The following is a 57,245-nucleotide window of genomic DNA, read 5'->3' on the forward strand; positions in this document are numbered from 1 at the left end:
ACAGCAAAAAACATATGTCGAGAAACACAGGATTGCAGAAAATGTATACGTTTATAGAACGGCAATTGCGAATATCGTTTTTTTAACTGGGCTGGGCCCTAAAGGGAGAGATTGGATTCTTGTCGATGCAGGCGTGCCTTTATCCGGCGGTTTCATCATCAGGTTTGCAGAGAAGATGTTCGGGAGGGAATCCAGGCCTCTTGCCGTCCTGATGACACACGCTCATTTTGATCATATAGGCGGGTTGAGGGCAATACTTTCTAAATGGGATGTTCCCGTCTATGCACACAGAGCTGAGCTTCCGTATCTGACAGGAAAAGAAACCTATCCGCCGGCAGACCCTGCTGTCGGGAGAGGATTAATGGCCCTGATATCGCCTTTATATCCCAGAAGGCCGATCGATATCGGGGAGAGCGCTAAGGAACTCCCTGAGGATGCTTCCCTGCCCGGTCTCCCGGGATGGAGGTGGATACATACCCCGGGCCATACTCCCGGGCATGTATCTTTTTTCCGGGATGACGACGGTGTTCTGCTTGCAGGCGATGCCTTTATTACTGTTAAGCAGGAGTCACTGATGGCTGTAATGAGCCAGGCTAAGGAGATACATGGGCCGCCGGCATATTTTACACCTGATTGGGACACCGCAGGACAATCGATCCGCAAGCTGGCTGCTCTTAATCCAAAAGCGGCATTAACGGGGCACGGTCAGCCATTTTATGGAAAAGAACTCACGGAAGGGCTGGAAAAGCTTACAAAAGGTCATGAAACGTTTGTGGTTCCCAAGCAGGGGAAATATGTTCATTAACACAGAACTGTTAAAAGGATGGATAGCGTGAAATATAGCGAAAAGCATTATAGAAGTGACCTTGCCCGCTATTTCCGCGATATAGAAGGACAGCTGGGGACGGTCGAGACTACGATGAAAGAGCTGGACTGCTGTATACTGACAGAGTTCGAAAAGCTGCAAAAGCTCGTAGCAGATGCCCAGAACCTGGCTTCAACCTATTATCTCCAGACCTTCCTCTCTCCGTTCAGCAAAGAGTATGCCGGCATTTCGCTTGCTGCCCAAAGGCTGTCAGAGAAAAGGCATGGAGCCCTTATTGTCGTGCAGCGGGAAGAATCGCTTGCAGCATTCCTCCATAATGGCGTCCCGGTTACGGCCAATGTCAGCCCGATTTTGATTGAAACGATCTTCTATCCGGGCAACCCGCTTCATGACGGCGGCATGCTGATTGAAAAGGATAAGATCATTTCAGCAGGCAATATCCTTCCTGTGGCGGATACGGAGCTTCAAGGCAAGAAGGTCGGAACGAGGCACCGTGCTGCCATGGGGCTGTCTGCACAGACAGACGCTTTGGTCATTGTTGTTTCTGAGGAAACCGGCCGGATTTCCTTCTCGGTGAAAGGAAAATTATACAGTATAAAAAACTGATTCCAATAGGGGTCAGTTTTTTTCAGCCCAATTTGATGGGTAATTACCATTGTACGTGCAATATTGGCTGATTATTCCATAAATATATAAGGGCTGATATCACGGAATGTACAATTCCAGATATATAGAGGGAATTTGAGGAGGGTATTTATGTTTTATCATATTAAAGAGCTTCAGTATCAGGCAAAGCCGGATCGGCCGGATCCCCTATTTGCTAAAAAGCTTCAGGAAGTATTGGGGGGGCAATTCGGTGAAATTTCTGTAGCACTTCAATATCTCTTTCAAGGCTGGAGTGTGAGAGGAAATGGAAAATATAAAGACTTGCTAATGGATACGGGCACAGAAGAACTAGCCCATATTGAAATGCTCGCAACGATGATTGCCCGTTTGCTTGATGGTGCTCCTGTTGGTGATCTGGAAGATGCAGCCAAGGATCCAATCATGGCGGCCATCCTTGGCGGAATGAATCCTCAGCATGCCATCGTCTCAGGCTTGGGGGCAATGCCGGCAGACAGTGTAGGCAACAGGTGGACAGCAGATTATATCATAGCGAGCGGAAATCTTCTCGCCGATTTCAGGGCCAACCTGAATGCGGAGTCGCAGGGACGTCTTCAGGCTGTAAGGCTGTATGAGACTACAAACGACAGAGGCGTAAAGGATATGCTGTCATTCCTGATTGCCAGGGATACGATGCACCAGAACCAATGGATAGCAGCTATTAAGGAATTAGAAGCTGCTGAAGGCGGAATCGTAGTTCCTGTTTCTTTCCCGAAAGAATTGGAAAAGCGCCAGGTCAGCTATACGCTGTTTAATTTCTCCCAAGGAAATCAGAGCGCTGAAGGCCGCTGGGCGCAGGGTGTCAGCATGGATTGCCAGGGAACCTTTAATTATGTGGAAAACCCGCAGCCGTTTGGCAAGGCGCCGAAGCTGAAGCCGGCACCTCCATATATACACGACACACCGCCGGCTGCGCTTAAAGCGAATCCAGCAAATATTCCACCAAGCATGTGCTGAAGGACACCGGAGAACCTTCGAATGCGATTAAAATAAGGCCCAATGCCTCAATATAAATAATTGTCCTTCTTAGTAAAGCAAGCTGCTTTACAAAGAAGGGCTTACATAACACTGGTATGATAGAAAGACTCTTTGCCGATCCGATTGCTGCTGCCAAATCTCCAAGAGGCCTGGAAGGGCTATTTTTGAATATTTGGCAGCTTTATAAACAAAATATTAGGACTAACTGCCTTATATCTGGTTAAATAGATATTAGGTACACATTAAAAATGTGCATATAAACCAGACAACCTGTCTATACGGACAAAGCATACGAGCATATGATACAGTAACCACTAACCACTAGTACCCATTAACACCTTCCTTTTCAGCGGGGGATCTTCCTCCGCTGCTTTTGCTTGCCCTTGAGCAGTTTCCTGGGCAGAAGGAAATCCAGACAGAAAGCGGGATGATCTTTTTGTGCGGCAGGTTTACTTTAACAGAAGGAATACATGAGCTTCAGTCACAATTCAATTTTTCCTTCGAAGGGGAAATATCACCAAGATACAATATTGCTCCAAGCCAAAATATCCTGGCAGTAGCTGCTGGAAAAGGCGGAAGGAAAGCTGCTGAATTGCGATGGGGGCTTATACCATTCTGGGCGAAAGATCCGAAAATCGGCTATAAAATGATCAATGCCCGTTCAGAAGGGATTGAAAGCAAACCAAGCTTCAGGGATGCATTCAAACAAAGGCGCTGCCTGATTCTGGCTGATGGATTTTACGAATGGAAGAAAACGGCGGATGGGAAGCAGCCTTACCGTTTCATTTTGAAGGAGGGCAAGCCTTTTGCCTTTGCCGGGCTGTGGGAAAGATGGGAAGGGCCGGATGCACCTGTTTTCTCCTGCACGATCATTACAACCGAACCAAACAGCGTAACAGAAGAAGTTCATGACCGGATGCCTGTCATCCTGAAAAGCAGTGATTATGATACATGGCTGAATCCCAGAGAAAAAGACCTTGGGAAACTCAAAGAGCTTCTTGTACCTTATCCTGCGGAGGAAATGGAATCTTATCCGGTATCAACGCTTGTGAATTCACCCAAGAATGAGCTGGCTGAGCTGATATCGCCGCTCAACAGCCAATAAAAGTGCAACTTTAAATAAATTGAGGATTGGTGAAGAGTAACAATGACGAAAGAATACATAAGAATGCTTGAAGAAAAGGTAAAGGAATATGAAGAAGTAATATCGCTGATGTCTGCACCGATCATTCCATCCATTATTCCCAGTACAATCCTTGTTCCGATAACAGGTTTGCTGGTTGCTGAAAGGTTTGAGAAAATCCGGGGGAAGATCATGCAGTATATCCAGAAAAATGAAGTGGAAACGGCTATTATCGATTTTACGGATATTACAATCGACCGGATCGAGCAGATGAGCCTGTCAGAGCTGGGCATTGAAATCGATCAGCTGACAAAGTCGGTGCGCCTCATGGGGGTTGAACCTTACTTTGTCGGACTTTCCCCGGTTCTTATCCGTGAGGTTGTTCTGACTGGCATCAATCTTCAGGCAGAAACTTTTTCTGATTTCCAGGCAGCTCTGAAATATCTGATGAAAAAAAAGGGACTTTCCTTCTCAGCATCTGATAACTGATAGAAAATGGGGGAGTAAGGATGGCTATAGTGGAGCAATTAGCAAAAAGGCAGCTTGAAGCCTATAATCGCCAGAATCTTGAAGAATTCCTTGAAGTGTATAGTGAAGATGTTGAAATCCGCAGCTTTCCTTCACAGGAACTGCTTTATGCAGGAAAAGAGGAAATGCGCAAAGTGTATAAGAGATTGTTTGAAAGCAATCCCCGCCAGAAGGCAGTCCTTTTATCCAGAATAATAAAAGGCAGCATCTGCATCGACCATGAGAGTGTGAAGGGAAGGGCAAGCGGAGAAGAAACAGAAGCAGTTGCCATGTACGAGGCGGAAGCTGGCAGGATCAAAAAGGTATGGTTTGTTTTATGATCACCTTGAAAAGCGGCGTGGAACCACGCCGCTTTTCCTGTGAAAGGCACAATAAAAGCTCCAAGCTGCAAAAATCCTTCTTGCTGGCAGAATATTCTTTTTATATAATAGATTCAATGTATTTCGATTATAGAAATAAAAAATGGGGGAATCAGCTTGGGACAGCATATGGAAGAGATTGAAGGAATATACAGTGAAGTGCATGATGCACAGACGCAGTACGGGCGTCTCCTTTGGACACAATATACTGCCGGATACGATTTCGGCCTAAAAGACCAGTACCAGAAAATAACCAGCCTTCTGAAGAATGAGAAAAGCTATGAATTGGTGAGGGAAGCACTGGAAACAGAGCAGGACCCACTGAACAAAAGAAAACTGCAGCTGGTTGACAATCTATTCAAACCTTACCATTTGTCACAGTCGCTGAATGAACTGGATGAGGAAATCCAGGGGAAAGTCAGTGACCTGTCCAAGTTGTTGAACCAGTTTCGATACACCTTTCAGGGCAAGGAGGTTTCCTCTGTTGAACTTGGCCAGGTAATGAGCCGGGATGAGGATAAGAACAGGAGAAGGGAGGCTTTCTTTGCCAAAAATCAGATCAACCAGCCCATGATTGATGCAGGATTCCTCGATCTTATCAGCCTGAGGAAAACGTATGCCAAAGAATATGGATCAGCCAATTACATAGCGCATCAGCTTGAGATGAATGAATTGGACGAAGACATCTTCAGCAATTGGCTCCCTGAGCTCCATCAGTCCCTGCCTGCCATGGAGAAGGCGAGGGCCGGATTTGCAGAGCAGTTCCTCCATGAAGACAGGATCCTGCCCTGGGATGAGCAGTATATCGATGCAAAGATTGCCCCTCTGCTGAATCAGGAAGTGGATATGTCCGATTATTTCGGGAATATCAATAAATTATTTTCTCTATTCGGGTTTGATATTAGCAGCTATAATATTACGTATGACATTTTTCCGAGAAAAAACAAATCGGAATGGGGCTATAACTTCCCGATTGAAACGGCAAAGGATTCACGGATACTGGCTAATGTGAAAAATAAATTTCATGAGTATGGTGTGCTTCTCCATGAAACAGGCCATGCCGTCCATTCCTTTCTGCTGGATCCGGAGGAATTGATATTGAATACAGGCGTGAGCGGGATCATCAGTGAAGGGATTGCCAACCTATTTCAGGGATTTCTTTACAGCCCGCAGTTTTCCGGGAGCTTTTTCAGCGGGTCTGATGGCGCGGCAGAGCAATTTTCCAGGCTGAAGGAATACCGGAAGACAAACTCGCTGCGAGCCATCAGCCGGATCTTTTTTGATCACAGCTTTTATCTCAATGAAGCCTCTTCACTGGATGACGTGTATCAGCTTTACTGGAAGAACCACAGGGAAGTGCTGCAGGAGGAGCCGTTTGGTGATGAGCCGCCATGGGCTTTCACGATTCATTACACTACCCATCCGATTTATCTTCACAATTATTTCATGGGCGATGTGACTTGTGAAATGCTTAAGGGGGTTTTTGAAAAGAAGCATGGAAATGGCCTGCTCGCAGACCCTGAAGCTTTCGGCAGCTTCCTTCTGAATGAAGTCATCAGGCCCTCAGGCAGTCTGAAGTTCGGGGAACTGTTCAAAAGGATAAGCGGGGAAGAATTTTCTTTGAAATTCATGAGATCATAATAGATTGCGCAATGCTGCGGCGCTGGCAGATCCTGCTCCGCAGCATGCTGTATTTGAAGATGCACCACGAAAAGGAGAAAAAGAAAGATGCTAAAACGCTTTTTTTCATATTATATACCTCATAAAAAACTATTTACGCTCGATTTCAGTTCGGCCGTCATAGTCGCCCTTCTGGAGCTTGCCTTCCCCCTTGCTGTACAATGGTTTATCGATAAGCTCCTGCCAAGCGGCAACTGGTCGATGATAGTTTCAGTCAGTGCAGGTCTGCTGGCTTTATATATAGCGAGCACTTTCCTGCAGTATATCGTCAATTACTGGGGCCATAAGCTGGGCATCAACATTGAAACAGATATGCGCCATCAGCTGTTCACACATGTCCAAAGGCAGTCTTTCCGATTTTTTGACAACACCAAAACAGGGCATATTATGAGCCGGATAACGAATGACCTTTTCGATATCGGCGAGCTTGCCCATCATGGGCCGGAGGATCTGTTCATTGCCATCATGACCTTTGTCGGGGCCTTCTGGATCATGCTGACCATCAATGTGAAGCTTGCTCTCGTAACGATCCTGATCGTGCCATTCCTCGTATGGCTGATCACTTTCTGCAATATCAGGATGAACAAAGCCTGGAAGCAGATGTACAGCGACATAGCTGATGTCAATGCCAGGGTAGAGGACAGTGTCTCCGGAGTCCGCGTTGTCCAGTCATTCACCAACGAAGACTTTGAAATCTCCCGCTTCTCTGTCAATAACCGGAAATTCCGTAAAGCAAAGCTTGCCGCATATAAAATCATGTCCTACAGCTCATCAGGCATTTATATGATGACAAGGATGATGGTGCTTATCGTCCTTGTTCTCGGGGCATGGCTTAGCTACCAAAACCAGCTGTCCTATGGCGAGCTCGTCGGATTCGTTCTGTATGTGAATGTCCTTTTCAAGCCGATTGATAAAATCAGTGCCCTGATGGAGCTTTATCCGAAAGGGATGGCAGGATTCAAGCGGTTCATGGAACTCCTGGATACAGAACCGGAAATAAAGGATGCTCCCGACGCTATTGAAGTGGCTTCCCTTAAGGGGAATATCGCTTTGGACAATGTTTCGTTCAGCTATGATGACAGCAAACAGGTGCTGAAAGACATCGACCTTACCATTAGGGCAGGGGAAACGGTGGCTTTTGTCGGGCCTTCAGGGGCGGGGAAAACAACCATTTGCTCGCTGATCCCGAGATTTTATGATGTGAATGGAGGAAGCATCACCATTGACGGCATGGATATCCGGGATATGACCCAATCATCCTTGCGGAAGCAGATCGGGATCGTCCAGCAGGATGTATTTCTCTTCACCGGAACTTTAAAGGAGAATATCGCTTATGGCATGCTGGATGCATCTGAGGAGCAGATCCGGTCAGCCGCCAAGCGTGCCCATCTGGAAGGATTTATCCATTCCCTGCCTGACGGGTATGAAACTCAGATCGGCGAACGGGGACTCAAATTATCCGGCGGGCAAAAGCAAAGGATTGCGATAGCAAGGATGTTCCTGAAGAATCCGCCAATCCTGATTTTGGACGAAGCCACATCGGCCCTTGATACTGAAACGGAAATGATCATTCAGAAGGCCCTTTCAGAGCTTGCACAAAATCGGACGACGCTCGTAATCGCACACCGTTTGGCAACCATCCGCAATGCAGACCGGATCGTTGTTGTGACAGAAGACGGGATTGCGGAGCAGGGAGGGCACGATGAACTGCTCGCGAAAGGCGGCATTTTCGCCGGCCTTCATCAGGTTCAGTACCAGCAGTAATCAGATCTTCATAAAAAAGAAGCAGCCAAGCGCATAGCCGGCTGCTTCTTTTTCGTTTTCTATATTATCCGCGCTTTCTTTCCTCCAAACTCTCTTTCGATTTCTGCGGCAGGCTTCGGCGGGCTGAAATAATAGCCCTGGATTTCATGGCAATCCATCCTGGACAGCATATCGGCCTGCTCTTTCGTTTCTACACCCTCAGCAATAAGATGCAGCTTTAAAAAGGAAGACATGGAAATGATGGCAGACACCATCGAATGCCCGTTTCCATTATCGCCAAGCCTGTCTATGAAAGACTTATCGATTTTAATGGTATCGATGGGAAGTTTATCAATATAGCTTAAAGAGCTGTAGCCGGTCCCAAAATCATCGAGGCTGATTTTCATTCCGTATTTTTTCAGGAACTGAAGCTTTTCTATTGTTTCCTTCTCGTTGAACATGGCAAGACTCTCAGTGATCTCGATTTCGAGAAGGGAAGGGTCGATGCCTGCCTGTTCAGTGCAGCGGGTAATGCTTTTAACCAATCCGGGATTCGAAAAAGATTTTTGTGATAGATTAATTGAAACCGGGAGCCCCATGAGTTCTGTGCTGTGCCATCGCTTCAGCTGAAAGCATGCTTCTCTCAGCACCCAAAGCTCAAGCGCGGCAATCAGTCCTGACTGTTCGGCAACCGGTATGAAAACACCCGGAGGGAGAATGCCCTTTTGTGGATGCTTCCACCTTACAAGCGCTTCAAACCCGGTTAGGCATTCTTTTAAAATATTATATTTCGGCTGGTAGTAAAGCATCAGCTCGTCACTTTCAATGGCTTTTTTCAGTTCATTCTCAATAACGATCTTTTCCAGGCTGTGCTGGTTCTGTTTTCTTTCATAGAGCGCAAAAAAAGCATGATCATTTTTGCTTACCGTCCTCTTGGCGTTTTCGGCATTCCGCAGCAATTCGGACGCTTCTTTGCCATGATCCGGAAAAATGGCAGCGCCAATCGAACACTCAAGGAAGATTTCATGATCATCCACCGTGAAGGGTTCGGCAAAGGCTCTTTCAATTAGCCCTGCTGCTTTCTCGAGGTCCAGATTTTCCCTGATCAGGAGAGCGAACTCATCGCCATTCAGCCTGCCGAACAGGGCGCTCTCGCCAAAGGCATTCTTCAGCCTTGAAGATGCCTCTCTTAGGAGCCCGTCGCCCTCCTTTATCCCAAAAACCTCCCTGATACTCCTGATGCGGCCGATTTCAATGCTGAGGATTGAGACAGGACTCCCTTCTGCAATGACCTTGTCTGCTTCATAAATGAACTTTCTGGAATTATAGTGGTCCGTCAATTCATCATGATTGACTAGATGCCGGATCCTTTCCTGGCTTTGAATGATTTCCGTTATATCCTTAGCAATTCCATATACGCCAATGACTTCTTTTTGCAGAACGATAGGAACAGCAATAATCCTTACAATAGCGGAGATTCCATCTTTCCGCTGCATAGTGACCTCAAACTCAGAAGGGATTCCCTCCTTCGCTTGCAAAAAGTAATCCAGCGTCCTGGAGATATCCTTTTCAAAGATCAATGGAATGAAAGTCATTTGAAGCAGCTCCGCTTCTGTATAGCCGGTCAGTTTTTCCGCCATTTTATTAACCGAAATAAAGCGGCCCTCCAGATTGATGGAGAATACTGAATCGGGATTGGAATCAAACAGCGAGCTGAAATGCTGCTCGCTTTTCTCAAGCCTCGTTTCGTTGACGGTGTTCCTGTATTCGCCGAACAGGTCCGGTACGATGGCGAGCGTAGTCATTGCCAGGATCTCCACTGCATATGGGAATAAGAACAGCTCATTAAAATAACCGCTCTGGATGCCAACAGCCGAAATGGCAGTCAGATACGGGATGCCGGACAGTGCCAGGCCAGCTGCCAGGCTTCCGATCAGCTCCCACCGCCTGCTACTGCTGTTTTCAGGCTCCTTGCTCAGCTGCAGGAGGAAGCGGAGGGATGAAAAGGATATCCCTAGAGTGATTAGGCCGGTCATTAAAACGAGCGGCAGATTCAAATGTAAATCATGGTGAAACAGAATAAAAACGGCAGAATAATCAGCGAGCAGTATGATACTGGTAATCATAAAGCCGGCAAGCAGATACAAACCCGTTCCCAGCTGTTTCTTGATGCCCATCTTAATGGCCAGGAAACTGCCTCCGATACAGCTGAAAAGGAAATATAGAAAATAAAAAAAGAAATCGACTGCATCGACTTTGGCATTCAAAGCAAGAACAACAAACAAGTTTGTCAGGAAAAAGGTAATGCCAATGATTGAGGCATCTCTCAGAAGATGATCTGATGTATTGCCCTTCGAATTCGAGGATTTCCTGACTGAGCGGAGTAAAAGAGAACAATTAATGATGGAAAAAATAATTCCGAGCAGAGCATAAAAATATTGCAGGTTATTAAGCGAGACCAAGATGCCCCTCCTCCAGATATAGTTACTACATTTAGGTATATTTTATTATATCAGGTAAAAGAGCGCCGGGACGATTGGCACAGGACTTTTATTGAAAATAATAGAGATGTATTCTGCAGAGCCTTCAACAGGTGGAGAAGAAGGATAGTTACAGAGAAGTAACCAACTTACTTCAAAGTGAGTACTTGTTAAAAATCAAAAAATATTCCATAATCAAAAAGATAGTGCAGCGTGCACTAGCCCATCAATTTTTAGGGGGTTTTTTTTATGAAATTAAGAGTTTCTGCAGTTCAATACCACCTGCATACTATTCGTTCATTCCAGGACTTTGCTGACCAGTGTGAACATTATATAAAAACAGCACAGGAATATGGATCAGAGTTCGTCCTGTTTCCAGAGTTTTTCACAACGCAGCTTCTGTCAATCGGGAGTGAGCAGGGAACAAGGCTGACCATCAATGAACTCCCAGGGTTTACGGATCAATACAGGGAGCTGTTTTCCCGTTTCGCAATTGAAACAGGGATGCATATCATCGGAGGCACCCATGTTGTCAGCCGAAATGGAAAATTATACAATGTGGCCCACCTGTTCTATCCGGACGGCAGGATAGGGGAGCAGGCAAAGCTCCATATTACACCGACAGAGGTACATGAATGGAATATGTCCCAGGGAGATGGCCTCAGTGTCTTTGATACAGATAAAGGGCGCATTGCGGTCCTCACTTGCTATGATATTGAGTTTCCTGAAATCGTCAGGATGGCGAAAGCGAAAGGGGCGGATGTGATTTTCTGTCCTTCCTGCACAGATGACCGCCATGGCTTCCACCGTGTCCGCTATACCAGCCATGCAAGGGCGATTGAAAACCAGGTATATGTAGTTGTGACTGGCACTGTCGGATCTCTTCCTACAGTTGACTTCATGCGCGCCAACTTCGGGCAGGCCGCAGTGCTGACGCCTAATGATATTCCGTTTCCGCCTAAGGGTATCATGGCTGAAGGCGAGCTTAATAATGACATGATCGTAACTGCTGACCTTGATTTGAGCCTGCTTTACGAAGTGAGGGAAAGAGGTTCAGTGACAACCTGGCGCGACAGGCGCAGTGACCTGTATACAGACTGGGAAAATACCGGGATAGAAGGCTGAGAGTATGGGATACGAAAGCCGTTTCTATGTTCGATATGGTGAAAAGATGCTGCAGGCGGCAGTCAGGAACTATCAAAGAAAAGATTTTCCTGAGCTGATCAGCATCCAGGCGGAATGCTTTCCGCCTCCTTTTCCAGAAGAACTGTGGTGGAACAGGGAACAGCTGGAAAACCATGTTTCTCTCTTTCCGGAAGGTGCGCTCTGCATAGAGGTTGATGGCGAGCTTGCCGGCTCAATGACAGGGCTTCTCGTGCAGTTCGACCCTTCTTCACCTTCCCACACATGGGAAGAAGTGACAGACGGAGGGTATATCCGCAATCATAACCCGAATGGAAATACTTTATATATCGTGGATATCAGCATCCGGCCAAAATACCGTAAGCTCGGCCTGGGCAAGATTCTGATGCAGGCTATGTATCATACGGTCATTGGCCTTGGGCTGGAGCGGCTGCTTGGGGGAGGGCGCATGCCGGGCTATCATAAGCATGCAGCGCTCATGAGCCCTGAAGAATATGTCCGGAAGGTTACAGCAGGAGAACTGAAGGACCCGGTCCTTTCATTTCTCCTGGGATGCGGGCGGGTCCCGATTGCTCTGGTGTCCGGTTACCTGGAGGACGGGGAGTCCTTGAATTATGCCTGCCTGATGGAATGGAGAAATCCTTTTTTACAGGAGAATAAATAACTATTTTTGGAGTGTGTCAGATGGAGTATATCCGCATTACAAGTATTGAAGATCCATTATTTGTCAAGATGCATAATTTAATGAAGGACGTTTTCCCTCCGGAAGAGGTGCTGGAATATGAATTGTGGAAAGAACCGCTCGAGGATCCCGGCATCAGGGTGTTTATTGCCCTTGAAGACGGCGAAGCCGTAGGCGCAACAGAATACCGCTATTATCCTGACTGGAATATCGCCATGACCGATTTTACCATCATCGGCAAGCCGGGCCTGAGCATCGGGCGCTTTCTTGCAGTTAACAGGCAGAAAGACCTTGAAGGGCTTGCAAGGGAAAATGGCAAAGAGCTTTTTGGGATGTTTGCAGAAATTTATGACCCTTATCAGGCCGGCAGCCATGAGTTTGGCGGAGTGAAGGCGATGAATCCGTTTGTCCGCCGGGAAGTGCTCTCACATCTGGGCTACAGACGTCTGAGTTTTGAATATGTACACCCATCATGGAAGAATGACGGTGAAGCGGTGAAAGGTCTTGATCTATGCTTCATGCCGGCAAATGAAGAAACGCAGGAAATACCCGCAGCCCTTGCTGCAGATTTTCTTGAAACTTATTACAGCGTCCTTTCCAACAAGCCTGCCGAATGGCTCGCAATGGTTGAAGGATTGAAGAATAAAGAAACAATCGAACTGCTGCCATTGTAAAAGCAGCACTAAAAAATAGAGAAAGCCCGCGGCAGCGGGCTTTTTTTTCAATTGCGGGTGACAGGCACCTATACCACTCCTATACCACTTCCAAGAAGATTTCTGCACTTACCTTAACATCCATTTTCAATCAGATATTAGGTTTCGTCAGCTGTTCTGAGCCATTCGGAGCAATTCATGGGCACGTTCACCTGCAAGTTCGGCGAGCACTTCCCAGATCTCATCACGGAGCAGATCCAGTTCTATGATTTTCTTCGCAAGTTCGGCTGCTTCTCTTTCCATCCATTTCCCCTCCGGTTCAACTTTTGTCCAGACCCTTTTCTCTTTGCAGTTTCTTATATTCTCCCTCAAGTTCTGTCAGCGTCAATGATTTTACATAAGAATCGAGCAAACCGCCTTTAACGAGCAACTGAATGAAATACTTCTTCTTTTTCTCAACTGCCTCGCGAAGAAATGGCACCGGCCCTCATCCTTTCTTTCGTTTTTTATAGTGTAGAAAAAAACATGAGAAATTTCATTTGCTTTGTAAGAAAATCTTCCTGTTTTTTCATAAAAGGGTTAATTAATGTCAGATTTTCTTACATAACTCTGTGAAAATCTGTTTCTGCATATATATAATGGAACAAAGATAAAGCCATCGGGGTGAGTGTATGAAAGAAGAACCTTCGTACAAGAACAGAAAAGTCATTTCCATTGGGGTGGTAAGCGAGCTGACAGGATTGAGTGAAAGGCAGATTAGATATTATGAAGAAAGAAGCCTCATTTTTCCCGAAAGAACTGAAAAGGGGAGCAGGAAATATTCCTTCTCAGATGTTGAACAGCTCATTGATATTGCCAACAAAAGAGAAGAAGGGGTCAGAACAGACGAAATCAGGAGCGATTATCTGAAAAAAAATAATACCAAAGATGAGAAACTCCGCGAGCAGATGCTAAAAGGGCAGATTAATGCCCGCTTTGGGATCCGGAGGAAATAATAGTTATTCACTGAATTTTATAAATTTTTCCGCCTTTGAAAGATATACTGGCCTAAGAGAATACAACATGATTTCATCCAAATGGCGTCCCATCCACACATCCTGCCTATGCTTCAAAGTGTTACCGTGAGAAAGACCATTGGGCTTGTGAAAAATAATGAAAAGAGTTCTCCTCTATGGAGGGCTTTTTTGATCCTGTATAAATTAAAGGGCCAAATATGCCATGCAAAAAGGACCCCCGCTCAAAACTGGAGCGGGGGTCCCGGGCATTTAGTAGTCTGATAAAATGATATGCTAGTCTCCAACAACCTCGAATTGAGTTACCTTTGGAATGACAGAGGCGAGCTCCTGGTCTGGGTATTTCTTTTCAAGATCATGGATTTCCTTGAATTGGGCGCTTTTTACCCAATTTAAATAGCTTTCCTTTGTATCCCATTCCATATGGACGGTAATGTCCCCTGGTCGTTTGCTGTTCTGGAGCAGAAGGAATTTTTTGAAGCCTTCGGACTGATCTACTTTCCGTGAGCGGTTATGGTAGATTTCTATTACCTCTGCAGCCTTTTCAGCCGGCACGGTAAAGGTAGAATGGACAATATACATAGTAAGCACTCCAACACTTTTTTGTCTATCATAACATGGAGGAGTCCTGCTTACAATGAAGCAGCAAAGCATCTTTCACCTTCTGCACTGCTCAAAAATGATAGAACAGGGAAAAGGCGTTATAATATAAATAATAAATATATCGCAAGTGAGGTATTCCATGTCTTTTATTAATGGCGGGCTTGTCATGCTTTCCGAAATGCTGGGAAAGCTGCCTCCTTCAGAGAAAAAAATAGCATCCTTCATCCTGGAAAATCCAAAGGAAGCGATCGCATTGACAGCCAGTGAACTGGGCAAGCGGAGCTCCACAAGCAGTGCGGCCGTAATCAGGCTCTGCAAATCACTTGGGCTGAAAGGCTACCAGGAATTGAAGCTTAGGATTGCCGGTGATCTGCAAAAAACTGACCACCCCGGATTCCGTGATATTGAACCGAATGAATCACAGCATTCCATCATTGAGAAAATGTCGAGCAACAGCATCCAGACAATCAGGGAAACTGCCGATCTGCTGAGCGCAGAAGAGCTTTCCAAAGCTGTCGAAGCCATCCAGAAGGCGGAAACAGTGCATTTCTTTGGGGTAGGCGCCTCCAGCATCATCGCCCAGGACGCCCAGCAGAAATTCCTTCGCATCAATAAGCATGCTACAGCCTTTGCTGATATCCATATGACTGCTACACTGGTCGCGAATGTTAAGCCGGATGATGTGGTTTTCGGGATATCTTTTTCAGGCAAGACATTTGAGGTCGCCAAGATACTTGAGCTTGCCAATAAGCGGGGCGCTGTAACAATCTCTCTTACAAAGTACGGAAGCTCCCTCGTTTCAGATCAAGCGGATATCAGGCTGTTCACATCTTCCACAAAAGAGCCAACATTCAGGAGCGGTGCAACTTCCTCGAGGATCGCACAGCTTCATGTTATTGATATTCTTTTCATGTGCGCCGCTTCCAGACAGTATGATGAAAGCGTTGCCTATCTTGATGAAACGAGGAGTGCCATTGATTTTCTGCGCGAGAATGTTAAGTCGAAGCATTTGAAGTGAAAAGAACCGGACCAGATTCCGGTTCTTTTTTTTCAAACAAGGGGAGTAAATCAAGCCATTTTTCGGAAAACAGTCTGCTCTTATTTTCTTAAAAAATACGCGGCAGCCAGTAATAGACTGCCAACACGATGATAAATAGGCTGATTAAGTTCAGCCAAAAACCGCTTTTGATCATATCATTAATTTTGATATAATCAGAACCGAAAACAATAGCGTTGGGTGCTGTGGAGATCGGCAGCATAAATGCACAAGAAGAAGCGAGTGCGGCCGCTGCCATTAATCCATATGGCTCGATTCCAATGCCATAAGCCATTCCGACTGTTATTGGGATAACCATATTTGATACTGCAGTATTCGACATAATTTCAGTCAGAAATAAAATGATCGCTGAGAGGGTCAGTACTATGAAAAAATAGGGATAACCGATTAAGGTTTCCAGTTGAGTCCCTATCCAGTTTGTCAGTTTTGATTCTGTAAAGGCGGCTGCCAGGGAAAGCCCGCCTCCAAATAGCAAAAGCAGCCCCCAAGGCAGTTTTGAGGCATCTTCCCATTCAAGCATCCTTTCTTTTTTGATCTTTGCGGGGATAAAAAACAGCAGGAGTGCTCCAAAGATACCAATCATAGAGTCATTGATAGTCTCGGGAAGCAGACCCCCAAGAACCCACAGCAGGCCGGTAAGGAAAAACACACCGGCAACCATCTTTTCTTCATAAGTAACAGGACCCAGCTCCTGAAGTTCTTTTTTTATGTATTGCTGATTGTCACCAATGCTGACTTTGACTGGAAACTGAACTCTGGTGATATACAAGTAGGTCAAAATAAGAAGAATCACTGTAAGTGGCAGTGCGAATATCAGCCAATCTGAGAATGTTATAGTTCTGCCAAGCATTTCTGCAGAAATGGCTGCGAATGCAGCATTTGGTATTGACCCTACCAGTGTTGCCAGCCCGCCAATCGTGGCTGAATATGCGACTGACAGCATAATGCTTTTGCTGAAAAAATCAAAGCTCTTGTTATCCAGTACAGTGTCTGCTTTTATTTGTTTCGTCAGAGCGAGTGCTATAGGGAACATCATGAGTGCTGTTGCTGTGTTGTTGATCCACATGGATAAAAGTGAAGTAGCCAGCATGACTCCAAGGATAATACGGTTTGAGCTTGTTCCGATAACACTAAGAATTGTTAAGGCGATTCTTTTGTGTAGATTCCACTTTTCGATAGCGATGGCTATTATAAAACCCCCCATATACATAAAGACTATCGGATTGCCGTATGCGGAAGCGGCTTTTCCGCTATCAAGCCCTCCGGATATCGGGAGGAGGATCAGCGGGAGAAGAGAAGTGGCAGGTATCGGAAGAGTCTCAGTAATCCACCATATGGAGATCCAGGCTGTTGAAGCCAGTACTGCTTTTGGTTGAGGATCCATATCCATAAAAAACATAATAGCTGCAAAACTTAAAGGTCCAAGAATCAGACCAATAATTTTTGCCTTTGAATAAGTATTTTTCTTTTCGGTTTGCATGTGTGCCTCCTTTAATGTCTGTGTTTTTCGATGGAATATTATGTAATGGATAGAAAATATCTACCCTGCAACACCGACAAGGTAAACCGCTTTCAAGATTTTGGGCTGCGTATTTCTGGATGAATCTTTTGCCGCTTCCCAGCCGCCCTAGTAAAATATAAGAATCAAAGCCATATATGGCGGTTAAGGAAGGTAATGGTATGAAAGGCTCCAGATATGAAAATTATGATGGTGTGAAAAACGAACATGGGTTCAGGGATATGCTGCGCTGGTCGAGGGAGAGGCGGAGGAATAAGAAAGATCTTAATGTGCAGATAGCTCAGGCTGAAGAGAAGGAAGCAGAGAAGCTTAAGAAAAACCGGGAGTCCATGTCAGTGACTTGGATAGGGCATTCGACCTTTCTTATACAGATTGGCGGATTGAATATGATGACTGACCCTGTGTGGGCTTTAAGGATGGGGGTGCAAAAGAGACTGACGGAGCCTGGACTGCCAATCACTTCCCTTCCCCCCATTGATTTGGTCCTGATTTCGCATGGCCATTATGATCATCTTGACTTTCCTTCAATCAAAAATCTTGGGGGAGATCCGGCTTTCTATGTGCCGGCAGGCTTGAAGGGAGTTTTTACAAAGAGGGGCTATAAGAATATCCACGAGGCAGACTGGTGGGACAGTTTTGAAGCGGGCACCCTTAAGCTTACCTTTGTCCCTGCCCAGCATTGGACAAGGCGGGGCCTGAATGACACCAATACTTCCCATTGGGGAGGCTGGATCATAGAGAATCCTGAAGATGAACAATCAGTTTATTTTGCAGGGGATACGGGCTATTTCAGGGGATTCAAGGAGATAGCGGAAAAGCACAAGCTAGATATTGTCCTGATGCCGATTGGAGCGTATGAACCCGAATGGTTTATGTCTGTTTCCCATATCAATCCCGAGGATGCAATAAAAGCCTTTCTGGAGCTTAAAGGAGAGCGGTTCATTCCCATGCATTATGGTGCATACCGCCTTGCAGATGATACAGGGCCTGAAGCCTTGGAGAGGCTGGAAAAAGAATGGGACAGGCTTGCATTGCCCAAGGAACAGCTAAAGGTCCTGAAGCTCGGCGGGACATTCTGGCCTGGAGGGCAATTGTAAAGTTTATGCTAAGATTGGCTGTCAGAGCTTCTTCCCGGTGCAGAAAATATATAGGATAAAAAAGAGCGGGGAAGTCTATCATTGGATAGACATGCCATTTTTTTATTATAATAAAATAGACATAATTCGAGAGAGGACTGAGCCGCGTTGCAAAACAGAGAAGAAAGTCCAGAAATTAAACTGATTGCATTGGACATGGACGGAACATTATTGAATGAAAAAGGCGAAGTATCGGATGGGAACCGTAAAGCTATAAAGGAAGCCATTGAAGCAGGCATCAAAGTGGTGTTAAGCACTGGCAGGACAAGGCTTACCTGCAGGGATCACGCAGATTCTCTGAAGCTTGACTCCTATCTTGTGACAATCAACGGAGGGGAGATATGGGGACCGGACGGGAGCCTTGTGGAAAGGAATCCGGTTTCTGCAGAGCTGATCAGCTGGATGTGGGATTTGTCAAAAGAGCATAAAGCCGGCTTCTGGGCAGTTAACAGCGAGAAGGTGTTCCGAGATGAGATGCCGGAAGATCTGCTGTCAAACGAATGGCTGAAGTTCGGTTTTAACATCGAGGACGATGCCGCAAGGGAAACGGTTCTGCAGACATTGGCAGAACGGGGAGAGCTGGAAATAACGAACAGCGCCCTGACCAATATCGAAGTCAATGCACTGGGAGTCAATAAGGCTAATGGCATTAAGAGGGTCTGCGAACTTCTTGGCTTAACGATGGATCAGGTGATGGCTGTCGGGGATAGCCTGAATGATATTTCAATGATCAGGGAATGCGGCTGGGGTGTGGCGATGGGAAATGCCCAGGAGACAGTAAAGGAAGCAGCCGACGCAGTGACCGCTGCCAACACTGAAGATGGAGTAGCAGCAGCTATCAGAAAGTTTGCCCTCAAAAAGCAGCTAAGCTAGTTGAATTGAAAAATAAGGCACTCTTTATGTTCAAAAAATGCCCGGGATATCTGAGGCGGCCACAATATGTGGTATCGTTCAGTTTCCTGGGCATTTTTTTGTTATTCAGCTTTTTTTATATCCGTATAAAGTGAAATTTCCACATTTCCTTTTACAGCCCTTGAAATCATACAGGATCCCTCCGCTTTTTGGGCAAGCCGTTCGGCAAGCTGGAGGTCCCGGTCTGACGCGTCCGATTTCAAAATAATCTGTGGGCGGTGGATAATTTCTTTATAGGTTATGACTCCGTTAGTAACATCGACTATTCCTGTCGATTCTATCGTTAAGTCCTCTTTTTCGAGCCTGCTTCTCTCCATCATGGCAGCCAGTGTAATGATATAGCATGTCGCGGCTGCACCGAGGAGCATTTCATCCGGATTAGTGCCGACGCCAGGCCCGTCCATTTCCGGCGGGATGGATATTTTCGTAGAGAGCCCCTTTGTTTCCAGTGTTCCAGAATCATTGCGCAATCCTGGCCAGTGGGCTTTTAGTTCAAATCGGTGTTCCGCCATTATGCATCCTCCTGACAATAAAAGAGACCATATCAGCCTCCAATATGGGACATTTCAACTTTTTTCCGGGAAGTGCCGCTGCTTTTCAGCTCATCCCTCGTCTCTGAATACCGGTCATCCCTGGCATTCCAGATACCAGTGATGATGCTTTCAAGTTCATCATCGGTTTTTCCTGCACGGAGCGGCTCTTTGAGGTTATGCCCGGCAGAAGAAAACAGGCATGTATACAGTTTGCCTTCAGCAGAAAGCCTTGCTCTGTTGCATGATGAGCAAAAAGCATCAGTGACGGAAGAAATAATCCCAAATTCAGATTCTGAGCCTTCATATACATATCTTTTTGCAACTTCCCCCGGATAATTCGGCGGGGCAGGCTGGAAGGGCAAGACTTCCGCTATATCGCGGAGGATATCTTTCTTTGTATAAACGGTATCCATATTCCACTGGTTTGTGTTCCCGACATCCATGAATTCAATGAATCTAAGAGCATGGCCTTTTTCTTTGAAAAATTTGGCCATTGGGATAACATGATGATCATTTACGCCTTTCTGGACAACCATGTTAATTTTTACTTTCAAGCCGGCTTCAGCTGCTGCGTCAATTCCTTTCAGCACTTGATCAACTTTGATTCCGCGGCCGTTTATTTTTCCGAACAGCTCATCATCCAGTGAATCGAGGCTGATGGAAACCCTGCGCAATCCTGCAGATTTCAGTTCTTTTGCATAGCGGGGCAGCAGTATTCCATTAGTGGTCATGGCTATATCATCAACCCCGGGGATGCTGGACAATTTCTCAACAAGCTGGGGGAGATCTTTGCGCATTAAAGGCTCACCCCCGGTGAGCCTGAATTTTTGGATTCCAAATGCCTTCGCAAAAACGGACGCAAGCTTCTCTATTTCCTCAAACGAAAGGAGCTGGTCCTTCGGCAGGAAGGCATATCCGGGGCCAAAAATTTCCGCCGGCATGCAGTAGGTGCAGCGCAGATTGCATTTATCGGTAACGGAGATGCGCAGATCCCGCAGATTTCTGTCTAGTTTATCTATGAGCATGGGATGGCCTCCTTTAAATTTAAATTTCTGTTATCCGTTCCGGGCAGGAGTATACATTAAAGGAATTTCCCCTGATAAATCCTGCTGCAGTAATGTTCAAATCTTCCGCAAGATCAATCGCAAGGCCGGTCGGGGCAGACTTGGACAATAAGATGCCGACCCCGATTTTGGCGGCCTTCAGAAGCACTTCAGAGGAAATCCTTCCGCTGAACGCAATCGCTTTATCCCGTACAGGTATCTTATTTATTATACAGTATCCCAGAATTTTATCTAAAGCATTATGCCTGCCAATATCTGTACGGCTGATGATCATCCTGTCGCCATGGAATAAAGCTGCATTGTGGACACCGCCGGTCTGCCGGAAATCAACACTGGCTTCCTGCAGCTGCTTCATCGCTGATAGGCATTCTTGGGCTGTTAATGAAGCTGTTGAAGTGGAGGTCTTTGCTGTCTTCACATCACTGAGGAGATAAAACTGCCGGCTTTTGCCGCAGCAGGAGCCGATGAATCTTTTGGAATGGGCTGGTTTTAAGGCTGGAGTGTAACTGCTTACCTCGGCATAAGCGAAGCCCTTGCTGCTGTCTACCTGGAGACTTGTCAGCTCTCTGCTGCTGCGGATGACTCCTTCAGAAGCAAGGAATCCGACCGCAAGCTCTTCCAGTCCGTCCGGGGAACAAACCATTGTAGCGAATTCCTCGCCATTTATAAAGATGGTGAGAGGGAATTCCTCTGCTATCAGGTCTGCACCCTCTTTAAGCTTTCCATCCTGAAATTGGACTATTTTTCTTTCTTTGCTTATATTCATTCTTTTCACCCGTTCTCTTGAATTACCACAAATATTAGCACATATATGAGAGAAAGCAAGAATTTAAGCCGTGGTATATTGATGCTGTTTATCCAGCGCCGAATACAGGGCATCGCCTTGCCCATTCTCTAAAAACCATCTAAATATTATGACTATTCCGTTTGGAGGGAAGCTTTTAAGGGAATATAGCAATGCTTGTTATGAAAGGGTTTTCTAATTAGAGGAGGGAGATGGAGTGATGGAAAAAACCAAAAACAGGTGGCTGATCGCGGCCTCGGCAGTGGGAATCCATATATCGATCGGGTCTGTATATGCCTGGAGTGTCTTCACCAAGCCGATTGTCAGCGAGTTTGGCTGGGATTTGACAGAGGTCAGCTTTACTTTCAGCCTGGCAATTTTATTCCTGGGCCTATCAGCTGCATTCCTGGGCCACTTTGTAGAAAGATATGGTCCGCGCAAAGCGGGGATATTGGCTGCCGTTTTTTTCGGCGCAGGAATAACCGGATCAGGGCTTGCCATCCAAATGGAATCTTTAATGCTATTATACATCTTTTATGGAGTACTTGGAGGCATTGGTCTGGGTGTGGGCTATATTGCTCCTGTTTCAACTCTCGTAAAGTGGTTCCCTGACCGCCGCGGACTTGCGACGGGGCTTGCTATCATGGGATTCGGTTTTGCTGCCCTTATCAGCAGCCCGATCATGCAGAGCCTCATCAATTCCGTGGGCATTGCAAGCACCTTCTATATCCTTGGGATCTCCTACTTTATTATTATGATCGCTGCCTCTCTCTATTTGGCTCCTCCAAAAGAAGGCTGGGTGCCGAAAGGGTTTGAAGGAAAAGGGGATGGCAAGGGTGGGGGAAGGGAAGATTTATCGCAGCTCACAGCCAATGAGGCAGTGAAAACGAAAAGATTCTACTTTCTCTGGATCATGCTTTTCATCAATGTCACCTGCGGCATAGCCATTATTTCTGCTGCTTCTCCTCTCGCACAGGAAAGCATCGGACTTACAGCAGCAGCGGCAGCAGCCCTTGTCGGTGTTCTGGGCGCTTTTAATGGATTAGGAAGGATCGGGTGGGCTTCGATCTCTGATTATATCGGCAGGCCCAATACCTATACGCTCTTTTTCCTGATCCAGATCATTGCTTTTCCGCTTGTCACCATGGTTGATAATCCGCTGCTGTTTCAGATCATCCTTGCCATCATATACACATGCTATGGCGGAGGCTTTGCCTCCATCCCGGCATACATCGGGGATTTGTTTGGGACAAAACAGCTGGGCGCCATCCACGGATATATTTTAACAGCGTGGGCTGCGGCCGGCCTGGCCGGACCGATGTTCGCTTCTTGGGTAAGGGAAACGACAGGGAGCTATTCTCAAAGCCTCTATGTTTTCACAGGACTCTTTGCCGTTGCACTTACTGTTTCATTATTGATCCGCCTTGATATTAAAAGGCTCAGAGAGAAGAAAGCAGATAAAAAGTCAGTAGCCGTCTAGTTATAAAAAGGGCGTTTTGCGGAAGACAGGCTGGCCGCCATAACAGTTGATCGCTGTGTATGGCGGCTATTTGACGTTTGCTGAAACAAAAACAGCATGCTTTTCAAAAGGGGAAATAATCTTGTTGCCGGCATAACCTTTGGCAAAGAACCGATTGTGAACCAGCAAAAAAGCCGATGTTTTCTATTCATCGGCTTAATAAATGCTGTTAGTGGAGGGCCTTTGGTAGCGCCGTCCAATTTGCCTGTGAGATTCCTGGATACGAAGATACCATTTCTGGACAGTCAGCCTGCCAATCACCCTACAGCAGAATTGCCGGCAAAAAAGACTAACCGCCTGGTTCAGACTCTCTCCCCGTTGATATAAGTTTCCTCAACGGAGGAACGCAAGTCAAATGGATCCCCGCTCCAGATGACAAAGTCGGCGTCCTTGCCAGGTTCGAGCGATCCGACACGATCCTCGACTCCGAGATGCCTTGCCGCATTAATCGTAATCGCTTCTAGTGCCTGCTCTTCACTCAGGCCGTTTTTGACAGCCAGAATGGCGCTGGTCATCAGGTGCTCGATTCCTACGACAGGGTGGTCAGTGGTAAGGGAGAATGCTATTCCCTCTTCTGCAAGGGCAGGAAGTGTATGCCAGCCTTTATCCGCAAGCTCAACTTTGGATCGGGAGGACATGGTCGGGCCAACGGAAACCCGGACATCATGTTTGGCAATGAATGGGGCAATCAGGTGGCCTTCTGTGCAATGCTCGATGGTCAGGTCAAAGCCGAATTCCCTTTTAAGCCTTAAGATGGTAATAATGTCATCGGCCCGGTGCGCATGGACGCGAAGCGGGATTTCTTTATTAAGCACCTTAGCAATGTTCTCAAGTTCTAGTTTCCTGTCTGCTTTTCCGGCTTTGCGGTTTTCGATGTAGCTTTGTGCCTCAATGAATTTTTCGCGCAGAATCGCGGCCACTCCCATCCTGGTAGTCGGCATGATGCCTTTTCCGCCATGGAATCTTTTCGGGTTTTCTCCGGTTGCCGCTTTCAGGCCGGAAGGGTTTCTGATAACCATATCATCAATGATTTGCCCGGCAGTTTTCAGGACGATCATCTCTCCGCCAATGACATTGGCGCTGCCCGGCATTACCTGAACCGTAGTGATCCCAAAGCGCCTTGCATCCTCAAAGCCTTTCTCCATCGGGTTGATCCCATCGATGGCTCTTACCTGGGCAGTGGCAGCAGCACTTGTTTCATTGAAATCCTGCCCCTCTTTACCCACACCTTCTTCATGCACCCCCAGATGAGTATGTACGTCAATCAAACCTGGAGTGACAATTTTGCCTGCTGCATCAATGACTGTATATTCTTCCCCGATTTCAAGATCTTCTCCTAATCTTTGAATTTTCCCGTCCTGAATAAGAAGATTGGCATTTTCATATTTTTTCCCTGTTCCATCAAAAATTTTTGCGTTTGTAATCGCTAACATGATTTTTTCGCTCCTTTTTTAATAAAAAATGTTGATTTCTGAAAATTCTTTTTCTATAATTACCCTTAATTCCTTTTTTCGATAATAAAATATTTTTTAAATATTGTAAATGGTACATATATTGAATTTGCATTTCCGTTTTTCTTACTTATATTAAAATCTCATACCGAAAGGAGGTAATTTATGAAATACGAAATTGATGAGCTGGACAGGGGTATTATCAAGCTGCTCTCCAAAGACGGAAGAATGTCATTTACAGAGATCGCCGGCAAAATGAATGTGACCGAAAAAACAGTCAGGCTGCGCTATAAGAATCTGATTGACAATCACATCCTTGAAGTGGTCGGGGTAGTGAACCCAATCGCCCTTGGATTAAAGGCAGGCGCGATCATTCAGCTGAAAGTTAGGCCGCAGAGCATACATAAAGTGATTGACGAACTGAAAACCTTCCGGGAAATCAGGTATGTTACCTTGACATCCGGACAATATTCGCTTCTAGTCCAGATTGCGGTGCCGAGCCAGGATGAGATAACAGATCTGCTGCTCAGGCTGAATGGCCTGGAGGATATCACAGAAGTGAACAGCATTGTCCAGCTTGAAGTGTTTAAAAATACCTTTGAATTCATTTGAAAGCCAAATAGATTAGGAGAGATATTATGCTGGAGATTTTAAAAAAGTTGACGTCACTATCCGGTCCATGCGGGTACGAGCATTCTGTGTCCTATTTTTTAAAAGAATACCTTGAAGATAAAACGGATTCCGTCACCATTGATCCGATCGGCAATGTGATTGCCAGGAAAAAAGGGGACAAACCGGGTCCAACAATTGTTTTGACAGCCCATATCGATGAAGTGGGATTCATCGTCAAAAAAATTGAACAAAACGGCCTTCTCCGCTTCGAGAAGCTTGGCGGCAATGATGACCGCATCATGCTTGCCCAGCCTGTCCGGGTGATGGGAAGCAAAGGGGAAGTGAGCGGTGTGATCGGCACGATTTCTGCTCACTATGCAAAATTTGACGACCCTGGGAAGGTAAGGAAGCATACGCAGATGTACATTGACATTGGCGCTTCTTCACCTGAGGAAGCAGCAGAAATGGGAGTCGGGATCGGCACACCGGTAACCTGGGGAACAGAATTCCAGGTGTTTGGGCCGGAAAAAAAGCAGCGGGTGCGCTCCAAGGCACTGGATGACAGGGCAGGCTGCGCTGTATTGCTTGAATCTCTGGAAGAGGTCAAGGATGGTTCCTTTGCCGGTGAGCTTATTTTCCTTTTTGCTGTCCAGGAGGAAGTCGGGCTCAGGGGGGCAAAAACAGCTTCTGAGCATCTGCAGGCTGACGCGGCTATAGCAGTTGATACTACCGCAGTCAGTGATACGCCGGAAGAAACAATGGATGGAAGCCTCGGACTTGGAAGAGGCACTGGCATCAAGGTCATGGATTTCAGCCTGATTGTACATAAGACGGTGAAAGACCTGTTAGTAAGACTGGCTGAAGAAAACAAGATTCCGTACCAGCTTGAAGTATTTCCGGGCATAGGAACAGATGGAGGAGCGGTCAATTATGCCAATAAGGGAATCCCGACTGGCGTCCTTTCCATTCCATCCCGCTATGCACACTCACCTGTTGAGGTTGCAGATATCGGCGACCTGATTGCAACTAAAGATCTTGTCACAGCATTTATCAGGAATCTGACTGAAGATCAGACCTTCCCTTTTTAAGAGGGAAGGCTGACTTGCCTAAAACCCAGTTTAAAAAGACTGAAAAATTAAAATAATGAATGATTATTCATTTAGGAGGATATTTAATGAAAATATTTATCTCGGCAGACATGGAAGGCATCTCAGGAGTAGCGACAAACCAGCAGCTAAAAACAAACTCAGAATACCAGCGGTTCAGGAAGCTTATGACAGCCGATGTGAACGCAGCAATTGAAGGAGCTTTCAATGGAGGGGCAGAGGAAGTGGTCGTGGCGGACGGCCATGGCAATATGTCTAATATCATTATTGAAGAAATGGATCCGCGTGCCCGCCTTGTTTCAGGGAACAACCGGGTCATGTGCCAGCTGGAAGGCCTGGATGGGACGTTCAGCGGAATCATGTTCGTCGGCCACCATGGCAGGGAAGGCGGTTCTGATCTGACAGTCATTTCTCATACACTTGCAGGCATTTGTGTGAACGAAATGAAAATCAACGGAAAAATTGTCGGTGAAACAGAAATGAACACAATGGTGGCAGGAGCATTCGGCGTCCCGGCAATCTTTGTTTCCGGTGATGACGCTTATGTAAAAGAAGTGCAGGAAACACTTCCACATGTAGAAGGGGCCGTGACGAAGAGGGCTGTTGACAGGTTCGCGGCCGAACTGATACATCCTGAGAAAGCAAGAGAAGAAATCAGGGCCAAGGCTGAGGCAGCCGTTAAAAAGGCAAAGGACCAGCAGGCCGTCGAGACGGAAGGGCCGGTAACATTTGAAATCGAAATGAAGGGGCCGCAGCAGGCTAAAATGACAACAACCCTCCCGACAGTTGAATTGATAGGGCCAAAAAGAATCAAGTTTACTTGCGATGATATGGTCACTGCCTATAAGCATATGTGGGGCTGCGTCATCATAGCAATGACTGCTACCAATGGAGTCCTGGGCCAGGTAAATGCGTAAAAAGAAAAAGGAGCTCTACTGCTCCTTCAATGCTGTGGAGGTGAGCAAATGTACATAGTCAAACGATTCCTCATCATGCTCTTAACGATTTGGGTAATCGCTACACTGACATTCGTCATAATGAAATTCATACCCGGGGATCCATTTGCTTCAGACGGCGATGTGCTGCCTGAGGAAGTTCTCCAGAATATCAGGGCCAAATACAATTTGGATGAACCGCTGCCTGTACAATATGCTCTGTTTATGAAAAATCTTGCGATAGGTGACCTTGGACCGTCCATCCAGTCGGAAACGAGGAGCGTCAATTCAATCATCGCAGAAGGAGCGCCGGCTTCAGCACTCCTGGGTATTCAGTCCATCACAATCGCTTTGATATTCGGGCTGTCGCTTGGGATCATAGCGGCACTGAATCATAATAGGTTCATTGATTATGCGAGCATGATGGTTGCCATCATCGGCATCTCTGTCCCAAGCTTCATCCTGGCGCCGCTCCTGATTAAATATTTTGCGGTGGATTGGAGGCTGCTGCCTGTTGCTTCATGGGGAACATGGCAGCATACAATCCTCCCGTCACTCGCACTGGCTGCGACCCCGCTTGCAGTCATCGCAAGATTCATGCGTTCGAGCATGCTTGAGGTCATGAACCAGAACTATATAAAGACCGCCAATGCAAAGGGGCTTTCCACGTTCCAGCTTGTACTTAAGCACGGTATCCGGAATGCCATCATGCCGGTCGTTTCCTTTATCGGCCCACTATTTGTTGCGCTGATCACCGGTACCTTTGTTATTGAAAAAATCTTTGCCATACCTGGAATCGGCCGCTATTTCGTTGACAGTATCTTCAACAGGGATTATCCCGTTATCCTGGGGACAACGATTTTCTTCAGCGCCATTCTTGTCATCACCCTGTTTTTAATTGATATTTCCTACAGGCTGATCGACCCACGAATAAAACTATCGAGCGGAGGGGAATAAACATGCAGCCGAAACAATCAGAAGAGCTCCTGTTCAGGCCTGTATCGCCCGATAAAAAGAGCCATGATGAAATCCAGAGGCCGTCCTTGAGCGTCTGGAAGGAAACGGCACTGAATATTGTAAGAAATAAATTGGCATTGCTTGGCTTCAGCCTCCTTTTGGTGATCATCCTCCTTGCGGCTTTCGGACCATCATTTGTCCCGTACAGCCCTTCTGACCAGGATCTGACTAAAGGCAATCTTGCCCCATCTTCAGAGCATTGGTTCGGGACAGATGATCTGGGGAGGGATATGTGGACGCGTACCTGGTACGGAGCAAGGGTGTCCTTGACTATCGGTTTTGCCGCAGCCATCATCGACCTGATCCTCGGTGTAGCGGTAGGCGGGATCAGCGGCTATATGGCCGGGAGAGGGAAGTTCGGAGACCGGGTGGACAGCCTGCTTATGAGGCTTGTTGAGATTCTTTACGGCATCCCTTATCTGCTCGTCGTCATCCTGCTTATGGTCATCATGGAACCTGGCGTCACAACCATTATCATTGCCCTGTCTGTCACAGGCTGGGTCGGGATGGCCAGGATCATCAGGGGTCAGATCCTTCAGCTGAAGTCACAGGAATATGTCATGGCAGCAGAAAAATTGGGGACCTCCCACGGGAAAATCATCATGCGCCATCTGCTGCCAAATACGATGGGCATCATAATCGTCAATCTGACATTTACAATCCCGCAGGCCATCTTTGCCGAATCTTTTCTCAGCTTCCTTGGATTGGGTGTTCAAGCCCCATTTGCAAGCTGGGGGACGATGGCCAATGATGCATTGGGTGTCATCCTGAGCGGACAATGGTGGAGGCTGTTTTTCCCGGGGCTGATGATTTCCCTGACAATGTTTGCATTCAATGCATTCGGTGACGGACTTCAGGACGCGCTGGATCCAAGAGTACGGAAATAGGAGGCATGACAGATGAGCCATTTACTGGAAGTGAAAAACCTCGAAGTTAATTTCAAGACATACGGAGGAGAGGTAAAGGCAGTCCGGGACGTTTCCTTTCATATCGATAAAGGCGAGGTACTGGCAATCGTAGGAGAAAGCGGAAGCGGAAAAAGCGTGACTGTCCAGACGATCATGGGGCTGATACCCACTCCTCCCGGAAAAGTAAAGAATGGGCAAGTACTTTTTCAGGATAAGGATTTGCTGAAAATCTCCAAAAGGGAAATGCAAAAAATCAAAGGCTCGAAGATCAGCATGGTCTTCCAGGATCCAATGACTTCCTTAAATCCGACAATGAAAATAGGCAAGCAGATAGAAGAAGGCCTTCTCATCCATCAAAAGCTGGGAAAAACAGAAGCAAAAGAAAAGGCAATCGAGATGATCAAACTCGTCGGCATCCCAAATCCTGAAGAGCGGTACAGCCAGTATCCGCACGAATTCAGCGGGGGGATGAGGCAGCGTGCCATGATAGCCATTGCCCTTGCCTGCAATCCGGAGCTTCTGATCGCAGATGAGCCTACCACTGCACTTGATGTAACGATCCAGGCCCAGGTGCTGGATCTGATGAAGGATCTGCAGAAAAAAACAAATACTTCTATTATATTAATCACGCATGATTTGGGAGTGGTCGCTGAAACGGCCCAGCGTGTGATTGTCATGTATGCAGGGATGATGATCGAGAGCGGGACTGTCGCTGAAATTTTCGAGAATCCTAAGCATCCCTACACCTGGGGACTTCTTGAGTCGATTCCGGACACAGACTCTCCTGATAAGAAAAGGCTCGTGCCGATTGAAGGCTCCCCGCCGGATTTATTTTCGCCTCCAAAGGGATGTCCTTTTGCACCAAGATGCAAATATGCAATGGAAATCTGCCTGCAGCAAATGCCGCCAGCATTTGGAGAGGAAAATGGGCATCAGGCCAAATGCTGGCTGAATGACCCAAGGGCCCCTAAGGCCGAAGACTTCGTTGCAGCAGGGAGGGAATGAAAATGGCTGAAACACTTTTAGAAATAGAAGCTATGAAAAAATATTTCAAAATTAAAAAAGACCAGACGGTAAAGTCAGTCGATGATATCACGATTTCCATAAAAAAAGGCGAAACCTTCGGCCTTGTCGGTGAAAGCGGAAGCGGAAAATCAACGCTCGGCAAAACCATCGTCGGACTTCAGAAGCCAACAGAGGGGAAAATCATTTATAACGGCAGGGACGTAGAGTCGCTTGATAAAAAGGCGATGCAGGCGGTCAACAGGGAAATGCAGATCATTTTCCAGGATCCCCATGCTTCCCTTAATCCGCGTATGAGAGTCGGCGATATTATCGCCGAAGGCATGGATGCCCACAAACTGGCCAAGGGAAAAGAGCGCCAGGAAAGGATTTATGACCTTCTTGAAAGGGTAGGCCTGCGCCCGGAACATGCCAAACGTTATCCCCATGAGTTCAGCGGCGGGCAGCGCCAGCGCATCGGCATTGCCAGGGCGCTTGCTGTCGACCCGAAATTCATTGTTGCCGATGAGCCGATCTCGGCGCTTGATGTCAGTATCCAGGCACAGGTTATCAATCTTCTGGAGGACCTGAAAAAGGAGCAGGGGCTGACATATTTATTCATCGCCCATGACCTGGGGATGGTCAAGCATATCAGCGACCGGATCGGTGTCATGTATCTTGGGAAGATGATGGAGCTGGCCGAGAGCCGCGAGCTTTTTGCCGAACCGCTCCATCCATACACACAGGCTCTTCTTTCGGCAATCCCGGTGGCAAACCCTGCCGCTGCAAAGAGGGAGCGCATCACACTTCAGGGTGATCCTCCAAGTCCGGTTAATCCGCCGAGCGGCTGCCGTTTCCGGACGCGCTGTCCGCACGCAATGGACATCTGTGCCCAGAAAGTGCCGGAATGGAAGGAAGTAAAGCCTGGCCACTGGACAGCCTGCCACTTGTACAACATTTGATCTTCACCTCTTTGCAGGATTGAGAGAGGATAAGATAAATAAATTAGATGAGAGGGGAATGGAATATGAAGAAATGGCTATCAGGCATTGCCGCAGCCCTTTTTGTCTCTTCAGCTTTAGCGGGCTGCAGCGGCGGTGAAGGAGCTTCCGGCAGCGGAAGCGGGGAAGATGTTAAACAGGAGATTGTGCTGAATGCAATGAGCGAGCCGCCAGATTTGGATCCGGCTCTTGCAACAGATACAACATCAGGCTGGATTCTGGATCATATTTTTGAAGGCCTTTATACAAAGGACAAGGATGGCAAGCCGGTACTTGGCACAGCGAAGGACGCCCAAGTATCTGATGATGGAAAAACATACACTTTCACCCTGCGTGATGATGCGAAATGGTCAGACGGGACACCAGTCACAGCCGGTGATTTCGAATACGCATGGAAACGCGTTCTGAATCCTGACACAGGCAGTTCCTTTGCATTTTATCTTTATTATCTTAAAGGTGCAGAGGACTATAACAAAGGAAATGGAAGCGCAGAAGAAGTCGGCGTCACAGCTAAGGATGACAAAACACTTGTCGTAGAGCTGAATGCGCCGCTGGGATATTTCGATGAGCTGCTGACAATGTGGACTTTCTATCCGGTTAAGCAAGAGCTTGCTGAAGGAAACAAAAATTGGGCTGCCGATGCTGAAGGATATGTGAGCAACGGACCGTTCAAATTTACTTCATGGAAGCATGACAGCGAAGCCGTCGCAGAAAAGAACGAGAACTATTGGGATAACAAGACGGTAAGTCTTGAGAAGGTTACCTGGAAAATGGTCAATGATGCAACCACATACTATCAGATGTATAAAACTGGTGAACTTGATCTGATCCAGACACTTCCGACAGATGCACTTGCCCAGGAAAAAGAAAACGAGGAATATCAGGAAGTCCCTTATTTCGGAACATATATGTATATGTTCAATGTAGAAAAAGAGCCATTCACCAATGCTAAAGTCCGCCGTGCGTTTGCCATGGCCATAAACCGTGAAGCTATCTCGGAGAATATCACAAAAGCAGGCGAGACTCCAGCCTTTGCTTTCGTGCCGCCTGGTGTTGAAACACCTGACGGAGATTTCCGTGAAGCCGGCGGAGAATATTTCGACGAAAATGCAGATGAAGCGAAAAAGCTTCTTGAAGAAGGAATGAAAGAAGAAGGCTGGACAACCCTTCCTGAAGTCACTCTTCTTTACAACACAGCCGAAAACCATAAGAAAATCGGTGAAGCTGTTCAGGAAATGGTCAAAAAGAATCTCGGCGTTAACATCAAGCTGGCCAATCAGGAATGGAAGACATACCTTGATACAACAAAGCAGCATAATTTCCAAATGGCCCGCATGGGCTGGATCGGTGTCCTTCTTGATCCTGTTGTCATCCTCGACTATTACCTGGGAGACAGCCCTAACAACCGTACACAATGGGTCAACGAAGAATACGATTCACTGATTGCCCAGGCAAAAGTGGAGCAGGATGAAGCCAAGCGCTATCAGCTACTGCATGATGCTGAAAAAATCCTGATGGAAGAAATGCCATTCATGCCGGTATATCATTACACAAATACGTACCTGACATCACCTAAATTTGAAGGAGTCGTATATCCCTTCAACCGTTATCCGGCTCTCAAGTGGACAAAGAAAGTTTCAGAATAAAGAGGGAAGGCGAAAGCTGCCAGCTTCTGCAAGTTCCTGCTATAATGATAGAAAAACAGTCTGGGGGACATCTTATGAAATGGAAGATAACAGGTTTTCTGCTGATAGCCTGCATTTGGATCAGTATTCGGGTGACGGGAATCCTGCCCCTGCTTGACTGGATCAATCTATCATTCATCGCAGGTATAGCGGGGCTTTCTGCAGCCGTCATCATCATCATCTTTAAAACTGGATTTCTATCACTGTTCTTCAGCGGATTCCGCGCAATCGGGACAAGCCTATTTCCCCGTTCCAACGCCATGGAACGAACTGACAGCATGGTAAGCAGTGACTATAAATGGCAGGAATTTAAGGCTGGCGCTTCAACAGTACTGCTTTATGCCTTTTTGGTTGCTGGATTGAGTTCGATGGCCGTATCGCTTGTGGGATTGTTCTTTTATTAGGAAAAGATTAGAAGGAGGCTCCTGGCCGGGGCCTTCTTTTCTTATTTTTTCAAAGAGATATATATATAATAAAGGATGGAAAAAGGAAGGAAGAGTATTATGGCCATAACTTTAACGATGCTGCTGATGGGCATGCTGCTGGGATTTATCGGGGCCGGCGGGGCCGGCTTTATCATCGCTATCCTGACGCTGGTGTTTGATGTGCCGATCCATATCGCTTTAGGAACATCACTAACGGCAATGATTTTCACAAGTTTGTCAGGAGCCTACAGCCATTACAGAGAAGGGAATATGGCGGTCAAAGCAGGGCTTGTGACAGGGATCGCCGGTGCTTTTGGTGCATACGGGGGCTCACAGCTCGCTGCAGGAATACCTGTGGAATCACTCCATTGGCTGACGGCAGGCATGCTGTTCCTGTCCTCCATATTGCTCATGGTCAGATTGTACATAACCAAGAATCTCACTGACCAGGAAGCAGGAAGGGACAAGCTGTCTGTTCAGCTGGCTGTAAAAGCGGTCATCCTGGGGCTTATAACCGGCGTATTATCGGGGACGTTCGGGATCGGTTCAACACCCTTCATCCAGCTTGGCCTGCTGATCATGCTCGGCCTTACAATCAGGCAGTCGATAGGTACGACGATGCTTGTTATACTGCCTATTGCGGCAGGAGGAGGACTCGGGTATCAGTCCGAAGGCTATCTCGACTATCTGTTGCTTCTGCAAGTGCTTCTCGGCACCATGACAGGCGCTTATATCGGTGCAAAATTCACAGGCTATGCCCCCAAAAACGTACTGAAGGCATCAATGATATTGACGCCAGCCGCTGCCGGGCTGCTGCTGCTCTTTCCGCAGTAGCGGCCAGGTGTGTTTTTTATGGCTTTTTTTTGGAATGGTGCTGTAATAAAATGGAATGGAAAGGAGGAGGAGATGTTGAGAAAAGAGCGTGTGGAGTCAACTGAATTGAAGATTTTGAAGTCCCTTGGTGCCCGGGTTCAACTTGATGTCCCGGACGCAAAGCAGCTCGATATACTGCTGAAGGGCTGGAAGGGGGAAGAGGAGTTTGACCGGTGGGTTAATACCATTGATGAGGAGTGGCATATTTTAAATGATCTCTTGCTGAACCATCAAGGAACAATTTTTCAAGTCGACTCTTTAATTTTCTCCGGAACAACGCTTTACCTGTTTGAAATTAAAAACTACCAGGGTGACTACTATATTCAAGGCGATGCCTGGTACACTTTTTCCGGCAATGAAATCAAGAATCCGATTCTTCAGCTGAAGCGCACAGAAAATCTTATGAGGCAGCTTTTGAAGGAACATGCTTTTGACGTAAGAATTGAAGCAAATTTAATTTTTGTAAATCCGGAATTCTGCCTCTTTCAAGCCCCCAGAAATCTCCCCATCATCCTGCCCGGCCAAATGCCGCGTTTTCGGGAAAAAATGCTGAATCAAACCTCCCTTATAAAACATTCACACTCTAATTTAGCCAAGAAGCTTGTATCCCTTCATATGAAGGAAGACCCTTTTCCGAGAAACTATTATTACCCCTATGAACAATTAGAAAAAGGTTTGGTTTGCCCGCAATGCAAGGAGTTTTATCATACTGTTAAACATTCCTTAGTGGTCTGTGAACTTTGCGGGGGAAGGGAAACTCTTGAAGATGCAGTGGTAGGGGCTGTGGAGGAAATTACGATGCTTTTTCCTCGGAGGACGATCACCACTCCTTTGCTTATTGATTGGTGCAGGATTATTAAGGATAAAAGAACGATTCAGCGGGTGCTCAAGAAACATTATGATTTCAAAGGGAGAGGGCAGTATGCGAGATATACGAATCGCGGCAATACTCAGAGTCCCGGCGGGCAGCCAACCCCTTTGAAAGTCTAGCAGATCAGGCTGGAATTTGGCCTGATTTGTATCTGAAGGGGAGTGCGGGATACATGAGTGAGGATGAATAGGAGGAGTCATGTATCCGAGGGGGAGTGCGGGATACATGAGTGAGATTAAAAAGGAGCAGTCATGTATCCCGGGAGGAGTGCGGGATACATGATTGGATCAAAAAAGGAGCAGTCATGTATCCCGGGAGGAGTGCAGGATACATGATTGGATCAAAAAAGGAGCAGTCATGTATCCCGGGAGGAGTGCGGGATACATGATTGGGATGGAAAAGGAACAGTCATGTGTCCCGGGAGGAGTGCGGGATACATGAGTGAGAAGAAAAAGGAGCAGTCATGTATCCCGGGGGGAGTGCGGGATACATGAGTGAGAAGAAAAAGGAGCAGTCATGTATCCCGGGAGGAGTGCGGGATACATGAGTGAGATGGAAAAGGAGCAGTCATGTATCCGAGGAAGAGTGCGTGATACATGAGTGGGTCGAAAAAGGAGCAGTCATGTATCCCGGGAAGAGTGCGGGATACATGATTGGATCAAAAAAGGAGCAGTCATGTATCCCGGGAGGAGTGCAGGATACATGATTGGATCAAAAAAGGAGCAGTCATGTATCCCGGGAGGAGTGCGGGATACATGATTGGGATGGAAAAGGAGCAGTCATGTGTCCCGGGAGGAGTGCGGGATACATGAGTGAGAAGAAAAAGGAGCAGTCATGTATCCCGGAAGGAGTGCGGGATACATGATTGGATCAAAAAAAGGAGCAGTCATGTATCCCGTGAGGAGTGCGGGATACATGAGTGAGATGAAAAAGGAGCAGTCATGTATCCCGGGAGGAGTGCAGGATACATGAGTGAGATGAAAAAGGAGCAGTCATGTATCCCGGGAGGAGTGCAGGATACATGAGTGAGATGAAAAAGGAGCAGTCATGTATCCCGGGAGGAGTGCGGGATACATGAGTGAGATGAAAAAGGAGCAGTCATGTATCCGAGGAAGAGTGCGGGATGCATGAGTGGGTCGAAAAGGAGCAGTCATGTATCCCGGGGGGAGTGCGGGATGCATGATTGGGATGGAAAAGGAGCAGTCATGTAACCGAGGAAGAGTGCGGGATACATAACTGAGTGCAAAACGACGGAGTTATGTATCCAAAGTTTGAGAGAAACACAAAGTATACACCTGCCAAAACCTAAATGCCCTTTCCCAGCCCCAAACTAAAACATTTTTTCACCCGCCCCCTCCGTCCATCTAAAAAAAGAATACAACCCAACCAAGCTCATATATATAATAGTAAAAACAAGCTCAAACTCCACTAGTGTTAAAATTATATTTCATAAAAGTAAATATGTTATTGAACTAATATTTCAAACCCTCTATAATGAAATTAGAACTAGTACATCAGTGACAGGAGGGCCATAGGAATGAAAGAGAACTTAACCTCGTTAACAACAGAAACCCGGAATGAGCGGACGATGAAGATTGATACAGCTTCACCTTTGGAGATCATCACGATGATGAATGAGGAAGACAAGAAGGTGGCATTAGCGGTTGAGCAGGTTCTCCCGGATGTCGAGGTAGCAGTCGGGTTTGTATTCGAATCCCTGAAAAAGGGCGGCAGGCTCATCTATATCGGGGCTGGTACAAGCGGAAGGCTCGGTGTTTTGGATGCAGTCGAATGCCCGCCTACTTTCAGTACGGATCCTGAAACTGTCCAGGGAATCATGGCCGGGGGCAAGGATGCTTTTGTCAAGGCTGTTGAGGGGGCAGAGGATAAGCCGGAATGGGGCGAACGCGATTTAAAGGAGATTGGCCTGACACAAGATGATACTGTGATCGGGATTGCAGCGAGCGGGCGCACCCCTTATGTGGCAGGAGCGCTTAAGTATGCGAGGAGCATCGGAGCCAGGACGGTAGCACTTTCCTGCAACACCGGCGCCGTCATCAGCAAAGAAGCTGACCACAGCATCGAAGTGATTGTCGGCCCTGAGGCGCTGACAGGCTCTACAAGGCTGAAGGCGGCAACTGCCCATAAAATGATTTTGAACATGATTTCAACTGCCAGCATGATCCTGTTCGGCAAGGTTTATGAAAACCTCATGGTGGATGTTCATGTCAGCAATCATAAGCTCAAGGAGCGTGCGATCGGGATCATCAGCAAAATAACCGGCGCTGATTATAACATTTCCAGAAAAGCTCTTGAAGACAGCGGGCTTCAGGCTAAATCTGCGATCGTCATGATCAAAACAGGTAAAAGCAAAGATGAAGCTGAGAAGCTGCTCGATCAAGCCGGTGGATATGTGCGTATGGCAGTGGAGAAAGCAGGCAACTAAAACTATCAGGGGAAGGCGCCATGTGCGGGCCTGCCCTCTGCATATCCTTTTTTGGGGGTGGTCATCAAAAAACAGCTGACAGGGGTTTTTCACAATATAGGCTTGCACTGATACTTTATCCTATTATTCTCTTAAGCTATTTTTTATGCCTTGGATGAAAACGATTCCAATAGTTTGAAAATTTGTACTGACATCAATGTTAGAAATGGGGGAAATTCAAATGGCTGGCGAAAATACAATTCTTGCAGAGAAAATACTCGATAAGCTGGGCGGGGCTTCCAATATCGGATCCTATACGCATTGCATGACCCGTCTTAGAGTAACGCCGCTTGATGAGTCATTGGTAGACAAAGCAGGACTGAAAAAAATAGATGGCGTCCTGGGACTTGTAGAAGAAGAAACACTGCAGATTATTCTGGGGCCAGGCAAGGTCAATAAGGTTACAGAAGAGTTTGGCAAACTGCTTGAAGCATCGGGCGAACTTAATCTTAATGATCGGGCAGCAAGCAAAAAGTCAGAAATCAATAAGAAAAACGCAACTCCTTTCAAACTGTTCCTTCGCAAGATAGCGAGCATCTTTATTCCGCTCATTCCGGCACTTGTTGCTTCCGGTCTGATCACTGGTATTTCGAAAGCTGTCATTCAGGCAGGCTGGCTTGACGGGGAATCACAGCTTGCCATGATCCTGACTGTAATTGGCGGGGGGCTTTTCGCATATCTCGGCATCCTGGTCGGTATTAATGCTGCAAAAGAATTTGGGGGATCACCTGCACTGGGCGGACTTGCAGGGATATTGATTATCAATCCTTCAGTCGCCGGCATTACGCTTTTTGGTGAAGCACTCGTTCCTGGCCGCGGCGGCTTGATAGGAGTACTCCTTGCTGCCATCTTTATTGCGCTGGTTGAGCAGCGGGTCAGAAAATTTGTACCGCAGTCACTGGATATTATCATTACGCCAACGGTTTCGCTGCTGATTACAGGGATCGTCACTTATGTAGTATTCATGCCTGTTGGCGGCTTTATCTCCGAAGGAATCACAAAAGGTTTGCTTTCTGTTCTTGATATTGGCGGCGTGGTTGCCGGATTCGTCCTGGGCGCTACCTTCCTGCCGCTTGTAGTAACCGGGCTTCACCAGGGTCTGACGCCTGTCCACCTGGAACTGATTAATTCAATCGGCGATGATCCATTATTGCCAATCCTTGCGATGGGCGGCGCCGGCCAGGTTGGTGCAGCATTTGCCATCTATTTCAAAACCAAGAAGAAGCGCCTCAAAAGGGCAATTGGCGGTGCTCTGCCTTCCGGTATGCTTGGTATCGGCGAACCGCTGATCTTTGGTGTAACGCTTCCTCTTGGAAGGCCATTCATTACGGCCTGCCTTGGCGCAGGTGTTGGGGGCGCATTCCAGGCGCATTTCGATATTGCCACTGTTGCAATCGGAGTATCCGGCCTGCCGCTTGCCTTCATTGTTAACGCAGGCGAAATCCTTCTGTACCTTGTAGGACTTGTAATTGCTTATGCAGCAGGATTTGCCTTCACGTATCTGTTCGGCTTTAAAGATGAAATGGCTGGTGAGTTTGATTGATCGGCATTTCCTTCTATCTGAACGATCCTTCTGCTGAAGAGCGGATCAGGGATGCAGGAAGCAAGGGGGCGAAGCGGGGCTTCACCTCGCTTCATATCCCTGAAGAAAAAGGTGAGCTGGCCGCAGCGGCCAAGAGGCTGCTTTCTGCTGCAAAGGAAAGCGGCATTGATGTCTATGCGGATGTTTCCATGAAAACACCAGCCCATTTGGGAGTGTCAGACCTTTTTGCATTAAAAGATCTTGGGGTAGCCGGCCTTAGGCTGGATGACTTTTTCGATCATCATCTGATAGTCTCCCTTGCAGAGGAATTCAAAATAGCTGTCAACTCCAGCATTCTTTTTGAAGAAGATCTTAAAAACCTTCTCAGTCGTGGGCTTAAACCTGATAGGCTGATCGGATGGCATAATTTTTACCCGAGACGGGAAACCGGGCTGGGTGAATCTTTTTTTCATGATCAGAACAAGCTGTTTAAAAGCCTGGGTATTCCTCTTGCTGCGTATATTCCATCCCGGGGAGAAAAACGGGGACCGCTTTATGAAGGCCTGCCGACGCTTGAAAAGCACCGTCATGCTGAACCCTTTGCTGCTTATGCGGAGTTGAAGGCTGCGGGAATTGATGATATTTATATCGGCGATCCGGATATTGGGGCAGGGCTGCTGGAGGATCTCCTGGCTTACGAAGAGGACTCAGTTATGCCGCTGAGGGCTGAGAATTGTACACTGCCTGAGGGAATATATGCAACACGTCCTGATCAGGCGAGGGATGCTGTCAGGTTCATGAATACCCGGACAACAGACCCTGTGCCCCCATTAAATTGCGGGAAGCGTGATGCAGGAACGATTACTGTTGATAATGAGCATTACGGCCGTTACAAAGGTGAAGTGCAAATAACACTGTCCGACCTTCCGGCAGATGAAAGAGTCAATATAGCAGGCAGAATAATAGAAGAAGACAGGCCGCTTCTTTCATTTATAAAGCCCGGACAAAAAATCCGCATTATCCATATTTAAAGCAGAAGCACACTCATAACGGAGTGTGCTTTTTTACTGCTTTCTTTAATTGAGCAAGCCTCTTACGCATTTCAATCAGGCATTTCCTTTGAAAAAAACCTCCCGGTAGAATATGATATCTTTAATCCTTCCTTATATCGTTAATGTAACTTTTTTTGTTACAGTTTAATAATCGGGAAGATATTTGATTTTTAACCAATACTAACTTTGTAAAAAATGAAGGAGGAGCTGTCCATGATTATTATCCATGCCCATATTACGGTGGATCCGGCAAAGCGTGATGTTTTCCTTGAGAAAACGAAAGAGGTAGTCAAAGGGTCACAGGCTGAGGAAGGAAATATCAGCTATGATTTATTTGAGAGTGCCGGGAATGAAAATTCATTTGTGATGCTAGAGAAATGGAAGGACAAGGAAGCGGTAAGGCTGCACGGGGAAACTGCCCACTTCCAGAACTATATGCAGGAAATGAAAGAAGTATTGGCAGCACCCCTGAAGGCAGAACGCTTTGAAGCGGAAGAACTTTAAAAAACACCAAAGGAGGACATCAGGTTTATGAAAGAACAATACAAGCAATTTTTTGAGTCATTTACTTTTAAAAGTGGGATTGAAGTTAAAAACAGACTGGTCATGGCACCAATGACAAATTTCTCTTCCAATGAAGATGATACTGTTTCTGATGCTGAGGCTGCATATTATGCCCGCCGGTCAAAGGGACCTGGCATGGTGATTACGGCTTGTACATATGTGACCGAGAATGGAAAAGGCTTCCCTGGGGAGTTTGCCGGCCATAAAGATGAATATGTCCCAAGCTTGAAGCGCCTAGCGGAAGACATCCAGGCAGGCGGCGCAAAAGCGATCCTGCAGATTTTCCACGGAGGAAGGGAATGCCCTCCTGAGCTCGTCCCGAATGGAGATATTGTAAGCGCCAGTGCAGTTGCAGGCTCAGGTGAAGGAAAAAAGGAACCGCGCGCGCTCAGCGGCGAGGAAGTTGAAAGCATTATTAAAGATTTCGGCGAAGCCGCAAGACGTGCAATTGAAGCAGGGTATGACGGGGTGGAAATCCATGGAGCCAACGGCTATCTGCTGCAGCAATTCTTCTCCCCTCATTCAAACCGCAGGGATGATCAATGGGGAGGCAGCCTGGAAAAGAGGCTTACTTTCCCGCTCGCTGTTGTTGATGAAGTCAAGAAGACTGTTGCGGCACACGCTAAAAAGCCGTTTGCTGTAGGCTACAGATTTTCTCCTGAAGAACCGGAAACACCGGGTATCACGATGGCGGATACCCTGGTCCTGATCGATGAGCTGGCAAAAAAAGATCTCGACTATCTCCACGTTTCACTCCAGGACTTCTGGTCAGCGCCGCGCCGCGGAGTCGAGGACACTAGGTCAAGAATCGAGATCATCCAGGAAAGAGTCGGCAGCCTTGTCCCTGTTATCGGCGTTGGTTCTCTTTATACGCCGGAAGAAGTAGAAAAAGCGTTTGGAACAGGCGTCCCTCTTATCGCGCTGGGCCGTGAGCTGATCATTGATCCTGAGTGGGTGCAAAAAGTCGAAGAGGGCAGGGAAGACGAAATCAAAACCAAAATCGATAAGGATGCCCAGCAGGAACTGACTGTTCCAGATCCGCTCTGGCAGGCCATCATTAATACCCCTGGCTGGTTCCCGGGCGTATAACACTTAAAAGGAGTTCGGATAAATGAAAGTGAAAATCAACCGCAATGCGGCTAAAGTGCTGAAAAAGATGCTGGAAACAGCAGAAGAAGGCCAGTATATCCGCGTTTTTGTGACAGAGCATCACGGAAACCACGCCCATTATGACATCAAGCTCGATACACCTGCAGAGCATGATGAAATTGTATCAACCGACAAGGATATCGACATTCTGCTCGATGCACGGGAAGATTTCCTCGATGGTGTGTGGATCCAATACTTCTTTGTTCCAAAAGAGGAATTTGTCATCTACAATCCCTTAAAAGAAAAGCATCATCATTAAAAAGAAGGCATGATTGCAGCAGCTGCTGCAATCATGCTTTTTTTGGTTTTTATTCCAATTTTTGGTGTAGTGCTAACTTTAATGCTTTTCCTGAGCAGAGAAGTAAAGATTCTTGTATAATGGAAATGGTTTTTACGAAATCCGAAATATTTGGAATGGAAGCTGATGAAATGTCCTTTATAGCAATTTTAATTCCGATTTTTCTTATCTTTGGCCTTGGCTATGCCGGCCAGAAAATCTTCAGGCTGGAAACGAAATCACTGTCCATCGTGGCTATTTACTTAATGACTCCCTTTCTTGCCTTCAGGACTTTCTACGAAACGGAGTTCAATCTTGATTATGCAGTCATGGCCATTTACACTATAGGGCTGGCCCTGGCAATTATTGCGATCGTGTATGCTGCGGCTTATTTTGCAGGATACAGCAGAAAGCGCACTTGCGCTATCATTTTATCCTCTGCATTCATGAATAACGGCAATTATGGAACTCCGCTAGTTCTTTTTGCATTTGGCCAGGAAGGAATAAAATACGCGATTGTGCTGATGGTCATCCAGCAGCTGCTGATGTGCACCCTGGGGGTATACTATGCAGCTAAAGGGTCTATCGAAAATGCCAGTTTCAAAACAGCCCTGAAAGAGGTTGTGAGGGTGCCGATTGTTTATGGCGCCTTGCTGGGAGCGGCATTGCAGTTTATGAACATACCTGTCAGCGGGACGCTGATGGAAGCAGTCCGGATGGTAGGAGATGCAGCCATACCAACGGTCATGATCATCCTTGGCATCACGCTCGCCAATATATCAGTAAAAAACCTGGAAATAGGCCCGCTCTCTGTCTCCCTTACCTTGAGAATGGTTGTATCTCCTTTGATCGCGCTGGCTTTTACATTTTTCCTGCCTGCGGATACTCTTCTGAAGCAGATTATGATTGTCATGGCGGCCATGCCTTCTGCTGCTAATACGACCATGTATGCCGTTCAATATGGTACAGATCCGGAGCTTGTTTCAAGCGTGACGCTTGCCAGCACTTGCCTGAGCCTCATCACCCTGCCGATCATCCTGTACAGTGTGACTTTTATGCAGTAGAAGATTAGCAGAATCTGTTTACCTCTGTCGAAAATGTGAGATAATAGATCTATCAGAGTATTCCTTTTTTTCAGCCTGTTATGGCAAAGGAGTTCTCAGGAGTTCATATTTTACTGACAGGGGAATGAGGGCTGGCATGAAAATCTGGTTTAACCGCTGGTTCACGACGGTGAGCCATTATATCACAATGATTAAGAACAATCCTGACAATAGAAGCTTTACCGTATATGGGACCCATCCGGATAAGGATGCACTCTATTTGCAGGTATGCGATTTCAAAGGGACTGAGCCTGATATATCCGGTGAGGAATATATTTTGTTCTGCCTGGATTTCTGTGCCCGGAACGAGATTGATATTTTTATTCCCCGCAAGGAAAATGTCCTGATTTCACGGAATCTTCCCCGTTTTGAAGCAATAGGCGTCAAGGTGCTTGTCTGCCCGGACCCAATGCTTATGTCCTTCATGGACAATAAGGCGGCCATCTACCGGTCAATTGAGGAAAAGAATTCAGCCGGCAAGCAGCTGGTAAGCATCCCTGACTACGAAGTCGTCAATACAGCGGCAGGCTTCAAGGAAGCCTATCATAAGCTTAGGGCAGCGGGCCATAAAGTCTGCTTCAAGCCTGTTATTGGAGAAGGGGCATATGGTTTCAGAGTGGTAAAGGATCGTGAAGATTCAATAGCGGAGCTGTTCGGGCAAGGGGTTGGACACCGGATTTCCTTTGCGAATGCCTGCGGGATTTTATCGCAGCAGGAAAGTTTTCCAGACCTGATGGTGCTCGAATATCTGGATGGCCCTGAGTACAGTATCGACTGCCTGGCCGACGGCGGCAAGCTGTACACCAGCATTCCAAGGAAAAAAGGGCATGGCAGGGTGAGGGAGCTGGAGGAAAACCTGCTGCTCAGCGGGATAGCCGAAAACCTTCATCGGGAATACCCGGTTCCTTATGTATTCAATGTCCAGGTCAAATATGGACAAGGTGTACCGAAGCTGCTGGAAATCAACCCGAGAATGAGCGGTGGGCTTCATATCAGCTGCCTGTCCGGCATTAACTTCCCTTATCTTGCCATTAAACTCCTCTTAAATGAAAAGATTGATCCTGCTCCCCCGAATTTCGGGATAAGGGCAAGCTATCTTGAAAAAGAGGTTATCCTAAGCTGAAAAAGGAGCTGAGATTCTCCTTTTTTATTTTTTTTTCTAATCTGAGAAGAATTTCTTTACATACCATACCAGGGTATACTACAATACAGATAAGGGGAGGGAATTTAATGGAAAAGGAATTAAATGAATTGCCGTTAGTCCCTGAGGGTGAAAGCTGCGATCATGTGAGCGGGCGGAAGAGCCATCACTCAGAAGTGACAAAGAAAAACCTTGTCACCAGGCTCAACCGGATTGAAGGCCAGATCCGGGGAATCAAAGGCCTGATTGAAAAGGATACGTATTGTGATGATGTTATTACCCAGATTTCAGCCACTCAGTCTGCTTTGAACAGCGTTGCCAAAATTCTGCTCGAAGGACACCTGAAGAGCTGTGTTGTCGAGAGGATCCAGGAGAACGATCTTGAGGTGGTTGATGAGCTGCTGGTAACTGTACAAAGACTAATGAAGAAATAAAGGAGAGATTCAGAATGGAAACAATCACATTAGAAGTAAAAGGCATGAGCTGCGGCCATTGCGTAAAAGCTGTAGAAGGAAGCGTAGGGAAGCTTGAAGGCGTATCTGCTGTAAAGGTTGATCTAGAGAATGGCAAAGTCAATGTCGAATATGATTCATCCAAAGTAAATCTAGGCGAAATTAAAGAAACAATCGATGATCAGGGCTATGATGTTGTCTAACAGCAAATAGCCTGCGGGACCGTGCTGAGGCACGTTCTCTTTTTCATCAAAATATACCCCGTATAGGTATAAGGAGATGTGAGCGATGAGCGAGCAAGCAAAAGAAACTCAGTTTGAAATAAGCGGGATGACCTGTTCAGCCTGTGCCGTAAGAATAGAAAAAGGACTCAAAAAGGTTGAAGGTGTGGAAAATGCTTCAGTCAATTTGGCTCTTGAAAAAGCGGCTGTTCAATTTAACCCTGAAAAAGTGAAGCAGGAAGATATTTTTCAAAAGGTAGAAAATCTGGGCTACAAGGTTGTGACTGAAAAGGCAGAGCTCGCCATTACAGGCATGACCTGTGCAGCCTGCTCCGCACGCATTGAAAAAGGGCTAAAGAAAATGGACGGAATCAGTGATGCAAACGTCAATTTGGCGCTGGAAAGGGCAGATGTGGTCTATAATCCTTCTGCAGTATCGCCGGCTGACCTTATTAAAAGAGTTGAAAAACTTGGCTATGGTGCTGCCCTGAGAACTGAGGAGGTGGCAGGTGAAGAGCAGGACCACCGTGAAAGAGAAATAGAGAGACAGAAAGGAAAATTCACTTTTGCTCTTATTCTTTCTCTGCCATTATTATGGGCAATGGCTGGACATTTCAGCTTTACCAGCTTCCTGTATGTGCCGGAGATGTTCATGAATCCCTGGGTGCAGCTGGCCCTTGCTGCTCCAGTCCAGTTTATCATCGGCCGCCAGTTTTATACAGGCGCCTACAAAGCTCTTAGAAACGGCAGCGCCAATATGGATGTACTGGTTGCCCTCGGCACCTCTGCTGCCTTTTTCTACAGCTTATATTTATCAATAAGATCGATAGGTTCAGGGGGCCACTCAGTAAATCTTTATTTTGAGACCAGTGCAGTCCTGATAACGCTGATTATTCTGGGGAAACTGTTTGAAGCCAAAGCAAAAGGACGGTCTTCTGAGGCCATTAAAAAGCTGATGAATCTGCAGGCTAAAACGGCGCGCGTCATCAGGAATGGCGAGGAAACCGAAATTCCCCTGGAAAGCGTCATGCCCGGTGATATCCTTGCCGTGAAGCCAGGAGAGAAAATTCCTGCTGACGGAATGATCCTTGAGGGAAGAACCGCCGTGGATGAAAGCATGATAACAGGAGAAAGCGTACCTGCAGATAAGGAGCCCGGCGATTCAGTCATTGGGGCAACCATCAACAAAAATGGTTTCATAAAAGTGCAGGCAGCAAAAGTGGGTAAAGATACAGCCCTCGCACAAATCATCAAGGTTGTTGAGGATGCACAAGGTTCAAAGGCACCAATCCAGCGCCTTGCTGACAAGATTTCCGGGATATTTGTACCGATTGTTGTGGGGATCGCTGCCGTTGTATTCCTCATCTGGTACCTGTGGGCAGATCCAGGCAATTTTGCAGAAGCTCTTGAAAAATTGATTGCTGTTCTTGTGATAGCATGTCCCTGTGCATTGGGTTTGGCGACACCGACCTCCATCATGGCCGGATCAGGGCGGGCTGCAGAATACGGTATCCTTTTTAAGGGCGGGGAGCATCTTGAACGGACACACCGCATTACGACGGTGGTTCTTGATAAGACTGGTACAATCACCAACGGGAAGCCGGTATTGACAGATGTGCTGACGGAAATGGATGAGACGGAGTTCCTGGCTATGGCAGGTGCGGCAGAAAAACAGTCTGAGCATCCTCTTGCCGAAGCTATAACAGCCGGAATCAAAGCACGCAATATTATAATGAAAGAAGCGGAAGAATTTGAAGCAATTCCCGGATATGGCATTAAAGCTGTTGTGGCTGGAAAGAAGCTCCTGATAGGAACCAGAAGGCTGCTCGGTGCGGAGTCTATTGATTTCAGCCCTGCTGAAGCTGATCTTGAAACGCTTGAAAGCCAAGGTAAAACTGCCATGCTGGCAGCCATTGACGGTCATTTTGCAGGCATCATCGCGGTTGCAGACACAATCAAGGATACATCTGCCGAGGCAATCGCACGCCTTAAGGAGATGGGTCTTGAAGTAATCATGATGACAGGTGACAACAAGGCTACAGCCGAGGCAATCGGCAGGGAAGCTGGTGTTGATGCGGTAATATCTGAAGTCCTCCCGGAAGGAAAGGCAGAAGAAGTGAAAAAGCTGCAGAAGCAAGGGAAAATTGTGGCCATGGTGGGAGACGGAATCAATGATGCGCCGGCACTGGCTGTTGCCGACATCGGAATGGCAATCGGAACAGGCACTGATGTAGCGATGGAGGCGGCAGATATTACCCTGATCCGCGGCGACTTAAGAAGCATTTCCGATGCCATTTACATGAGCAGGAAAACAATCTCGAACATCCGGCAAAACCTCTTCTGGGCTTTTGGATATAATACGCTCGGCATCCCCTTTGCAGCACTTGGTCTGCTTGCGCCATGGCTGGCAGGGGCAGCAATGGCATTCAGTTCAGTCTCGGTTGTCCTTAATGCGCTGAGGCTGCAGCGGGTCAAATTATAAGGAGGGCTTCTGATGAAAAAGTGGGCCATATCAGCCGCAGTATACCTGCTGTTGGTGATTTGCGGCTATTATTTGTATGATACATTAATCGCTGAACCCCCTGCGGAACCAGAGCACGGTCATCAAAGCGATTAGGAAGGAATGGCATAAAGCTATTTGTTTTTAAAGCAGAGAAACAGAACAAGAGGAAAAAGCTCCATGCATCTGGGGCTTTTTCCTTTTTTATTAAGGAGGAAATCTTCTGAAGCCTTCCAGCAACAATAAATTTAATTTTTGGAATATAATAATAATAGACTTACAAAGGGGGAAGAAAATTGGCGGAAAATATTGAACTGAAGAATAGCGTGGCGGAAGCATTAGAAAAAATAGCGGGCATTTCAGCTGTCCAAAAGGGACTATCCTTTTTAAAAAATGATAATGACCGGACATCGGCTGATCAAAAGGAGCTGACGAGCATCCCTGCACCTACCTTTGAAGAGGGGGAACGGGGGGAGTATTATAGACGAAGGCTGGAAGAGCTGGGTATTGAAGATATTTCGAAAGATGATGCAGGCAATATATTCGGCCTGAGAAAGGGAACGGGGAATGGACCAAGGATTGCGGTTTGTGCCCATCTTGATACTGTTTTTCCAGCAGGCACTGACACAGTCCCAAAAGTAAAAGACGGAAAAATTTATGCTCCCGGCATCGCTGATGACGGAAGGGGGCTGGCTGCCGTACTGACTCTAATCCGTGCGTTCAACGAAACGGGAATCGAAACGGAAGGGGATATTCTGTTTGGAGCGACGGTCGGAGAAGAAGGACTTGGGGATTTAAATGGCGTTAAGGCGCTGTTTGGACAAGATCATGGGATAGACGGTTTCATTTCCATAGAACCAGGCAGCCCTGAGCGAATTACATATCTGGCTGCAGGCAGTAAAAGATATGAGATTACCTATAAGGGCTCAGGCGGCCACAGCTTTGGGGATTTCGGGACGCCGAGCGCCATTCATGCTGCAGGAAAAGCCATTGCCGGCATAGCAGATCTTAAGGTGCCGGAAGATCCAAAAACAACTTTTAATGTAGGGATAGTATCCGGAGGGACCTCGGTCAATACGATTGCAGCGGAAGCCAGATTGATCATCGATCTTCGTTCGGTTTCCGCAGATGAGCTGGCAAGGGTTGAATCTGAAGCGCTCTCCATCATCAAGGAAGCTGCCGGCGGTGCTGATTCCGGAATTACAGTTGAAATCAAGCAGGTAGGCGACCGCCCGGCAGGCAGCCAGGATATGGAATCAGCCATTGTCCAAACGGCTGCAGAGGCTTCAAGGCAGCTAGGATTCACACCTTCGTTTGAGAAAGCCAGCAGCACCGACTCCAATGTGCCGATTGCTCTTGGAATTCCGGCTGTAACACTTGGCGGAGGCGGTAGCTTTGGGGGCATACATACACTTGAAGAGTACTTTGATCCGCAGGATGCCTATTATGGGCCGCAGGCCATTTTCCTAAGTATTCTGGGATTGACGGGAATCAAAGGCATTTCCAGTCCGGTCCTGGACAGCCGGCGCAAAAATAATGCAGAAGGGGGCCAATAATGGAAACATTGACGATTGAAAATTTCATGAACATCAGAAACGTGAAGAATCCTGCTTATGGACCGCAGGGGAAAATGCTGAATTTCATCTCAGATGCTTCCGGAATTCCGCAAATATGGGAAATACACTCTGAAGGCGGCAACCCTAATCAGGTACTGGAAACCGCTGAAAGGATTATGTTTGTTTCCTTTATCCAAGGAACCGGTAAAAGGATTTTTGGCATGGATGAGGGTGTGAATGAAAAGCAGCAGCTTTTCCTTTTAACCGAAACTGGGGAGGTCATCCGGCTGACCGACTCGCCAGAACATATACACAAGTATGGAGGGGTATCTCCTGATGGAAAGTGGATTTCCTGGGCCAGCAACCGCCGTCATAACACCTATTTTGATATATATATTCAAAGTCTTGAAAGTTTTGAAGTTAAAATGGTGTTCCAGGGAGATGGTCATTTTTCTCCGCTTCAATGGCATCCGGAAGGAAACTCCCTGCTGATAGAGCAGGGGAACACAAATCTTGATAATGAGCTTGGACTGCTGGATCTTTCAGGGGGAACAGTGCAGTGGCTCACAAAGCATGAGGGGGAAGCGGCTTTTGCCAGCCCTGCGTTCAGCTCAGATGGAAAAATGATTTATATGCTGTCCAACAGGGATCGGGAATTCATGAATCTTGCCAGACTTAATCTTGAAACACTGGAAACAAAGTGGCTGGTCGAGAAGGAGTGGGACTTGGAAGAGCTGAAGCTCAGCACTGATAAAAAGAAGATCGCTTTTTCCATCAATGAAGGAGGGGTCTCAAAAGGCGCATTATTGGATTTTGAATCGAATGAAGTGACAGAGTGGGAATCCCCTGCAGGCGTCATTACTGACTTTTCTTTCTCTCCTGATAACAGCAGGCTTGCCTTTATCCTGAATGGGCCGCAGCATCCTTCAGACATTTGGGAACTCGATCTCAGATCTCGTAAAGCTAAAAGGGCCACGTTCATTTCGCATGATCCTCTGGTAGAGGAAAAGCTGTGTGCTCCTGAACTGATTTCTTTTGCTTCCTTTGATGGCCTTGAGATTCCAGCATTCTACTATAAGCCTAAAAAGGCTGACGGAAAGCTTCCGGTGGTTGTGTTTGTCCACGGAGGGCCGGAAAGCCAGATAAGGGCTGTTTTTAATCCGTTCCTGCAGTTTTTCCTTGATAATGGATTTGCAGTATGTACGCCGAATGTCAGGGGCAGTACAGGCTATGGTAAAAGCTTTACCCATCTGGATGATGTCAGGAAGCGGATGGACTCTGTACGTGATTTAGTCCATCTTGTCGATTGGCTGAAAACAGAGGGAGGAGCTGCCGAAGATCAGATCAGCATTATGGGAAGAAGCTACGGGGGCTTTATGGTCCTGGCAGCCATCACCCACTACCCTGACATCTGGTCTTCTGCCATTGATATTGTTGGAATTTCGAGCTTCCGGACGTTCCTGCAGAATACCAGCCCGTGGAGGAGGAAGATGAGGGAAGCTGAATATGGGAGCATAGAGAATGACGGGGCCTTCTTCGATGAAATTGATCCGATTCATAAAACAGACAGGATTCAATGTCCGCTCCTTGTTCTTCACGGTGCCAATGATCCGAGAGTGCCGATTGAGGAAACAGAGCAGATTGTGGAGGATCTGAAGAATCGTAAGCATCCTGTAGAGTATATCCGTTTTGAGGATGAAGGCCATTTCTTTGTAAAAAGGGAGAATAATATTAAAGCTTATACAGCTTCATGGGATTTCCTCAAGGAATATTCCGGAAGGATCAAACATTAGGAGCTGTTGTTCCTGAAAGATTTTATAGAAGCTTTCAGGCTGCTGTATGAACCTATCGCTGCATATCCATAAAACCATCCCATAAAGAGGCCGGCCACGAAGTCATGCTTATGGCTGATCAGGACCGAAACGGGCAGTCCGCAAAGCAAGGCAACTGACGGGACTATTTTTGCAGGGATATTGAAATACAGCTTCAGCAGCTGTGTTACAATAAGACCGCAGGCACGGCAAAAACAGCATCCCAAAAGTTGGTATGTATAACAGGGAACATTGGGCCTATCACCTTTCTTCCAAGTCAGGACTGACTGTTTCAGTCTATTTTTGCCGGCAGCCAGAGAATTATACGGGGGGAAGGTCTATGTATACAGCAGCAGCTTTCATTTTTTGCTATTTAGCCGGCTGCATCAACGGGGCTTATCTTCTGGCCAGAAAGTGGCAGGGAAAAGATATCAGGCAGATGGGCAGCGGGAACGCAGGTGCAAGGAATGCTGGCCGTGAACTTGGAAAAAGAGGTTTCTTTTATACGATTTTGATTGATGCAGGGAAGACAGTGGCTGCTTTAGCTGCAGCTGATGCTTTTCTGGGGCATTCCGCACTGTTGGTCTGTGCTTTCGCTGTACTATGCGGGCATATCTGGCCGGCCCCCCTTGGATTCAGGGGAGGCAAGGGGGTTGTCGTATATCTGGCATCGGCTCTTTATTTAGCCCCCGCGAGCCTGCTGGCTGCCTTTATTGTACTGCTTGCCGGATGGAGCGTCACACGGCGCTTTACGGTTCCAGGGCTTATCGCAATGGCGGCAATGCCTGTTTCCATCTATTTATTAGCAGGAGACGTTCCAGCAGCCGTTGCATTTGTGATTATGCTCCTGATTGTGATAGCAGCACATAACGACTATTTTTATAAGAAAGTGGCCTAGCCGAAAAGCACTTTCCAGCCAGAAGGCTCCTCCATTTCCAGACAAAACAGTTGAGCTGGGAGCGCAAATGAGGTAATATATAAATACAAGCTGCTTTGCCCGTAACCATAATAAAGTTTTAACCTTTAAGCTGTAATAGGGAGTTTTATATCGAAGCTGGAATGACAAGCCTCTGTCACATGTGACAAGGAGGACATGCAGGAAGGTTTCTGCAAACACCCACTTTGAGGAGTGGTGGTTTAAAACTTTCTTATATTTATTACGGCAAAAGTGGCTTACATAAGCATTTAGAAACCAGTTCCTTTCAGGAGCTGGTTTTTTGCTTTTATAAGGACCTCTCTAGACTAAAAAATGATGCCAAATTTCAAGAAAAATAAAGGTGTTCAAATGCTGAATAGCCAATACTTTGTATATCCACTAAACAATATAGATAAGTTTACTTCAATTCAATGCATATAAAAAGTTTGCAGATTAACAAATTTTAGATAGAAAGGTGAGAATAATGACTTTGAATGCACATAAAGCAAAAATGCTGATAGACAAGTCGTTTAGAATATCCGATATTGACCCTAGGATATATGGTTCTTTCATAGAGCAGCTGGGCCGTGCCGTATATGGGGGAATATACGAACTTTCGCATTCCAGTGCTGATGAGGATGGATTCCGACAAGATGTTATAGAACTGGTAAAAAAGCTGAGGGTGCCGATTATCCGCTATCCCGGGGGGAATATGGTTTCAGCTTACAACTGGGAAGATGGAATCGGACCAAAAGAATTGAGGCCAAAACGCCTGGATTTAGCCTGGAATTCACTGGAGACAAACGAAGTTGGGACTAACGAATTTGCAGCCTGGGCGAAGAAAGTCAATGCAGAAGTCATGATGGCTGTTAACTTAGGTACCAGGGGCATTGATGCTGCACGAAATTTAGTAGAATACTGTAATCATCCCGGCGGTACTTATTGGAGTGATCTAAGAAAAGAACATGGCTATACTGACCCTCACAATATAAAGGTCTGGTGTTTAGGAAATGAAATGGATGGACCCTGGCAAATTGGCATGAAAACGGCATATGAATATGGAAGGCTAGCTGCTGAAACTGCCAAGGCGATGAAATTGGTCGATCCTTCGATTGAACTGGTCAGCTGCGGAAGCTCCGGCTCAGGCATGCCAACATTTCCTGAATGGGAAGCAGAAACACTCGAACATACATATGAAGCTGCTGATTATATATCTCTTCATCAATATTATGGGAATAGAGATAATGACTCGGCAAACTATTTGGCAAGTACACTGGACATGGATAGTTTCATTAAAACTGTTACTGCAGCATGTGATTATATGAAGGCAAAGAAACGCAGTAAAAAAACAATGAACTTAAGTTTTGACGAATGGAATGTTTGGTTTCATTCCAATGATCAGGACAAGGCCATTGAACCTTGGTCTTTGTCGCCTCCGTTATTGGAGGATATTTACACATTTGAGGATGCTTTACTTGTAGGCAGCATGCTGAATACCCTGCTAAAGCATTCAGATCGGGTAAAGATCGCTTGTATGGCCCAGCTGGTAAATGTCATTGCACCAATTATGACAGAAACAGGAGGCGGTATTTGGAAGCAATCCATTTTCTATCCATTCTACTATACTTCTGTATATGGACGTGGTACAGCACTTCATTCGATTGTTGATTCACCCAAGTATGACAGTAAAGATTTTACTGATGTGCCATTCTTAGACCAGTCAGTGGTCTATAATGAAGAAAGTGAAGAACTGGTTATCTTTGCTGTGAATCGCAGTCTGGATACTCAATTGCTGGTTGATGTTGATTTGATTCATATATCTTTGGAAAGGACCTCAAAAGAGAGTGAACATGCTGCCTTGGAACTTTATTACCTAACGTTCTGATATCAAACTTCCAGCTTCTTAAGCCTGAACATATTCCATGACATTTTTGGCAATACAGCAGTAAGAGTTCCATTTTCAATATATGAGTCATTGCCCTTCTCTGGTTTAACTTGCTCATCATTCATTGAATTTACCGCTTTGGGATTTTCATTTTTTAGTACTATCTGTTCGGATAATTTATACCCTTCGAACGACCGGATTAGACTAAGCCGTACACTGCATTAAACCACAAAAATCCAGGGGAGAGAATTATATGTTTCTCTCCCCTGGATTTTTGTTGTGCAGCTTTATTGCGCTGTTCTTATACAGGCTCTCTGCGGTTATCGATTTTCTTTGCCATGGAAAGGGCGGCAGACAGCTTTTCCTCTATATAATAGAGGGCATCGACATCACTCCGGGTCCCATCCAGATGTTCTTCTATAACATTGCAGAGCATTCCGGCCGCCCTTGTAACATGGTCCAGGGCCGAAGCGAGCTCCCAGTCTATGCATCTGTTTGTGGTAGCGATCATTTGTATTTCTTTAAGCTGCCGATGGACATTCCGGATAGAAATGGCATCGAACTGATCATGGATCACGCTCATTTTCATTCCCCCTTTTTATTCTCCCCTTTACAAACTATGCATATCTCCTGGTTTATAGAATACGTTCGTCATCTGCGGTCAGAAGGGTACTGGAATATGTCAGTAGCCTTTCCTGTAATCAACAAGATTGCGGGCAGGCTTCTTACCTTCTAGATATTCCTTCAGGTTGGGAACCAGAATATCGTTGATGACCCTTTCATCGTAATATTCGGTTGAGCCGGAAGTGTGTGGTGTGATAATTACATTTTCCATTTCCCAGAGAGGGCTGCTCTCCTGGAGAGGTTCTTTTTCAAAAACATCCAGACCTGCTCCGGCAATCTCGCCCTCTTTAAGGGCACTGATCAGATCCTGTTCGACCAGGATTTCACCTCTGCCAATATTGATTAAGAATGCGGTGTTCTTCATTCTTTTAAACTGTGATGCGGAAAACAGAGAGTGTGTTTCATCTGTTAGAGGGAGTGTGATGACAATATAATCACAGTGAGGCAGAATATCATCCAGCTTTTCGGCAGTGTGCATTTCGTCAAAATGCTGCTCTTCTTTTCCGGAGTGCCTCACTCCAATCACTTTCATGCCAAAGGCTTTAGCAATTTTGGCTGTTTCGCAGCCAATTGCACCCGCACCGATGATACCGATGGTCTTTTTGTGGATTTCCTGGTTCATATGGCTGTGATGCCACTTCTTCTCTTCCTGGTTTCTCACATAGGTATGTATTTTCCGGGTGAGTGCGAGCATCAGGCCAAAAATAGTCTCAGAAATCGGATAAGCATGGACACCGTTCGCGCTTGTCAGGAAGACATTGTTTTTTTCCAGCTCTTCAAGCGGAAGATTATTGACGCCTGCACTCCAGGTTTGAATCCAGCGGAGGTTATTGCTGTCCGCCGCTTGGACTGTATCTTTTTTCCACCCTGCAATAATTTCAGCATCCATCAGATGGCTTTTCCAGATTTCGGGATCTTTCCCTGAGATAATATTCCAGCCCGGCATAACGTTTTTAACATTTTTTAGCAGGTCTTCACGCAGATCTTGTGTTAGTATCATTGTTTTTGTGGACAAATAAGTTACCTTCTTTCTCAAGAGATGACAGAAATTTCGAATAATATCATTCTAACATCTTTGGAAAATAATAAGAAAAGAAATGCTTTGAATAGCTAAAAACGTTAAAACCTATATGGACTGGGAAAAATGGAATGGAATTACTTTAGTAAGGCTTTGGTGCCTATCCGCGATGACATGGTTTTTTTATTGATAGGCTGCCTGAGCTTTGTATCACGCGAGAGCCTGGAATATATGCAGAATACCATTAAAGCTTCTTGAAAAAGAAAGCCATTCTTTTTATAATAAAATAGACCGAATATTCTATTTTGAGAAAAACTTATATCTGGGGGGAAACCTAATGCAAACTGCCGCTGTGCTTTCATATGAAGCTGCCCTGAAGAAATTTGAAAAAATCGATGAGAAAATAACTCATTTAACAAGCATTTCAAGCCTTTTGGGCTGGGATCAGAAGGTGATGGCTCCGAAAAAAGGAAGAGGATTTTTCTCCAAGTCAATCGGGACGCTTGAAACGGAAATCTTCAAGCTCCAGGTGAGCGGGGAACTCGGAGAGGTGCTTGCCATTCTGGATGATGAAGAAAAAGCTGTTCATCTGGATGAAAGAATGCAGGCAAGGATCAGGGAAAGAAAAATGTTTTATGACAAATCAAAAAGCATCCCTGCTGACTTGTACAATGAATATAGTATTCTGACTGCAGAGGCCAACAATGCCTGGGAAGAAGCCCGGGAAAAGAATGATTTTCTGCATTACCTTCCTTACCTCGAAAAAATCATAGATTACAAAAAACAATTCATTAAGCTTTATAGCGAATATGACCATCCTTATGACGCACTCCTGGAAGATTTCGAACCAGGGCTGACAGTAAAAAAGCTGGATCCTCTTTTTTCATCTCTGCGCAAAAGCAGTGTAGAACTGCTGAAGAAAATACAAAACTCTGGTGCAGTGCTGCCGGTTGAAATTGTCAGACAGTCTTTCCCTGTTGGCAAACAGAAGGATTTCAACAGGGCAATTCTTCCTGAGATCGGCTTTGATCTGGATGCAGGCCGGCTGGATGAAACTGTCCATCCTTTTGCTCAGCCAATCAATACGAGAGATGTCAGGATTACAACCAGATATGCTGAATATAATGTATTGACCGCCCTTTTCGGCACGATCCATGAAGCGGGTCACGGAATTTATGAACAGCAGATCGATCCTGCTCTTGAAGGCACTTGCCTCAGGGAAGGGGCATCTTTCGGCATTCATGAATCACAATCGAGATTCCTTGAAAATATGGTTGGCAGAAGCAGACAGTTCTGGAGCCGCTTTTATCCTGAATTCCAGAAAACCTTTTCCGAACAGCTTGCAGATGTAACCGAAGATCAGTTTTACCAGGCTATAAATGCGGTCAATCCTTCATTTATCAGGGTGGAAGCTGATGAACTGACCTATAATCTCCATATCATGCTCCGCTATGAGATTGAAAAAAGCTTGTTCGAAGGGACGCTTTCTGCAAAAGATCTTCCGGAAGCATGGAACAAAAAAATGGAGGATTACCTGGGAATTAGACCTGAAACAGATTCAGCAGGAGTGCTTCAGGATGTACACTGGTCATTCGGCGGATTTGGCTATTTTCCTTCGTATGCTTTGGGCAATCTGTATGCAGCGCAAATCCTGGAAACAATAAAAAAACAAATCACGGATTTCGGGGAAAAGATAGCAGAAGGCGATTTCAGCACTATCATGCAATGGCTGAAAGACAATATTCATCAGTATGGAAAAACCTTCACCCCGGATGTTTTAATCCAAAAGGTGACAGGTGAAGAGCTGAATGCAGAGTATCTTATTCAATACCTTGAAGATAAATATGGGAAATTATATAATTGCTGAATAAAGTCTCTCCCTCGAGGAGGGCTTTTTTCTTGAAAGAATAATAGATAGAAGGTGATTTGTTTGCAGGCGTATTTATTTCTGTTCATTGCCATTGCAGCAGAATTATTCGGAACTTCTATGCTGAAGGCCTCTGAAGGTTTTACGAAAATATGGCCGGCCCTAGGAGTGCTCTTCGGTTTTGGAGTGGCTTTTTTTGCTTTATCTCTTTCGTTAAA

The 57,245-nt window shown here is 46.4% G+C and carries 57 protein-coding genes, 1 other RNA gene and 1 pseudogene (2 of these 59 cut by a window edge); 46 read left to right on the plus strand and 13 right to left on the minus strand.

Annotation, left to right across the window (positions count from 1 at the left end; genetic code table 11):
- The 8 genes from ABU165_RS12860 to ABU165_RS12895 form a co-directional block, all read left to right on the plus strand.
- On the plus strand, positions 1–805 hold the 3' portion of the coding sequence (locus ABU165_RS12860; protein WP_253617320.1) for an MBL fold metallo-hydrolase. The gene continues 5 nt to the left of window position 1, outside the view; the window shows 805 of its 810 coding nt (coding positions 6–810); its start codon lies off the left edge, out of view; it ends in the stop codon at positions 803–805.
- 18 nt (positions 806–823) lie between these two features.
- Positions 824–1,432 (plus strand): sporulation-specific diadenylate cyclase CdaS, encoded by a 609-nt coding sequence (gene cdaS / locus ABU165_RS12865; protein WP_318060388.1) that lies wholly within the window; start codon positions 824–826, stop codon positions 1,430–1,432.
- 150 nt (positions 1,433–1,582) lie between these two features.
- Positions 1,583–2,446 (plus strand): manganese catalase, encoded by an 864-nt coding sequence (locus ABU165_RS12870; RefSeq protein WP_009795588.1) that lies wholly within the window; start codon positions 1,583–1,585, stop codon positions 2,444–2,446.
- 457 nt (positions 2,447–2,903) lie between these two features.
- Entirely contained in the window at positions 2,904–3,572 is a 669-nt protein-coding gene (locus ABU165_RS12875) for an SOS response-associated peptidase (RefSeq protein WP_094768970.1), read from the plus strand.
- A gap of 42 nt (positions 3,573–3,614) precedes the next feature.
- A complete protein-coding gene (locus ABU165_RS12880) occupies positions 3,615–4,079 on the plus strand; it encodes an STAS domain-containing protein (RefSeq protein ID WP_094768944.1) in 465 nt (154 codons plus the stop codon).
- Positions 4,080–4,099: 20 nt separating this feature from the next.
- A complete protein-coding gene (locus ABU165_RS12885; protein WP_129612564.1) occupies positions 4,100–4,438 on the plus strand; it encodes a nuclear transport factor 2 family protein in 339 nt (112 codons plus the stop codon).
- 156 nt (positions 4,439–4,594) lie between these two features.
- Complete coding sequence (locus ABU165_RS12890; RefSeq protein ID WP_022544053.1) at positions 4,595–6,118, plus strand: gluzincin family metallopeptidase; 1,524 nt, start codon at positions 4,595–4,597, stop codon at positions 6,116–6,118.
- A gap of 87 nt (positions 6,119–6,205) precedes the next feature.
- Entirely contained in the window at positions 6,206–7,921 is a 1,716-nt protein-coding gene (locus tag ABU165_RS12895; RefSeq protein WP_009795596.1) for an ABC transporter ATP-binding protein, read from the plus strand.
- Positions 7,922–7,980: 59 nt separating this feature from the next.
- Here the strand turns inward: ABU165_RS12895 and ABU165_RS12900 are convergent, their stop codons facing one another.
- The gene (locus ABU165_RS12900) at positions 7,981–10,362 is read right to left on the minus strand and encodes a putative bifunctional diguanylate cyclase/phosphodiesterase (protein ID WP_009795597.1); all 2,382 of its coding nucleotides are present in this window, start codon (positions 10,360–10,362) and stop codon (positions 7,981–7,983) included.
- A 267-nt stretch (positions 10,363–10,629) separates the two neighbouring features.
- On the opposite strand from ABU165_RS12900, the gene ABU165_RS12905 reads away from it, so the two are divergent.
- From ABU165_RS12905 to ABU165_RS12915, 3 genes are read left to right on the plus strand one after another with little or no spacing between them, the layout of a single operon-like run.
- A complete protein-coding gene (locus ABU165_RS12905) occupies positions 10,630–11,505 on the plus strand; it encodes a carbon-nitrogen hydrolase family protein (protein ID WP_094768942.1) in 876 nt (291 codons plus the stop codon).
- Between the two features lie 4 nt (positions 11,506–11,509).
- Complete coding sequence (locus ABU165_RS12910; RefSeq protein WP_318060387.1) at positions 11,510–12,187, plus strand: GNAT family N-acetyltransferase; 678 nt, start codon at positions 11,510–11,512, stop codon at positions 12,185–12,187.
- Positions 12,188–12,207: 20 nt separating this feature from the next.
- Positions 12,208–12,879 (plus strand): hypothetical protein, encoded by a 672-nt coding sequence (locus ABU165_RS12915; RefSeq protein WP_009795600.1) that lies wholly within the window; start codon positions 12,208–12,210, stop codon positions 12,877–12,879.
- 147 nt (positions 12,880–13,026) lie between these two features.
- Here ABU165_RS12915 and ABU165_RS12920 read toward each other — a convergent pair whose 3' ends face one another.
- Both ABU165_RS12920 and ABU165_RS12925 read right to left on the minus strand, forming a co-directional pair.
- On the minus strand, positions 13,027–13,161 hold the full coding sequence (locus tag ABU165_RS12920) for a hypothetical protein (RefSeq protein WP_022544052.1): 135 nt from the start codon (positions 13,159–13,161) through the stop codon (positions 13,027–13,029).
- 16 nt (positions 13,162–13,177) lie between these two features.
- Complete coding sequence (locus ABU165_RS12925; RefSeq protein ID WP_022544051.1) at positions 13,178–13,339, minus strand: hypothetical protein; 162 nt, start codon at positions 13,337–13,339, stop codon at positions 13,178–13,180.
- 190 nt (positions 13,340–13,529) lie between these two features.
- On the opposite strand from ABU165_RS12925, the gene ABU165_RS12930 reads away from it, so the two are divergent.
- Positions 13,530–13,853, plus strand: a complete 324-nt coding sequence (locus tag ABU165_RS12930; protein WP_009795602.1) for a MerR family transcriptional regulator — start codon at positions 13,530–13,532, stop codon at positions 13,851–13,853.
- Positions 13,854–14,147: 294 nt separating this feature from the next.
- Here the strand turns inward: ABU165_RS12930 and ABU165_RS12935 are convergent, their stop codons facing one another.
- Complete coding sequence (locus tag ABU165_RS12935; RefSeq protein WP_009795603.1) at positions 14,148–14,453, minus strand: antibiotic biosynthesis monooxygenase family protein; 306 nt, start codon at positions 14,451–14,453, stop codon at positions 14,148–14,150.
- Positions 14,454–14,613: 160 nt separating this feature from the next.
- On the opposite strand from ABU165_RS12935, the gene ABU165_RS12940 reads away from it, so the two are divergent.
- A complete protein-coding gene (locus ABU165_RS12940; protein ID WP_009795605.1) occupies positions 14,614–15,492 on the plus strand; it encodes a MurR/RpiR family transcriptional regulator in 879 nt (292 codons plus the stop codon).
- A gap of 88 nt (positions 15,493–15,580) precedes the next feature.
- Here the strand turns inward: ABU165_RS12940 and ABU165_RS12945 are convergent, their stop codons facing one another.
- Entirely contained in the window at positions 15,581–17,011 is a 1,431-nt protein-coding gene (locus ABU165_RS12945) for an SLC13 family permease (protein ID WP_009795606.1), read from the minus strand.
- Between the two features lie 200 nt (positions 17,012–17,211).
- On the opposite strand from ABU165_RS12945, the gene ABU165_RS12950 reads away from it, so the two are divergent.
- Positions 17,212–18,147, plus strand: a complete 936-nt coding sequence (locus ABU165_RS12950) for an MBL fold metallo-hydrolase (protein ID WP_318060386.1) — start codon at positions 17,212–17,214, stop codon at positions 18,145–18,147.
- Between the two features lie 147 nt (positions 18,148–18,294).
- Positions 18,295–19,059, plus strand: coding sequence for a Cof-type HAD-IIB family hydrolase (locus ABU165_RS12955; RefSeq protein ID WP_009795608.1), 765 nt, complete (start codon positions 18,295–18,297; stop codon positions 19,057–19,059).
- 101 nt (positions 19,060–19,160) lie between these two features.
- On the opposite strand, the gene ABU165_RS12960 is transcribed toward ABU165_RS12955, so the two are convergent.
- Genes ABU165_RS12960 through fdhD form a run of 3 tightly spaced genes read right to left on the minus strand, consistent with a single transcriptional unit; the run spans position 19,161 to position 21,461 of the window.
- The gene (locus ABU165_RS12960; protein ID WP_009795609.1) at positions 19,161–19,610 is read right to left on the minus strand and encodes an OsmC family protein; all 450 of its coding nucleotides are present in this window, start codon (positions 19,608–19,610) and stop codon (positions 19,161–19,163) included.
- 32 nt (positions 19,611–19,642) lie between these two features.
- The gene (gene moaA / locus ABU165_RS12965) at positions 19,643–20,656 is read right to left on the minus strand and encodes a GTP 3',8-cyclase MoaA (RefSeq protein ID WP_022544048.1); all 1,014 of its coding nucleotides are present in this window, start codon (positions 20,654–20,656) and stop codon (positions 19,643–19,645) included.
- A 19-nt stretch (positions 20,657–20,675) separates the two neighbouring features.
- Positions 20,676–21,461 (minus strand): formate dehydrogenase accessory sulfurtransferase FdhD, encoded by a 786-nt coding sequence (gene fdhD, locus ABU165_RS12970; protein WP_009795611.1) that lies wholly within the window; start codon positions 21,459–21,461, stop codon positions 20,676–20,678.
- 238 nt (positions 21,462–21,699) lie between these two features.
- On the opposite strand from fdhD, the gene ABU165_RS12975 reads away from it, so the two are divergent.
- Positions 21,700–22,959 (plus strand): L-lactate MFS transporter, encoded by a 1,260-nt coding sequence (locus ABU165_RS12975; RefSeq protein ID WP_224950767.1) that lies wholly within the window; start codon positions 21,700–21,702, stop codon positions 22,957–22,959.
- A 341-nt stretch (positions 22,960–23,300) separates the two neighbouring features.
- Here ABU165_RS12975 and ABU165_RS12980 read toward each other — a convergent pair whose 3' ends face one another.
- Positions 23,301–24,431, minus strand: coding sequence for an amidohydrolase (locus ABU165_RS12980; RefSeq protein ID WP_009795614.1), 1,131 nt, complete (start codon positions 24,429–24,431; stop codon positions 23,301–23,303).
- Between the two features lie 183 nt (positions 24,432–24,614).
- Between ABU165_RS12980 and ABU165_RS12985 the strand changes: the two genes are divergently transcribed.
- The 25 genes from ABU165_RS12985 (at position 24,615) to ABU165_RS13105 (ending at position 50,699) form a co-directional block, all read left to right on the plus strand.
- Complete coding sequence (locus tag ABU165_RS12985; protein ID WP_009795615.1) at positions 24,615–25,061, plus strand: Lrp/AsnC family transcriptional regulator; 447 nt, start codon at positions 24,615–24,617, stop codon at positions 25,059–25,061.
- 26 nt (positions 25,062–25,087) lie between these two features.
- On the plus strand, positions 25,088–26,149 hold the full coding sequence (locus tag ABU165_RS12990; RefSeq protein ID WP_129612572.1) for a M42 family metallopeptidase: 1,062 nt from the start codon (positions 25,088–25,090) through the stop codon (positions 26,147–26,149).
- Positions 26,150–26,235: 86 nt separating this feature from the next.
- Positions 26,236–27,084, plus strand: a complete 849-nt coding sequence (locus tag ABU165_RS12995; RefSeq protein ID WP_022544047.1) for a M55 family metallopeptidase — start codon at positions 26,236–26,238, stop codon at positions 27,082–27,084.
- Between the two features lie 48 nt (positions 27,085–27,132).
- Positions 27,133–28,059: an ABC transporter permease gene (locus ABU165_RS13000; protein ID WP_022544046.1), complete on the plus strand. Its 927-nt coding sequence runs from the start codon at positions 27,133–27,135 to the stop codon at positions 28,057–28,059.
- A 2-nt stretch (positions 28,060–28,061) separates the two neighbouring features.
- Positions 28,062–29,006, plus strand: a complete 945-nt coding sequence (locus ABU165_RS13005) for an ABC transporter permease (RefSeq protein WP_009795619.1) — start codon at positions 28,062–28,064, stop codon at positions 29,004–29,006.
- A 12-nt stretch (positions 29,007–29,018) separates the two neighbouring features.
- Positions 29,019–30,032, plus strand: coding sequence for an ABC transporter ATP-binding protein (locus ABU165_RS13010; protein ID WP_009795620.1), 1,014 nt, complete (start codon positions 29,019–29,021; stop codon positions 30,030–30,032).
- Between the two features lie 2 nt (positions 30,033–30,034).
- Entirely contained in the window at positions 30,035–30,991 is a 957-nt protein-coding gene (locus tag ABU165_RS13015) for an ABC transporter ATP-binding protein (protein WP_009795621.1), read from the plus strand.
- Between the two features lie 65 nt (positions 30,992–31,056).
- Positions 31,057–32,676: a peptide ABC transporter substrate-binding protein gene (locus ABU165_RS13020; protein WP_148949240.1), complete on the plus strand. Its 1,620-nt coding sequence runs from the start codon at positions 31,057–31,059 to the stop codon at positions 32,674–32,676.
- Positions 32,677–32,750: 74 nt separating this feature from the next.
- Positions 32,751–33,119: a DUF3899 domain-containing protein gene (locus tag ABU165_RS13025; protein ID WP_157638556.1), complete on the plus strand. Its 369-nt coding sequence runs from the start codon at positions 32,751–32,753 to the stop codon at positions 33,117–33,119.
- Between the two features lie 99 nt (positions 33,120–33,218).
- Positions 33,219–33,974, plus strand: a complete 756-nt coding sequence (locus ABU165_RS13030) for a sulfite exporter TauE/SafE family protein (RefSeq protein WP_165352579.1) — start codon at positions 33,219–33,221, stop codon at positions 33,972–33,974.
- Positions 33,975–34,049: 75 nt separating this feature from the next.
- Positions 34,050–35,003, plus strand: coding sequence for a nuclease-related domain-containing protein (locus ABU165_RS13035; protein WP_353762666.1), 954 nt, complete (start codon positions 34,050–34,052; stop codon positions 35,001–35,003).
- Positions 35,004–36,421: 1,418 nt separating this feature from the next.
- A complete protein-coding gene (gene murQ / locus ABU165_RS13040) occupies positions 36,422–37,330 on the plus strand; it encodes an N-acetylmuramic acid 6-phosphate etherase (RefSeq protein WP_009793157.1) in 909 nt (302 codons plus the stop codon).
- A 220-nt stretch (positions 37,331–37,550) separates the two neighbouring features.
- Positions 37,551–38,912 (plus strand): PTS transporter subunit EIIC, encoded by a 1,362-nt coding sequence (locus ABU165_RS13045; protein ID WP_022544038.1) that lies wholly within the window; start codon positions 37,551–37,553, stop codon positions 38,910–38,912.
- Positions 38,909–39,922: a MupG family TIM beta-alpha barrel fold protein gene (locus ABU165_RS13050; RefSeq protein ID WP_318060384.1), complete on the plus strand. Its 1,014-nt coding sequence runs from the start codon at positions 38,909–38,911 to the stop codon at positions 39,920–39,922. The genes ABU165_RS13045 and ABU165_RS13050 overlap by 4 nt, the downstream gene beginning before the upstream one ends.
- 234 nt (positions 39,923–40,156) lie before the next feature.
- A complete protein-coding gene (locus ABU165_RS13055) occupies positions 40,157–40,447 on the plus strand; it encodes a putative quinol monooxygenase (RefSeq protein ID WP_022544037.1) in 291 nt (96 codons plus the stop codon).
- 27 nt (positions 40,448–40,474) lie between these two features.
- Complete coding sequence (locus ABU165_RS13060; RefSeq protein WP_009793161.1) at positions 40,475–41,596, plus strand: NADH-dependent flavin oxidoreductase; 1,122 nt, start codon at positions 40,475–40,477, stop codon at positions 41,594–41,596.
- A gap of 22 nt (positions 41,597–41,618) precedes the next feature.
- Entirely contained in the window at positions 41,619–41,915 is a 297-nt protein-coding gene (locus ABU165_RS13065; protein WP_094768924.1) for a heme biosynthesis protein HemY, read from the plus strand.
- Between the two features lie 170 nt (positions 41,916–42,085).
- The gene (locus ABU165_RS13070; RefSeq protein ID WP_022544036.1) at positions 42,086–42,997 is read left to right on the plus strand and encodes an AEC family transporter; all 912 of its coding nucleotides are present in this window, start codon (positions 42,086–42,088) and stop codon (positions 42,995–42,997) included.
- Positions 42,998–43,133: 136 nt separating this feature from the next.
- Positions 43,134–44,159, plus strand: coding sequence for an ATP-grasp domain-containing protein (locus ABU165_RS13075; RefSeq protein ID WP_035402352.1), 1,026 nt, complete (start codon positions 43,134–43,136; stop codon positions 44,157–44,159).
- A 107-nt stretch (positions 44,160–44,266) separates the two neighbouring features.
- Positions 44,267–44,611: a metal-sensitive transcriptional regulator gene (locus ABU165_RS13080; RefSeq protein WP_009793166.1), complete on the plus strand. Its 345-nt coding sequence runs from the start codon at positions 44,267–44,269 to the stop codon at positions 44,609–44,611.
- 14 nt (positions 44,612–44,625) lie between these two features.
- A complete protein-coding gene (gene copZ, locus ABU165_RS13085) occupies positions 44,626–44,832 on the plus strand; it encodes a copper chaperone CopZ (RefSeq protein WP_009793167.1) in 207 nt (68 codons plus the stop codon).
- 85 nt (positions 44,833–44,917) lie between these two features.
- Positions 44,918–47,332, plus strand: coding sequence for a heavy metal translocating P-type ATPase (locus ABU165_RS13090; protein WP_318060383.1), 2,415 nt, complete (start codon positions 44,918–44,920; stop codon positions 47,330–47,332).
- A 12-nt stretch (positions 47,333–47,344) separates the two neighbouring features.
- Positions 47,345–47,467, plus strand: coding sequence for a hypothetical protein (locus tag ABU165_RS13095; RefSeq protein WP_022544035.1), 123 nt, complete (start codon positions 47,345–47,347; stop codon positions 47,465–47,467).
- Between the two features lie 179 nt (positions 47,468–47,646).
- Positions 47,647–48,906, plus strand: coding sequence for a M20/M25/M40 family metallo-hydrolase (locus ABU165_RS13100; RefSeq protein ID WP_318060382.1), 1,260 nt, complete (start codon positions 47,647–47,649; stop codon positions 48,904–48,906).
- The gene (locus ABU165_RS13105; RefSeq protein ID WP_318060381.1) at positions 48,906–50,699 is read left to right on the plus strand and encodes a S9 family peptidase; all 1,794 of its coding nucleotides are present in this window, start codon (positions 48,906–48,908) and stop codon (positions 50,697–50,699) included. Before ABU165_RS13100 ends, ABU165_RS13105 begins: the two co-directional genes overlap by 1 nt.
- Here ABU165_RS13105 and ABU165_RS13110 read toward each other — a convergent pair.
- Positions 50,696–50,970: pseudogene (locus ABU165_RS13110) on the minus strand (hypothetical protein). The gene ABU165_RS13105 and the pseudogene ABU165_RS13110 sit on opposite strands and share 4 nt — an antisense overlap.
- Before the next feature lie 87 nt (positions 50,971–51,057).
- Between ABU165_RS13110 and ABU165_RS13115 the strand changes: the two are divergent.
- The 3 genes from ABU165_RS13115 (at position 51,058) to arfA (ending at position 53,518) form a co-directional block, all read left to right on the plus strand.
- Positions 51,058–51,615 (plus strand): glycerol-3-phosphate acyltransferase, encoded by a 558-nt coding sequence (locus tag ABU165_RS13115; RefSeq protein ID WP_253617288.1) that lies wholly within the window; start codon positions 51,058–51,060, stop codon positions 51,613–51,615.
- A gap of 84 nt (positions 51,616–51,699) precedes the next feature.
- Positions 51,700–51,896: non-coding RNA, 6S RNA (gene ssrS / locus ABU165_RS13120), on the plus strand.
- 221 nt (positions 51,897–52,117) lie between these two features.
- Positions 52,118–53,518, plus strand: coding sequence for an arabinosylfuranosidase ArfA (arfA, locus tag ABU165_RS13125; protein WP_318060380.1), 1,401 nt, complete (start codon positions 52,118–52,120; stop codon positions 53,516–53,518).
- A 2-nt stretch (positions 53,519–53,520) separates the two neighbouring features.
- On the opposite strand, the gene ABU165_RS25205 is transcribed toward arfA, so the two are convergent.
- The 3 genes from ABU165_RS25205 to ABU165_RS13140 all read right to left on the minus strand — a co-directional run bounded on the left by ABU165_RS25205 (position 53,521) and on the right by ABU165_RS13140 (position 55,157).
- The gene (locus tag ABU165_RS25205; RefSeq protein ID WP_396349982.1) at positions 53,521–53,718 is read right to left on the minus strand and encodes an alpha-L-arabinofuranosidase C-terminal domain-containing protein; all 198 of its coding nucleotides are present in this window, start codon (positions 53,716–53,718) and stop codon (positions 53,521–53,523) included.
- A gap of 101 nt (positions 53,719–53,819) precedes the next feature.
- Positions 53,820–54,101 carry a hypothetical protein gene (locus tag ABU165_RS13135; protein ID WP_022544034.1) on the minus strand — a complete coding sequence of 94 codons (282 nt, stop codon included), beginning with the start codon at positions 54,099–54,101 and terminating at the stop codon, positions 53,820–53,822.
- A 99-nt stretch (positions 54,102–54,200) separates the two neighbouring features.
- Positions 54,201–55,157 (minus strand): D-2-hydroxyacid dehydrogenase, encoded by a 957-nt coding sequence (locus ABU165_RS13140; protein ID WP_094768916.1) that lies wholly within the window; start codon positions 55,155–55,157, stop codon positions 54,201–54,203.
- 340 nt (positions 55,158–55,497) lie between these two features.
- Between ABU165_RS13140 and ABU165_RS13145 the strand changes: the two genes are divergently transcribed.
- Both ABU165_RS13145 and ABU165_RS13150 read left to right on the plus strand, forming a co-directional pair.
- Positions 55,498–57,027: a carboxypeptidase M32 gene (locus ABU165_RS13145; RefSeq protein ID WP_318060378.1), complete on the plus strand. Its 1,530-nt coding sequence runs from the start codon at positions 55,498–55,500 to the stop codon at positions 57,025–57,027.
- 63 nt (positions 57,028–57,090) lie between these two features.
- On the plus strand, positions 57,091–57,245 hold the beginning of the coding sequence (locus ABU165_RS13150) for a DMT family transporter (RefSeq protein WP_318060377.1). The gene runs 217 nt beyond the window's last position; 155 of the gene's 372 nt are visible here — the first part of the coding sequence; the start codon lies at positions 57,091–57,093; its stop codon lies off the right edge, out of view.

Origin of the sequence: Cytobacillus sp. T106 (genome assembly GCF_040492155.1) — a bacterium.
Lineage (GTDB): Bacteria > Bacillota > Bacilli > Bacillales > Cytobacillaceae > Bacillus_AB > Bacillus_AB infantis.

What these genes read in the sequence shown, in the direction of transcription:
- cdaS (WP_318060388.1), top strand. Translation starts at nt 824, where the DNA reads ATGGATAGCGTGAAATATAGCGAAAAGCATTATAGAAGTGACCTTGCC.
- ABU165_RS12870 (WP_009795588.1), top strand. Translation starts at nt 1,583, where the DNA reads ATGTTTTATCATATTAAAGAGCTTCAGTATCAGGCAAAGCCGGATCGG.
- ABU165_RS12880 (WP_094768944.1), top strand. Translation starts at nt 3,615, where the DNA reads ATGACGAAAGAATACATAAGAATGCTTGAAGAAAAGGTAAAGGAATAT.
- ABU165_RS12885 (WP_129612564.1), top strand. Translation starts at nt 4,100, where the DNA reads ATGGCTATAGTGGAGCAATTAGCAAAAAGGCAGCTTGAAGCCTATAAT.
- ABU165_RS12895 (WP_009795596.1), top strand. Translation starts at nt 6,206, where the DNA reads ATGCTAAAACGCTTTTTTTCATATTATATACCTCATAAAAAACTATTT.
- ABU165_RS12905 (WP_094768942.1), top strand. Translation starts at nt 10,630, where the DNA reads ATGAAATTAAGAGTTTCTGCAGTTCAATACCACCTGCATACTATTCGT.
- ABU165_RS12910 (WP_318060387.1), top strand. Translation starts at nt 11,510, where the DNA reads ATGGGATACGAAAGCCGTTTCTATGTTCGATATGGTGAAAAGATGCTG.
- ABU165_RS12915 (WP_009795600.1), top strand. Translation starts at nt 12,208, where the DNA reads ATGGAGTATATCCGCATTACAAGTATTGAAGATCCATTATTTGTCAAG.
- ABU165_RS12920 (WP_022544052.1), bottom strand. Translation starts at nt 13,161, where the DNA reads ATGGAAAGAGAAGCAGCCGAACTTGCGAAGAAAATCATAGAACTGGAT.
- ABU165_RS12930 (WP_009795602.1), top strand. Translation starts at nt 13,530, where the DNA reads ATGAAAGAAGAACCTTCGTACAAGAACAGAAAAGTCATTTCCATTGGG.
- ABU165_RS12935 (WP_009795603.1), bottom strand. Translation starts at nt 14,453, where the DNA reads ATGTATATTGTCCATTCTACCTTTACCGTGCCGGCTGAAAAGGCTGCA.
- ABU165_RS12940 (WP_009795605.1), top strand. Translation starts at nt 14,614, where the DNA reads ATGTCTTTTATTAATGGCGGGCTTGTCATGCTTTCCGAAATGCTGGGA.
- ABU165_RS12945 (WP_009795606.1), bottom strand. Translation starts at nt 17,011, where the DNA reads ATGCAAACCGAAAAGAAAAATACTTATTCAAAGGCAAAAATTATTGGT.
- ABU165_RS12950 (WP_318060386.1), top strand. Translation starts at nt 17,212, where the DNA reads ATGAAAGGCTCCAGATATGAAAATTATGATGGTGTGAAAAACGAACAT.
- ABU165_RS12960 (WP_009795609.1), bottom strand. Translation starts at nt 19,610, where the DNA reads ATGGCGGAACACCGATTTGAACTAAAAGCCCACTGGCCAGGATTGCGC.
- moaA (WP_022544048.1), bottom strand. Translation starts at nt 20,656, where the DNA reads ATGCTCATAGATAAACTAGACAGAAATCTGCGGGATCTGCGCATCTCC.
- fdhD (WP_009795611.1), bottom strand. Translation starts at nt 21,461, where the DNA reads ATGAATATAAGCAAAGAAAGAAAAATAGTCCAATTTCAGGATGGAAAG.
- ABU165_RS12975 (WP_224950767.1), top strand. Translation starts at nt 21,700, where the DNA reads ATGGAAAAAACCAAAAACAGGTGGCTGATCGCGGCCTCGGCAGTGGGA.
- ABU165_RS12980 (WP_009795614.1), bottom strand. Translation starts at nt 24,431, where the DNA reads ATGTTAGCGATTACAAACGCAAAAATTTTTGATGGAACAGGGAAAAAA.
- ABU165_RS12985 (WP_009795615.1), top strand. Translation starts at nt 24,615, where the DNA reads ATGAAATACGAAATTGATGAGCTGGACAGGGGTATTATCAAGCTGCTC.
- ABU165_RS12990 (WP_129612572.1), top strand. Translation starts at nt 25,088, where the DNA reads ATGCTGGAGATTTTAAAAAAGTTGACGTCACTATCCGGTCCATGCGGG.
- ABU165_RS12995 (WP_022544047.1), top strand. Translation starts at nt 26,236, where the DNA reads ATGAAAATATTTATCTCGGCAGACATGGAAGGCATCTCAGGAGTAGCG.
- ABU165_RS13000 (WP_022544046.1), top strand. Translation starts at nt 27,133, where the DNA reads ATGTACATAGTCAAACGATTCCTCATCATGCTCTTAACGATTTGGGTA.
- ABU165_RS13005 (WP_009795619.1), top strand. Translation starts at nt 28,062, where the DNA reads ATGCAGCCGAAACAATCAGAAGAGCTCCTGTTCAGGCCTGTATCGCCC.
- ABU165_RS13010 (WP_009795620.1), top strand. Translation starts at nt 29,019, where the DNA reads ATGAGCCATTTACTGGAAGTGAAAAACCTCGAAGTTAATTTCAAGACA.
- ABU165_RS13015 (WP_009795621.1), top strand. Translation starts at nt 30,035, where the DNA reads ATGGCTGAAACACTTTTAGAAATAGAAGCTATGAAAAAATATTTCAAA.
- ABU165_RS13020 (WP_148949240.1), top strand. Translation starts at nt 31,057, where the DNA reads ATGAAGAAATGGCTATCAGGCATTGCCGCAGCCCTTTTTGTCTCTTCA.
- ABU165_RS13025 (WP_157638556.1), top strand. Translation starts at nt 32,751, where the DNA reads ATGAAATGGAAGATAACAGGTTTTCTGCTGATAGCCTGCATTTGGATC.
- ABU165_RS13030 (WP_165352579.1), top strand. Translation starts at nt 33,219, where the DNA reads ATGGCCATAACTTTAACGATGCTGCTGATGGGCATGCTGCTGGGATTT.
- murQ (WP_009793157.1), top strand. Translation starts at nt 36,422, where the DNA reads ATGAAAGAGAACTTAACCTCGTTAACAACAGAAACCCGGAATGAGCGG.
- ABU165_RS13045 (WP_022544038.1), top strand. Translation starts at nt 37,551, where the DNA reads ATGGCTGGCGAAAATACAATTCTTGCAGAGAAAATACTCGATAAGCTG.
- ABU165_RS13055 (WP_022544037.1), top strand. Translation starts at nt 40,157, where the DNA reads ATGATTATTATCCATGCCCATATTACGGTGGATCCGGCAAAGCGTGAT.
- ABU165_RS13060 (WP_009793161.1), top strand. Translation starts at nt 40,475, where the DNA reads ATGAAAGAACAATACAAGCAATTTTTTGAGTCATTTACTTTTAAAAGT.
- ABU165_RS13065 (WP_094768924.1), top strand. Translation starts at nt 41,619, where the DNA reads ATGAAAGTGAAAATCAACCGCAATGCGGCTAAAGTGCTGAAAAAGATG.
- ABU165_RS13070 (WP_022544036.1), top strand. Translation starts at nt 42,086, where the DNA reads ATGTCCTTTATAGCAATTTTAATTCCGATTTTTCTTATCTTTGGCCTT.
- ABU165_RS13075 (WP_035402352.1), top strand. Translation starts at nt 43,134, where the DNA reads ATGAAAATCTGGTTTAACCGCTGGTTCACGACGGTGAGCCATTATATC.
- ABU165_RS13080 (WP_009793166.1), top strand. Translation starts at nt 44,267, where the DNA reads ATGGAAAAGGAATTAAATGAATTGCCGTTAGTCCCTGAGGGTGAAAGC.
- copZ (WP_009793167.1), top strand. Translation starts at nt 44,626, where the DNA reads ATGGAAACAATCACATTAGAAGTAAAAGGCATGAGCTGCGGCCATTGC.
- ABU165_RS13090 (WP_318060383.1), top strand. Translation starts at nt 44,918, where the DNA reads ATGAGCGAGCAAGCAAAAGAAACTCAGTTTGAAATAAGCGGGATGACC.
- ABU165_RS13095 (WP_022544035.1), top strand. Translation starts at nt 47,345, where the DNA reads ATGAAAAAGTGGGCCATATCAGCCGCAGTATACCTGCTGTTGGTGATT.
- ABU165_RS13105 (WP_318060381.1), top strand. Translation starts at nt 48,906, where the DNA reads ATGGAAACATTGACGATTGAAAATTTCATGAACATCAGAAACGTGAAG.
- ABU165_RS13115 (WP_253617288.1), top strand. Translation starts at nt 51,058, where the DNA reads ATGTATACAGCAGCAGCTTTCATTTTTTGCTATTTAGCCGGCTGCATC.
- arfA (WP_318060380.1), top strand. Translation starts at nt 52,118, where the DNA reads ATGACTTTGAATGCACATAAAGCAAAAATGCTGATAGACAAGTCGTTT.
- ABU165_RS13135 (WP_022544034.1), bottom strand. Translation starts at nt 54,101, where the DNA reads ATGAGCGTGATCCATGATCAGTTCGATGCCATTTCTATCCGGAATGTC.
- ABU165_RS13145 (WP_318060378.1), top strand. Translation starts at nt 55,498, where the DNA reads ATGCAAACTGCCGCTGTGCTTTCATATGAAGCTGCCCTGAAGAAATTT.